At 70.2% G+C, this 55,229-nt stretch carries 56 protein-coding genes and 1 pseudogene (1 of these 57 running past the window's edge); 25 read left to right on the forward strand and 32 right to left on the reverse strand.

Features of this window, described 5'->3' with window-relative positions:
- Positions 1-63 precede the first annotated feature (63 nt).
- Complete coding sequence (locus ABFX51_RS16470) at positions 64-612, forward strand: sugar O-acetyltransferase (RefSeq protein WP_091510110.1); 549 nt, start codon at positions 64-66, stop codon at positions 610-612.
- A gap of 4 nt (positions 613-616) precedes the next feature.
- Here the strand turns inward: ABFX51_RS16470 and ABFX51_RS16475 are convergent, their stop codons facing one another.
- The 5 genes from ABFX51_RS16475 to ABFX51_RS16495 are packed head-to-tail and all read right to left on the reverse strand — an operon-like array spanning position 617 to position 4,781.
- Entirely contained in the window at positions 617-1,420 is an 804-nt protein-coding gene (locus ABFX51_RS16475; RefSeq protein ID WP_091510352.1) for an alpha/beta fold hydrolase, read from the reverse strand.
- A gap of 31 nt (positions 1,421-1,451) precedes the next feature.
- Positions 1,452-2,492 carry an NAD(P)H-dependent flavin oxidoreductase gene (locus tag ABFX51_RS16480; protein WP_091510113.1) on the reverse strand — a complete coding sequence of 347 codons (1,041 nt, stop codon included), beginning with the start codon at positions 2,490-2,492 and terminating at the stop codon, positions 1,452-1,454.
- Complete coding sequence (locus ABFX51_RS16485; RefSeq protein WP_091510116.1) at positions 2,489-3,205, reverse strand: CoA-transferase subunit beta; 717 nt, start codon at positions 3,203-3,205, stop codon at positions 2,489-2,491. Before ABFX51_RS16485 ends, ABFX51_RS16480 begins: the two co-directional genes overlap by 4 nt.
- Positions 3,202-4,023 carry a CoA transferase subunit A gene (locus tag ABFX51_RS16490; protein ID WP_177228789.1) on the reverse strand — a complete coding sequence of 274 codons (822 nt, stop codon included), beginning with the start codon at positions 4,021-4,023 and terminating at the stop codon, positions 3,202-3,204. The genes ABFX51_RS16485 and ABFX51_RS16490 overlap by 4 nt, the downstream gene beginning before the upstream one ends.
- A complete protein-coding gene (locus ABFX51_RS16495) occupies positions 4,020-4,781 on the reverse strand; it encodes an enoyl-CoA hydratase family protein (RefSeq protein ID WP_091510121.1) in 762 nt (253 codons plus the stop codon). Before ABFX51_RS16495 ends, ABFX51_RS16490 begins: the two co-directional genes overlap by 4 nt.
- Before the next feature lie 82 nt (positions 4,782-4,863).
- Between ABFX51_RS16495 and ABFX51_RS16500 the strand changes: the two genes are divergently transcribed.
- A complete protein-coding gene (locus ABFX51_RS16500) occupies positions 4,864-5,586 on the forward strand; it encodes an SDR family oxidoreductase (RefSeq protein WP_091510124.1) in 723 nt (240 codons plus the stop codon).
- Positions 5,583-6,479 (forward strand): SDR family oxidoreductase, encoded by an 897-nt coding sequence (locus ABFX51_RS16505; protein ID WP_091510126.1) that lies wholly within the window; start codon positions 5,583-5,585, stop codon positions 6,477-6,479. Before ABFX51_RS16500 ends, ABFX51_RS16505 begins: the two co-directional genes overlap by 4 nt.
- A 466-nt stretch (positions 6,480-6,945) precedes the next feature.
- Here ABFX51_RS16505 and ABFX51_RS16510 read toward each other — a convergent pair whose 3' ends face one another.
- The gene (locus ABFX51_RS16510; RefSeq protein WP_091510130.1) at positions 6,946-7,794 is read right to left on the reverse strand and encodes an SDR family oxidoreductase; all 849 of its coding nucleotides are present in this window, start codon (positions 7,792-7,794) and stop codon (positions 6,946-6,948) included.
- Between the two features lie 117 nt (positions 7,795-7,911).
- On the opposite strand from ABFX51_RS16510, the gene ABFX51_RS16515 reads away from it, so the two are divergent.
- Positions 7,912-8,319, forward strand: coding sequence for a winged helix-turn-helix transcriptional regulator (locus tag ABFX51_RS16515; RefSeq protein WP_091510354.1), 408 nt, complete (start codon positions 7,912-7,914; stop codon positions 8,317-8,319).
- Between the two features lie 20 nt (positions 8,320-8,339).
- Here ABFX51_RS16515 and ABFX51_RS16520 read toward each other — a convergent pair whose 3' ends face one another.
- Positions 8,340-8,711, reverse strand: coding sequence for a MerR family transcriptional regulator (locus ABFX51_RS16520; protein ID WP_091510132.1), 372 nt, complete (start codon positions 8,709-8,711; stop codon positions 8,340-8,342).
- 102 nt (positions 8,712-8,813) lie between these two features.
- Between ABFX51_RS16520 and ABFX51_RS16525 the strand changes: the two genes are divergently transcribed.
- Positions 8,814-9,887 (forward strand): alkene reductase, encoded by a 1,074-nt coding sequence (locus tag ABFX51_RS16525; RefSeq protein ID WP_091510134.1) that lies wholly within the window; start codon positions 8,814-8,816, stop codon positions 9,885-9,887.
- 10 nt (positions 9,888-9,897) lie between these two features.
- On the opposite strand, the gene ABFX51_RS16530 is transcribed toward ABFX51_RS16525, so the two are convergent.
- On the reverse strand, positions 9,898-11,124 hold the full coding sequence (locus ABFX51_RS16530; RefSeq protein WP_091510136.1) for a cytochrome P450: 1,227 nt from the start codon (positions 11,122-11,124) through the stop codon (positions 9,898-9,900).
- A 250-nt stretch (positions 11,125-11,374) separates the two neighbouring features.
- On the opposite strand from ABFX51_RS16530, the gene ABFX51_RS16535 reads away from it, so the two are divergent.
- Positions 11,375-12,538, forward strand: coding sequence for a steroid 3-ketoacyl-CoA thiolase (locus ABFX51_RS16535; RefSeq protein WP_091510138.1), 1,164 nt, complete (start codon positions 11,375-11,377; stop codon positions 12,536-12,538).
- 1,243 nt (positions 12,539-13,781) lie between these two features.
- Here the strand turns inward: ABFX51_RS16535 and ABFX51_RS16540 are convergent.
- From ABFX51_RS16540 to ABFX51_RS16550, 3 genes are read right to left on the reverse strand one after another with little or no spacing between them, the layout of a single operon-like run.
- A complete protein-coding gene (locus tag ABFX51_RS16540) occupies positions 13,782-14,948 on the reverse strand; it encodes a thiolase domain-containing protein (protein ID WP_346054154.1) in 1,167 nt (388 codons plus the stop codon).
- Positions 14,949-15,965, reverse strand: coding sequence for a thiolase domain-containing protein (locus tag ABFX51_RS16545; protein ID WP_346054155.1), 1,017 nt, complete (start codon positions 15,963-15,965; stop codon positions 14,949-14,951).
- Positions 15,966-15,976: 11 nt separating this feature from the next.
- The gene (locus tag ABFX51_RS16550) at positions 15,977-16,933 is read right to left on the reverse strand and encodes a Zn-ribbon domain-containing OB-fold protein (protein ID WP_346054156.1); all 957 of its coding nucleotides are present in this window, start codon (positions 16,931-16,933) and stop codon (positions 15,977-15,979) included.
- A gap of 79 nt (positions 16,934-17,012) precedes the next feature.
- On the opposite strand from ABFX51_RS16550, the gene ABFX51_RS16555 reads away from it, so the two are divergent.
- Complete coding sequence (locus ABFX51_RS16555) at positions 17,013-18,557, forward strand: acyl-CoA synthetase (RefSeq protein ID WP_346054157.1); 1,545 nt, start codon at positions 17,013-17,015, stop codon at positions 18,555-18,557.
- 681 nt (positions 18,558-19,238) lie between these two features.
- Here ABFX51_RS16555 and ABFX51_RS16560 read toward each other — a convergent pair.
- The gene (locus ABFX51_RS16560) at positions 19,239-20,027 is read right to left on the reverse strand and encodes a crotonase/enoyl-CoA hydratase family protein (RefSeq protein ID WP_346054158.1); all 789 of its coding nucleotides are present in this window, start codon (positions 20,025-20,027) and stop codon (positions 19,239-19,241) included.
- Positions 20,028-20,084: 57 nt separating this feature from the next.
- Between ABFX51_RS16560 and ABFX51_RS16565 the strand changes: the two genes are divergently transcribed.
- Complete coding sequence (locus ABFX51_RS16565; RefSeq protein WP_091510150.1) at positions 20,085-21,680, forward strand: acyl-CoA synthetase; 1,596 nt, start codon at positions 20,085-20,087, stop codon at positions 21,678-21,680.
- A gap of 9 nt (positions 21,681-21,689) precedes the next feature.
- Positions 21,690-22,790 (forward strand): NAD(P)H-dependent flavin oxidoreductase, encoded by a 1,101-nt coding sequence (locus ABFX51_RS16570; RefSeq protein WP_091510152.1) that lies wholly within the window; start codon positions 21,690-21,692, stop codon positions 22,788-22,790.
- Here the strand turns inward: ABFX51_RS16570 and ABFX51_RS16575 are convergent.
- Complete coding sequence (locus ABFX51_RS16575; RefSeq protein ID WP_346054159.1) at positions 22,751-23,974, reverse strand: APC family permease; 1,224 nt, start codon at positions 23,972-23,974, stop codon at positions 22,751-22,753. The genes ABFX51_RS16570 and ABFX51_RS16575 overlap by 40 nt on opposite strands.
- A gap of 50 nt (positions 23,975-24,024) precedes the next feature.
- Here ABFX51_RS16575 and ABFX51_RS16580 point away from each other — a divergent pair, with 50 nt between their 5' ends.
- Both ABFX51_RS16580 and ABFX51_RS16585 read left to right on the forward strand, forming a co-directional pair.
- The gene (locus tag ABFX51_RS16580; protein ID WP_346054160.1) at positions 24,025-24,498 is read left to right on the forward strand and encodes a hypothetical protein; all 474 of its coding nucleotides are present in this window, start codon (positions 24,025-24,027) and stop codon (positions 24,496-24,498) included.
- Between the two features lie 29 nt (positions 24,499-24,527).
- Positions 24,528-24,962: an SRPBCC family protein gene (locus ABFX51_RS16585; protein ID WP_346054161.1), complete on the forward strand. Its 435-nt coding sequence runs from the start codon at positions 24,528-24,530 to the stop codon at positions 24,960-24,962.
- A gap of 1 nt (position 24,963) precedes the next feature.
- Here ABFX51_RS16585 and ABFX51_RS16590 read toward each other — a convergent pair whose 3' ends face one another.
- The 6 genes from ABFX51_RS16590 to ABFX51_RS16615 form a co-directional block, all read right to left on the reverse strand.
- The gene (locus ABFX51_RS16590; protein ID WP_091510162.1) at positions 24,964-25,353 is read right to left on the reverse strand and encodes a type II toxin-antitoxin system VapC family toxin; all 390 of its coding nucleotides are present in this window, start codon (positions 25,351-25,353) and stop codon (positions 24,964-24,966) included.
- A complete protein-coding gene (locus tag ABFX51_RS16595) occupies positions 25,350-25,637 on the reverse strand; it encodes a type II toxin-antitoxin system Phd/YefM family antitoxin (RefSeq protein WP_091510165.1) in 288 nt (95 codons plus the stop codon). Before ABFX51_RS16595 ends, ABFX51_RS16590 begins: the two co-directional genes overlap by 4 nt.
- A gap of 47 nt (positions 25,638-25,684) precedes the next feature.
- A complete protein-coding gene (locus ABFX51_RS16600) occupies positions 25,685-27,352 on the reverse strand; it encodes a fumarate hydratase (RefSeq protein WP_091510167.1) in 1,668 nt (555 codons plus the stop codon).
- 308 nt (positions 27,353-27,660) lie between these two features.
- Positions 27,661-28,701: a sigma-70 family RNA polymerase sigma factor gene (locus ABFX51_RS16605; RefSeq protein ID WP_091510169.1), complete on the reverse strand. Its 1,041-nt coding sequence runs from the start codon at positions 28,699-28,701 to the stop codon at positions 27,661-27,663.
- A 224-nt stretch (positions 28,702-28,925) separates the two neighbouring features.
- Positions 28,926-29,351, reverse strand: coding sequence for a D-aminoacyl-tRNA deacylase (dtd, locus tag ABFX51_RS16610; protein WP_346054162.1), 426 nt, complete (start codon positions 29,349-29,351; stop codon positions 28,926-28,928).
- On the reverse strand, positions 29,348-30,832 hold the full coding sequence (locus ABFX51_RS16615) for a DUF7782 domain-containing protein (RefSeq protein ID WP_346054163.1): 1,485 nt from the start codon (positions 30,830-30,832) through the stop codon (positions 29,348-29,350). Before ABFX51_RS16615 ends, dtd begins: the two co-directional genes overlap by 4 nt.
- A gap of 38 nt (positions 30,833-30,870) precedes the next feature.
- Here ABFX51_RS16615 and ABFX51_RS16620 point away from each other — a divergent pair, with 38 nt between their 5' ends.
- A complete protein-coding gene (locus tag ABFX51_RS16620) occupies positions 30,871-32,097 on the forward strand; it encodes an amidohydrolase (RefSeq protein WP_346054164.1) in 1,227 nt (408 codons plus the stop codon).
- A gap of 72 nt (positions 32,098-32,169) precedes the next feature.
- On the forward strand, positions 32,170-32,487 hold the full coding sequence (locus ABFX51_RS16625; RefSeq protein WP_346054165.1) for a DUF3099 domain-containing protein: 318 nt from the start codon (positions 32,170-32,172) through the stop codon (positions 32,485-32,487).
- Positions 32,488-32,490: 3 nt separating this feature from the next.
- Here the strand turns inward: ABFX51_RS16625 and ABFX51_RS16630 are convergent, their stop codons facing one another.
- Genes ABFX51_RS16630 through ABFX51_RS16640 form a run of 3 tightly spaced genes read right to left on the reverse strand, consistent with a single transcriptional unit; the run spans position 32,491 to position 34,684 of the window.
- Positions 32,491-33,357, reverse strand: coding sequence for a carbohydrate kinase family protein (locus ABFX51_RS16630; protein ID WP_346054166.1), 867 nt, complete (start codon positions 33,355-33,357; stop codon positions 32,491-32,493).
- Positions 33,354-34,256, reverse strand: coding sequence for a pseudouridine-5'-phosphate glycosidase (locus ABFX51_RS16635; RefSeq protein ID WP_346054167.1), 903 nt, complete (start codon positions 34,254-34,256; stop codon positions 33,354-33,356). Before ABFX51_RS16635 ends, ABFX51_RS16630 begins: the two co-directional genes overlap by 4 nt.
- Before the next feature lie 44 nt (positions 34,257-34,300).
- A complete protein-coding gene (locus ABFX51_RS16640) occupies positions 34,301-34,684 on the reverse strand; it encodes a tautomerase family protein (protein WP_346054168.1) in 384 nt (127 codons plus the stop codon).
- A 78-nt stretch (positions 34,685-34,762) separates the two neighbouring features.
- On the opposite strand from ABFX51_RS16640, the gene ABFX51_RS16645 reads away from it, so the two are divergent.
- Complete coding sequence (locus ABFX51_RS16645; RefSeq protein ID WP_346054169.1) at positions 34,763-35,011, forward strand: DUF3039 domain-containing protein; 249 nt, start codon at positions 34,763-34,765, stop codon at positions 35,009-35,011.
- A 63-nt stretch (positions 35,012-35,074) separates the two neighbouring features.
- On the opposite strand, the pseudogene ABFX51_RS16650 reads toward ABFX51_RS16645, so the two are convergent.
- Positions 35,075-36,076, reverse strand: a pseudogene (locus ABFX51_RS16650) (YihY/virulence factor BrkB family protein); the annotation flags it as partial.
- Positions 36,077-36,281: 205 nt separating this feature from the next.
- Here ABFX51_RS16650 and ABFX51_RS16655 point away from each other — a divergent pair.
- Positions 36,282-38,045 carry a DEAD/DEAH box helicase gene (locus ABFX51_RS16655; protein ID WP_091510188.1) on the forward strand — a complete coding sequence of 588 codons (1,764 nt, stop codon included), beginning with the start codon at positions 36,282-36,284 and terminating at the stop codon, positions 38,043-38,045.
- Positions 38,046-38,188: 143 nt separating this feature from the next.
- Here the strand turns inward: ABFX51_RS16655 and ABFX51_RS16660 are convergent, their stop codons facing one another.
- Entirely contained in the window at positions 38,189-38,368 is a 180-nt protein-coding gene (locus tag ABFX51_RS16660; protein ID WP_091510190.1) for a DUF7455 domain-containing protein, read from the reverse strand.
- A 408-nt stretch (positions 38,369-38,776) separates the two neighbouring features.
- Here ABFX51_RS16660 and ABFX51_RS16665 point away from each other — a divergent pair, with 408 nt between their 5' ends.
- Both ABFX51_RS16665 and ABFX51_RS16670 read left to right on the forward strand, forming a co-directional pair.
- On the forward strand, positions 38,777-40,123 hold the full coding sequence (locus ABFX51_RS16665) for a type I glutamate--ammonia ligase (protein WP_091510192.1): 1,347 nt from the start codon (positions 38,777-38,779) through the stop codon (positions 40,121-40,123).
- Positions 40,124-40,153: 30 nt separating this feature from the next.
- On the forward strand, positions 40,154-40,885 hold the full coding sequence (locus tag ABFX51_RS16670; RefSeq protein ID WP_245783164.1) for a DUF6885 family protein: 732 nt from the start codon (positions 40,154-40,156) through the stop codon (positions 40,883-40,885).
- Here ABFX51_RS16670 and ABFX51_RS16675 read toward each other — a convergent pair.
- From ABFX51_RS16675 to ppgK, 3 genes are all read right to left on the reverse strand, one after another.
- On the reverse strand, positions 40,848-42,311 hold the full coding sequence (locus ABFX51_RS16675; RefSeq protein WP_091510197.1) for an amino acid permease: 1,464 nt from the start codon (positions 42,309-42,311) through the stop codon (positions 40,848-40,850). The genes ABFX51_RS16670 and ABFX51_RS16675 overlap by 38 nt on opposite strands.
- Before the next feature lie 103 nt (positions 42,312-42,414).
- Positions 42,415-43,812: an RNA polymerase sigma factor gene (locus ABFX51_RS16680; RefSeq protein ID WP_091510362.1), complete on the reverse strand. Its 1,398-nt coding sequence runs from the start codon at positions 43,810-43,812 to the stop codon at positions 42,415-42,417.
- 188 nt (positions 43,813-44,000) lie between these two features.
- Positions 44,001-44,762: a polyphosphate--glucose phosphotransferase gene (gene ppgK, locus ABFX51_RS16685; protein ID WP_091510199.1), complete on the reverse strand. Its 762-nt coding sequence runs from the start codon at positions 44,760-44,762 to the stop codon at positions 44,001-44,003.
- A gap of 72 nt (positions 44,763-44,834) precedes the next feature.
- Here ppgK and ABFX51_RS16690 point away from each other — a divergent pair, with 72 nt between their 5' ends.
- Positions 44,835-45,653 carry an inositol monophosphatase family protein gene (locus ABFX51_RS16690; RefSeq protein WP_245783165.1) on the forward strand — a complete coding sequence of 273 codons (819 nt, stop codon included), beginning with the start codon at positions 44,835-44,837 and terminating at the stop codon, positions 45,651-45,653.
- A gap of 2 nt (positions 45,654-45,655) precedes the next feature.
- On the opposite strand, the gene cei is transcribed toward ABFX51_RS16690, so the two are convergent.
- A complete protein-coding gene (cei, locus tag ABFX51_RS16695) occupies positions 45,656-46,333 on the reverse strand; it encodes an envelope integrity protein Cei (protein ID WP_346054171.1) in 678 nt (225 codons plus the stop codon).
- A 404-nt stretch (positions 46,334-46,737) separates the two neighbouring features.
- Between cei and ABFX51_RS16700 the strand changes: the two genes are divergently transcribed.
- Positions 46,738-47,046 (forward strand): DUF4193 domain-containing protein, encoded by a 309-nt coding sequence (locus ABFX51_RS16700; RefSeq protein ID WP_091510204.1) that lies wholly within the window; start codon positions 46,738-46,740, stop codon positions 47,044-47,046.
- A gap of 17 nt (positions 47,047-47,063) precedes the next feature.
- Here ABFX51_RS16700 and ABFX51_RS16705 read toward each other — a convergent pair whose 3' ends face one another.
- Positions 47,064-47,528: a DUF3093 domain-containing protein gene (locus ABFX51_RS16705; protein WP_091510207.1), complete on the reverse strand. Its 465-nt coding sequence runs from the start codon at positions 47,526-47,528 to the stop codon at positions 47,064-47,066.
- 57 nt (positions 47,529-47,585) lie between these two features.
- Here ABFX51_RS16705 and dut point away from each other — a divergent pair, with 57 nt between their 5' ends.
- On the forward strand, positions 47,586-48,068 hold the full coding sequence (gene dut, locus ABFX51_RS16710) for a dUTP diphosphatase (protein ID WP_091510209.1): 483 nt from the start codon (positions 47,586-47,588) through the stop codon (positions 48,066-48,068).
- Complete coding sequence (locus ABFX51_RS16715) at positions 48,068-48,727, forward strand: DUF3710 domain-containing protein (protein ID WP_091510212.1); 660 nt, start codon at positions 48,068-48,070, stop codon at positions 48,725-48,727. Before dut ends, ABFX51_RS16715 begins: the two co-directional genes overlap by 1 nt.
- Here ABFX51_RS16715 and ABFX51_RS16720 read toward each other — a convergent pair.
- Complete coding sequence (locus ABFX51_RS16720) at positions 48,718-49,419, reverse strand: alpha/beta fold hydrolase (protein ID WP_245783166.1); 702 nt, start codon at positions 49,417-49,419, stop codon at positions 48,718-48,720. The genes ABFX51_RS16715 and ABFX51_RS16720 overlap by 10 nt on opposite strands.
- Before the next feature lie 114 nt (positions 49,420-49,533).
- Here ABFX51_RS16720 and ABFX51_RS16725 point away from each other — a divergent pair, with 114 nt between their 5' ends.
- Both ABFX51_RS16725 and ABFX51_RS16730 read left to right on the forward strand, forming a co-directional pair.
- Positions 49,534-49,911, forward strand: a complete 378-nt coding sequence (locus ABFX51_RS16725; protein ID WP_091510217.1) for an OB-fold nucleic acid binding domain-containing protein — start codon at positions 49,534-49,536, stop codon at positions 49,909-49,911.
- Positions 49,912-49,925: 14 nt separating this feature from the next.
- Complete coding sequence (locus ABFX51_RS16730) at positions 49,926-50,645, forward strand: DUF3159 domain-containing protein (RefSeq protein WP_091510219.1); 720 nt, start codon at positions 49,926-49,928, stop codon at positions 50,643-50,645.
- A gap of 29 nt (positions 50,646-50,674) precedes the next feature.
- Here the strand turns inward: ABFX51_RS16730 and ABFX51_RS16735 are convergent, their stop codons facing one another.
- Positions 50,675-51,331, reverse strand: a complete 657-nt coding sequence (locus tag ABFX51_RS16735) for a potassium channel family protein (protein WP_091510221.1) — start codon at positions 51,329-51,331, stop codon at positions 50,675-50,677.
- Positions 51,331-51,996 (reverse strand): potassium channel family protein, encoded by a 666-nt coding sequence (locus tag ABFX51_RS16740; RefSeq protein ID WP_091510224.1) that lies wholly within the window; start codon positions 51,994-51,996, stop codon positions 51,331-51,333. Before ABFX51_RS16740 ends, ABFX51_RS16735 begins: the two co-directional genes overlap by 1 nt.
- A gap of 148 nt (positions 51,997-52,144) precedes the next feature.
- On the opposite strand from ABFX51_RS16740, the gene ABFX51_RS16745 reads away from it, so the two are divergent.
- Positions 52,145-54,151, forward strand: a complete 2,007-nt coding sequence (locus tag ABFX51_RS16745; RefSeq protein WP_091510227.1) for an APC family permease — start codon at positions 52,145-52,147, stop codon at positions 54,149-54,151.
- Positions 54,148-55,229, forward strand: partial view of a class I SAM-dependent RNA methyltransferase gene (locus ABFX51_RS16750; protein WP_091510229.1) — the 5' portion only. The gene runs 160 nt beyond the window's last position; 1,082 of the gene's 1,242 nt are visible here — the first part of the coding sequence; its start codon is at positions 54,148-54,150; its stop codon lies off the right edge, out of view. The genes ABFX51_RS16745 and ABFX51_RS16750 overlap by 4 nt, the downstream gene beginning before the upstream one ends.

Below are 55,229 nucleotides of genomic sequence, written 5' to 3' on the forward strand. Positions count from 1 at the left end.
GCGTCGGCCGCCTCTTCCCAGCGTACAGCGGTTTCGCCAGGATGGACGCGCTACTTTGGGCCGATGGGCGAGCACAAGGAGCGCATGCTGCGCGGGGAGCTGTATCGGGACAACGACCCGGAACTGGTCGAAGAACGACGAAGGGCGCAGCGGCTGTGCGAGGAGTTCAACGCCTGCCCCGACGACCAGCGCGAGCCGGTTCTCCGCGAGTTGCTTGGGGCGCTCGGCGAAGGATCGTGGATCATGCCGCGGTTCCGGTGTGATTACGGCTACCTGATTGAAATCGGCACGAACAGTTTTCTGAACTACGACGCGATCCTGCTCGACTGCGCCCCGATCCGGATCGGGAACGACGTCTCGATCGGTCCGCGGGCGCAACTGCTCACGGCTCTGCACCCGATGGAAAACCACGAGTTGCGCCGCCGGCGGTGGGAGACCGCGGCACCCATCACCATCGGCGACAACGTGTGGTTCGGCGGCGGCGTCATCGTGTGCCCCGGCGTGACCGTCGGAAGCGACACCGTCGTGGGCGCGGGCAGTGTGGTCACCCGGGACCTGCCTTCCCGTGTCTTCGCTGCCGGGAACCCCTGCCGCGTCATCCGGGAGCTGTAGCCGCTCAGACGACGAGATCGGTGAGCAGCCCGGAAAGCGCTTCCCCGAACCCGGCTGCGCCGCGCTGCGGCGCGAGGTGCGCACCGGGCAGTTCGACGAACGGCAGGCCGAGTTCCAGAGCCAGCACACGGGCGGGCCGGTAGTGGTAGTACCCGCGGCTACCTTCGCCCGCGGCGAGCACGATCGGCACCTGGCCCTGGCGCAGACCTTCCACGTCCGGCAGGTACTCGTAGAAGTTCAGCAGCTCACGCGTGAACAGCAACCGCCACTCGTCCTCGTTCGGCAGCCGGATGGTGCCGATCGTCGGCAGCCCGGCCCCGGCGATGGACTCGATGAAGCTCTTGAACGCTGTGAACAGGTCCCCGGTTTCGGCCTGCGCGACCTGTTCCGCCGCGAACTCCCGCCACTCCTCGGCGTCCGGCAGGAGCCGCACCGCAGGAGGTTCGTGGGCGACAAGGCCTTCCACCGTCTCCGGGTACCGCGCGGCGAGCGCCAGTCCGATCTGCGCACCCGCGCTGCTGCCGAACACCAGCGCCTTGCCGAACCCGCAGGCACGGATCACCGCTCGGGCGTCCTCCGCGTGGCGCTCCACGGAAATCGGTCCGTCCGTTCTGTCCGTGCTGCGGAAATGTCCACGCCGGTCGTACAGCAGCACCGTGTACTCCTCGGCCAGCCGCGCGGCCAGGAGCCGGTAACTGTCCGCGGAACCGATGCCCCCCGCGATCATCAGCAGAGGCGGCCCGTCCCCGAGCCGCCGCACGTGCAGCTCGGCGTCCTCGACCTGGGCGATCCCGTCCTCGGAGTCCATGACCGAAGTCAAGCACAGCGTGTCCGGAGGATCACCCACCGCCCAGGCGACGGAGAATGGCCTCCGCGTCCGCGACGACCTCGGTCACCACGTCCGCGACGGCCGGGAGATCGTCCAGCAGCCCGACGACCTGCCCCGAAGCGAGCACCCCCGCTCCGAGGTCGCCCTCGACGAGGCCGGCACGCAGCAGCATCGGCGTGTTCGCCGCCATGATCACCTGTGCCCAGCTCCGCTCTCCGTGCATCGCCATGCCCTCACGCAGCATCCCCCGCCACGAAAGCCCGGTACGGCGCCGGAACCTCCGCGCGTTGCCCACGGCGCGCACCAGCCCTGCGAGCCGCCCCGACCGTTCCAGCGCGTCGACCAGGTCCGTGCGCAGAACGCGGTGCGGCAGCCCGTCGACCTTCGTCGTGACCACGGTGTCGCCCAGGCCCCGCTTCAGGTAGGCCTGCTTGACCGCATCCGGCACGGTGCTTTCCCGGGTGAGCAGGAAGCGCGTGCCCATCGCGACACCTGCCGCTCCGTATGCGAGCGCCGCCGCGAGGCCGCGACCGTCGAAGAACCCGCCCGCTGCCACGACGGGGATGTCGACCGCGTCCAGCACTGACGGCAGCAACAGTGTCGTCGCCACGCCGCCGGTGTGCCCGCCGCCCTCACCGCCTTGCACGATCACGGCGTCCGCCCCCCAGGCCGCGACCTTCTCGGCATGCCGTGCCGCGCCGACGGAAGGGATCACGACGATCCCGGCGTCTTTCAGTCGTGCGATCAACTCCTTTCTCGGTGCCAGTGCGAAGGACGCGACACGCACGCCCTCACGGATCAACAGGTCCACTCGTCGTTCGGCGTCCTCCGCGTCGGCGCGCAGATTGACTCCGAACGGATTTCCCGTGCGGGCCCGCGTTTCCTTGATCGCCGCTTCGAGCTCGTCGTAAGTCATCGTGGCCGAAGCGAGAATCCCCAGTGCGCCCGCCTCGGCGGTGGCGGACACGAGGCGGGGTCCGGCGACCCAGCCCATGCCAGTTTGTACCACGGGGTGTGCGACGCCGGTCAAGTCCGTGATCGCCGTCCTCATCGGACTTCCTTGTCCCGCAACGATTCCGGATCGAGAACTTCACGCAGTAGGTGTAATTCGTCCGGCGTCGGTAGCCGGGTGACGGTCACGTCGCTAGTATCGATCTCGAACGTCGTGTTCTCGACCACGTCGTCCACCGAAACTCCAGGATGCACCGAAAGCAGCCGGATCCCGTCCGGCCGGAGGGCCAGCACGCCGAGGTTGGTCACCACGCGGTGCAGGTCATGGAAACGCTCACCCCCGGCTTTCCGCGCGCGTTCGAAGCCCACTCCGCACACGGTGTCCACCTCGTCGACGAAGACGCGGCGGCTGTGGCGGGGCACCCAGTAGCTCGTGCGGTGGTTGACGGTATTGCCTGGCGCGCCACGCATACCGAGCAGCTGCTTCGCCGGCCGGGAGTGGGCGCCGATCGCCGAGATGTTCTGGTTGCCGTGCCGGTCGATCTGGTTGGCACCCATGACGACGTGCCGTTTTCCATGCGGTACGACGGTGTCCAGGACCTTGCGGAACGGCTGCCAGCCCTCGACACGCCCGTCGGCGACGAGGAACGCTTCACCGTCCGACAACAGAAGATCAGGTTCGAACGTCATGCGCGCCAGGCGCGCACCGAGAGAAGGGATCAGACCCATGGGACTGGCCAGGATTTCACCATCACCGCGGAAGAGTTCCGCGCAGGCCACCACGGCCATCTCGGCCCTCGTCACGTCGCTCATGCGAAAGCCGCCACTGCCGCCTGGTAGCTCGCCTCGTCTCCGGACAGGAACCGGTCGACGAAGGCGGGCCAGAGATCCGGGTCCTTGGCGGATGCGACGTAATGCCGCTGAAAGGCTTCGTCGCGCCCATAGTCCGGGGACGCGGTGGTGAAATGCGCCCCGTGCGGTGTCTCCACCACGCCGTGCACGCTCGCTCGGTTCAGCAACAACGTCTGCACCGGTCCTTCGAACTCCTCGACGATCTTCTCGGTGGAGACGTAGCACCGGTCGGCAGCCAAGGCGAACAGTTCGTCGAAGTAGGGGTCCGGACCGAGGTATTGGGCGTTGCCATGGGCGTCGGCGCGGTTGAGGTGCACGATCGCCGCGTCGAGCTTGAGCGCGGGCACGGCGAGCAGCTCTTCGTTCCCGTACGGCGAGCGGACCGTGCGCAGCTCCGGGTTGTACCGCAGCACGTCTGACCCCAGTCCCGCACGGGTCGGCAGGAAGGGGAGCCGTTGCGCCGCTGCGGAAAGCCCAGTGCCGAACACACCTTCGTCATACTCGGTGACCTCGATCTCGCCCGACTCCCGCACGCGGTTGAACCAGGGGTCGAACGGAATCGAGTCGAGCGTGACGAAACCGAAGACCAACCGCCGGATCTTGCCGGCGGAAGCCAGTAACCCCACATCCGGACCGCCGTATGTGACGACGGTCAGGTTCTTGAGAGGAGAGCGCAGAATTGCCCGCACGAGTGCCATCGGCTTGCGGCGTGAGCCCCAGCCGCCGATGCCGAGCGTCATCCCGTCCCACAACTGCGAGACCACCTCCTCGGCGGTCATCCGTTTGTCCATTCCGCCCCCTTTTCGAGGAATGCCTGCCGGGCGCCGTCGGCGACTCCAGCGAGGTTGAGCTCGAAGGTAAAGCCTTGTTCGAACCGGTAATCGCGGTGCACTGATTGCGGGTCGATCCCGTTGATGGCGCGCTTCGCGGCCCGGATGACGCGAGTGTCCTTTGCTGCGATCCGGCGAGCGAGGTCGAGCGCTGCGTTGTCGAGTTCTTCGCGTGGCACGACGGCGTGGACGGAGCCGTGGTGGTGCAACTGGTGGGCGTCGATCGTGCTCGCCGTGTAGTACATCGCGCGCATCAGGTGCTGGGGGACGAGCCGGGCGAGGTGCGTTGCCGCGCCGAGCGCGCCCCGGTCCACTTCGGGCAGTCCGAACGTTGCGTCATCGGCGGCCACGATCACGTCCGCGTTGCCGACGAGACCGATGCCACCGCCGAGGCAGAACCCCTGCACGGCGGCGATGACGGGTACGGCGCAGTCGTAGACCGCGGAGAAGGCGGCGGCGCAACCGTGGTTCGCACCGATCAGCGTGTCGAAGGATTCGTCGCGCTGGATCTCTTTGATGTCCACGCCGGCGTTGAAACCCCGGCCCTCGGCTCGGAGGACGACGATGTGTGTGGCGGGGTCACGTCCCGCTACGGTGAGTTCGTCGGCGAGGTCGAACCAGCCGCGGACTGGCAGGGCGTTGACCGGGGGGACGTCGACCGTGACCACGGCGATGCCGGGCTCCGGGTGCTGCGTGGTGATGGGCATCGGCGCCTTCTTCCAAACCTAGCACTTGCTTGGTAGGTTAACAGGACGCTCGGGAAGCGCATAGCGGTTCGGAGGTTCGCCGATGCTGGACCTGGGGCTCGACGGTGCGGTCGTGCTCGTCACCGGCGGCATGCGCGGGGTCGGAGCCGGGATCACGCGGACGTTGCTGAGAGCCGGAGCCCGGGTTGTCACGTGCGGCCGAACCGAGCCCGAGAACCCGGTAGAGGGGGCGGAGTTCGTACGGTGTGACGTTCGCGAGCCCGGCGAGGTCGAGCGGCTCATTGGCGGGTTCAGTCGGCTGGACGTGCTGGTGAACAATGCCGGCGGTGCGCCGCCGGCCGACGCGAGCGCTTCGGCCCGGTTCCACGCGAAGGTGGTGGAGCTGAACCTCCTGGCGCCGCTGTTCGTCGCCCGGCAGGCGAATTTTGTGATGCAGCAGCAGGATTCTGGGGGTGCGATCGTGAACATCAGCAGTGTGTCGGCGACGCGAGCCTCACCGGGAACGGCCTCGTATGGGGCGGCGAAGGCGGGGCTGGACAACCTGACGGCGAGCCTCGCCGTGGAATGGGCGCCGAAAGTGCGGGTCAACGCTCTCGACGTGGGCATGGTGCGGACGGAACAGGCGCACCTGCACTACGGCGAGCGAACGGGCGAGACCGTCCCCTTAGGACGCTTAGCGGAGCCGGAAGAGATCGGTGCCTGCGTGGCGTTCCTCGCGTCGCCGTTGGCTTCGTACGTTAGTGGGGCGACGCTTAAGGTCCACGGCGGCGGTGAGGTCCCGGCGTTTCTCGGGGAGGGCACATGATCGTGGAGGGTCGGGTCGTCATCATCACCGGTGCCGGGCGCGGTATCGGGCGCGCGCACGCTTTGGCGTTCGCGCGGGAGGGCGCCCATGTCGTGGTGAACGACGTCGGCGCGGCTCTCGACGGGAGTGGCTCGTCCGCGGGGCCGGCGCAGCAGGTGGTCGACGAGATCGAAGCGCTGGGCGGGAAGGCGGTGGCGAACACCGACGACGTGGCGGACTGGGCGGGAGCGGAACGGCTCGTCACGACCGCGCTGGAACGCTTCGGACGGCTCGACGTGCTGGTGAACAACGCGGGTTTCCTCCGGGACCGGATGCTCGTGAACATGGCCGAGGACGAGTGGGACGCAGTTGTGCGGGTGCACCTCAAGGGGCACTTCGCGCCGCTGCGGCACGCCGCCGCGTACTGGCGTGGGGAGGCCAAGGCAGGCCGTGTGCCGGACGCCCGCGTGATCAACACCAGCTCGGGCGCGGGTTTGCTGGGCAGCGTCGGCCAGGGCAACTACTCGGCCGCGAAAGCGGGGATCGCAGGGCTGACCCTGGTAGCGGCCGCGGAGTTCGCCCGCTACGGCGTGACCGTCAACGCTATCGCGCCCGCGGCGCGGACTCGCATGACCGAGCCGACGTTCGACATGGCGGCGCCGGACGCGGGATTCGACGCGATGGCGCCGGAGAACGTGCCGCCGCTGGTGGTGTGGCTGGGCAGCAGGGAGTCGGCTGCGGTGACAGGTCGAGTGTTCGAAGTGGACGGTGGACGGGTGTCGCTCGCGCAGGGCTGGCGCCACGGGCCCGTGGTGGACAAGGGTGCGCGGTGGGAACCGGCCGAGCTGGGGCCGGTGGTGGGGAGGTTGCTGGCGGAGGCAGCCGAACCCGAACCCGTCTACGGCTCCGGTTGAGCGCTCGACGTCGGGGCGACGCAGCAGACACGCACGGGCCGGTCGGGGTGCGTGCGAGGAAGCGGAGCGGATACATGAGGCGGCCGAGCGACGGTGGCGCGCGGGAGCCGATGAGCTGCCGCCGCGTCCAGATAACCGCGCGACAGGGGGTAGATGAGGGACGTCGGCAGAGCGGAACGGCGTGTGAGGCGCCGGTGAGTTGGAGCCAGGCTGCGGTGAGGCAGCAGGCCAGGGGCGCGAGAGCAAAGCGGGGAGTTGGTGAGTTCCGGCCAGGCCGGGACGCCCGCTGGGCATTGAAGCGGACCGGTACGCAGGGATAAGACGGCCGGATGAAGCTGGGTGCCAGCCCGCGCGGGAACGTCGGACCGCGGGCACGCCCGGGGCACCGTGGCCGCTTCCACGGCACCAGGGTGGTGAAACCCGCCTCGGCCCGGGCCGTGAACGGGGCCCGGGCCGAGGAGAGGGCTCAAAGTGACTTGACGATCTCGGCAACCGTGTCCGCGATCGGCGTGGTGGGGCGTCCGATCAGGTCGTGCAGGTCGCTGGTGACCTCGCCGAGCAGCCCGTCCTTCGTGTTGCCGTCGAGGGCCACGACGAAGCCCGCGGTCCCCTCTGGCAGGCCTGCTTCGAGGAGGGCTGCCTTGTGCTGCTCCGGCGTCAGGTCCGTGTAGGTCACCGGCTTGCCGGCCACCTGGGCGATCGTCTCCGCGAGCTCCGCGCGCGTCCACGCCACGTCGCCGGACAGCTCGTAGATCTTGTTCTCGTGCCCCTCACCGGTGAGCACGGCGACGGCCGCGGCGGCGTAGTCGGCTCGTGCGGCGCTCGCCGTCCGGCCCTCGCCCGCGCTGCCGATGAAGCCGCCGGTCTGCACAGCCTGCTGCACGGTCTGCTCGTAGTTCTCGTTGTACCAGCCGTTGCGCAGGATCGTGTAAGGCAGACCGGCGGCACGGATGGCCTCTTCCGTGGCCTTGTGCTCGGGCGCGAGGATGAGCGGGCTGGTGTCGGCCTTCGGGGCGCTCGTGTAGACGAGCAGGGAGACGCCTGCCTGCTTCGCGGCCTCGACGACGGCGGTGTGCTGCGGCACGCGCTTGCCGACTTCGCTACCCGAGATCAGCAGGACCTTGTCGGCCCCCTCGAGCGCGGCGGCCAGCGACGACGGGTCGTTGTAGTCCGCCTTCCGGACGGTTACGCCCAGGTCAGCGGCCTTCTCGGGGGAGCGCACGGCGGCGACGATCTGGTCCGCGGGCACCTTCTCCTTCAGCCCGGCGACGACGAGGCGGCCCAGGTGCCCGGTGGCACCGGTAACGACGATCATGCGAGTTCTCCTTCTCTGGGGTGCTGTCATGGAGTTTGTACTAACTTTGCGAAAGTACCAACCATACGTAAGTGCAATCACATTGATCCCGATCCGGCGCCGGGTACCGTGATGTACATGAGTGCAGATGTGCGCGACCTCGAGCAGGACCAGCTGGTCGCGGACGTGTTCGCGCGCGCCTGCTCGTCGCGTAGCATCCTCGAGCACATCACCGGCCGCTGGGGCACGCTGGCACTTGCCGCGCTGGCCGAAGGACCGTTCCGGTTCAACGCGCTGCGGCGCAGGGTGGACGGGGTCAGCGAGAAGATGCTCGCTCAGACGTTGCAGACCCTGGAGCGCGACGGTTTCGTGCACCGGGAAGCGCAGCCGACGATCCCGCCGCGCGTGGAGTACAGCCTCACGCCGAGCGGTCGCGAGGCGGCGGAGAAGCTGCTCGAGTTGATCGACTTCGTCGAGGGCAAAGTGCCCGAGGTCGCTCGCGCCCGTGCCCGTTATGACGAGGCCAAGGCGCAGCGTCAGCAGTAGCGGCGGCCGGCCCCGGGAACTCAGGCGCTCGCCCGCACCGTGGCGCGATGAGCGCGGTTCACCGCGACGATCTGGTCCAGCGAGTCCCGCGTGCGGATGAGGTCCTCGATATGCCGGGAGAGGCGGTCACGCTCCCGGAGCAGCAGCTCGAACGCGGCGTCCGACGTCTCCTCGCTCGGCAGGTCCACACACGGGAGCAGGGCGGCGATGGTGCGGCTCGACAGCCCCGCGTCGTACAACCGCTGCAGGAGCAGCACGCGGTCGACGTGCTCCTCCGAGTACTGTCGCTGCCCGCTCGCGCTGCGGGTGCTCGACAGCAATCCCTGCTCCTCGTAGTAGCGCAGGGACCGGACGCTGACTTCCGTCCGCGCCGCCAGGTCGCCGATCCGCATGTCGTTCTCCCGCTTGTGAGCTACCGCACTCAGGCCTACCTCTGACGTCAATGTCAGCTCCTAGCGTAGCCGATGACGGCCTCACTCAGTAGGAGTTCTGACATGCCAACGCTTTTCGATTCACACCGGCTCGGCGAACTGACGCTGCCCAACCGTGTCGTAATGGCTCCGATGACCCGGGTTCGCGCCGCGGCCGGCGGTCTGGCGACGCCCTCGATGGCGGCGTACTACGCGCAGCGGGCGACCGCGGGGCTCATCGTGAGCGAGGGGGTGCAGCCGAGCCTGATCGGGCAGTCCAACCCCGGCACGCCCGGACTGCACACCGACGAGCAGGTCGCGTCGTGGCGTCCCGTCACCGCCGCGGTGCACACCAACGGCGGCCGGATCTTCGCGCAGCTCATGCACGGCGGGCGGGTTTCGCACCCCGACACTACCGGGATGCAGCCCGTCGGCCCCTCGGCTGTCGCAGCCGCCGGAGACGTCTTCACGCCGAGCGGACCGCGGCCCGCGCCGGTGCCGCGCGCTTTGGAGACCTCCGAAGTACCGGAGCACGCCCGGTCCTACGCCGAGGCCGCCCGCCGCGCCATCGACGCCGGGTTCGACGGCGTGGAGTTGCACGGTGCCAACGGCTATCTGATCTCGCAGTTCCTCTCGTCGAACGCCAACCTGCGCACCGACCGTTACGGCGGCTCGGTGACGAACCGCATCCGCTTCGCCGTCGAGGCTGTCTCCGGGGTGGTCGATGCCGTGGGTGCGGCCAGGACCGGGATCCGGCTGTCGCCCGGCGCGGGTTTCTGGGGTGTCGAAGAAACCGACGTGCCTGAGCTGTACTCGGCGCTACTGGCGGAACTGGCGCGTCTCGAGATCGCCTACGTCCACTTCGAGGCGACCGCCGACGATGACGTGCTGATCGCTCTGCGCCGCGCCTGGCCCGGCGCGCTCATCATGAACCCCGTGCTGCCCATGGGCCCGAAGCAGACCGACCGTGCCGAGGCCGACCGCTGGCTCGGCCTCGGCGCCGACCTCATCAGCTTCGGGCGCGCTTTCATCGCGAACCCGGACCTCGTGGAGCGGCTCCGCGTCGGGGTTCCGCTGGCGCCGGTCGACGAGGCGACGTACTACCAGGGTGGGGACGACGGGTACCTCACCTACTCCACGTACCAGTACGCCGCCTGACGTCGATGCCTCAGGCGTAGGCGACCTGGTAGTGCTTGATGCCGTTGAGCCAGCCCGAGCGCAGGCGCTCGGGCTGCGCCAGCTCACGGATACCGGGCATCTCGTCGGCGATCGCGTTGAAGATCAGGTCGATTTCCAGCCGTGCGAGGTTCGCGCCGATGCAGTAGTGCGAGCCGGTGCCGCCGAAACCGACGTGGGGGTTGTCGGCCCGGAGGACATCGAACCGCTCCGGGTGGTCGAACACCTCGGGATCGAAGTTCGCCGAACTGTAGAACAGCCCCACCCGGTCGCCTCGGCGGATGTGCTGACCGCCCAGCTCCGTGTCGGCCATCGCGGTGCGCTGGAAGGCCACGACGGGTGTCGCCCAGCGGACGATCTCATCGGGGGCCGTCTTGGGGCGCTGCTGTTTGTACAGCTCCCACTGGTCGGGGTGGTCGAGGAACGCCTTCATCCCGTGTGTGATGGCGTTGCGCGTGGTTTCGTTGCCCGCCACGGAAAGCAGGATGACGAAGAAGCCGAACTCCTCGGAGCTGAGCGCTTCACCGTCCACATCGGCCTGGATGAGTTTCGTGACGATGTCGTCCATCGGGCAACGGCGGCGCTCCTCGGCCATGTTCCAGGCGTAGCCGACCAGTTCCGCCGACGCGGCGAGCGGTTCCACCTCGTACTCGGGATCGTCGTACCCCACCATCTGGTTCGACCAGTCGAAGATCTTCCGCCGGTCCTCCTGCGGGATGCCGATCAGCTCCGCGATGGCCTGCAGGGGCAGTTCGCACGCGACGTCCTGCACGAAATCTCCGGAGCCCTTGGCTTTCGCCTCGTGCACGATGCGGGCCGCGCGCTCGCGGAGTGTGTCCTCCAGCCTCGAGATGGCCCTCGGCGTGAAGCCCTTCGACACGATGCGGCGCAGCTTGGTGTGCTGCGGTGCGTCCATGTTCAGCAGCACCAGGCGGTTCGCGTCCATCTTCTCCGGCGTCATGGATTCGTCGAAGCGGATGATCGCCAGCTTCTCCTGGGAGGAGAACAGGTCGCTGTCGCGGGACACGGCCTTGACGTCGGCGTGCCGCGTCACCACCCAGAACCCGTCGTCACCGAAGCCGGCGAGGTTGTGGGGCTGCGGGTTCCACCACACCGGGGCCGTGCGCCGCAGCTCCGCCAGCTCCTCCAGCGGCAGGCGTTTCGCGTACAGATCGGGATCGGTGAAGTCGAAGCCGGCGGGGATCATCGGTGTTGCCACGGCTACCTCCCGAGGTGCCACGTCGTCGTGGAACACGTTCTAGAGCCGATTGAAGCATACGGTGTTAACTCAGAACAGCCCTTCGGTGATACCTGTTTACTTTTTCGATTAGGATCTTGAATGAGCTGGTCGAACCGATACCTGCTCTACTGCGGGTCGATGTGGTCTCACCTGGGCGTCAGTTGCTCTTTAGTGAAACCTGTTCTAGTTTGAAGATCGGTTCTCGTACTTCCGGACAAAGGAGACCGAGGTGGGCGAACCCGTCATCGTCGAGGCCGTGCGCACCCCGATCGGCAGGCGCCGCGGCTGGTTGTCCGGGCTGCATGCAGCCGAGCTGCTGGGCGCCGCGCAGGCGGCGCTGGTGGAGCGGGCGGGGCTCGACCCCGTGCTCGTCGAGCAGGTGATCGGCGGCTGTGTGACGCAGGCCGGTGAGCAGGCGAACAACATCAGCCGCACGGCGTGGTTGCACGCCGGGCTGCCCGAAAGCACCGGGGCGACCACGATCGACGCCCAGTGTGGGTCCGCGCAGCAGGCGACCCACCTGATCGCAGGGCTCATCGCCGCGGATGCCATCGATGTCGGCATCGCGTGTGGTGTCGAGGCGATGAGCCGGGTGCCCCTGGGTTCGAACCGCAAGGCGGACGTCGGTCAGCCACGTCCGGACTCGTGGTCGCTCGACCTGCCCGACCAGTACCGGGCGGCCGAACGCATCGCGCAGCGCCGGGGCCTCACCCGCGACGACGTCGATCGTTACGGACTCGCCTCCCAGACGAAGGCGGCCACCGCCTGGGCGCAGGGCAGGTTCGAGCGCGAGATCGTCCCGGTCAAGGCGCCGGTGCCGGCCGAGGACGGCTCGCTGACGGGAGAAACCCGGCTCGTCACCCAGGATCAGGGGCTGCGCGAGACCACGCTGGAGGGCCTGGCCGGGCTGAAGCCCGTCCTCGAAGGCGGCCTGCACACGGCGGGCACCTCGTCCCAGCTCTCCGACGGCGCCGCGGCCGTCCTGCTCATGGACGCGGCCAGGGCTCGTGAGCTGAACCTGCGGCCTCGTGCCCGGATCGTGGCGCAGGCGCTCGTCGGCGCGGAGCCCTACTACCACCTGGACGGACCGATCCAGGCGACCGAGCGCGTGCTGCGGCGCGCGGGCATGCGCATCGAGGACCCGGACCTGTTCGAGGTCAACGAGGCGTTCGCGTCGGTGCCGTTGTCGTGGCAGCAGGTGCACCAGCCGGACCCGGCGAAGGTGAACGTCAACGGCGGGGCCATCGCGCTCGGGCATCCCGTGGGAAGCACCGGGGCACGGCTGATCACCACCGCGCTGCACGAACTCGAGCGCCGCGATGCGAGCACCGCGCTGATCACGATGTGTGCCGGCGGCGCGCTGGCGACGGGCACCATCCTGGAGCGGTGCTGACAGCGTGGGTGGGCGCTGTCCTGGGCGCGGCGCCATGAGCCCCGCCGCCACCGTCGGCGCGGTCCCGGGGCTTCCGGCGCCGTGCGGCGTCGCCGACGCGATCCGCGGCACAGCTGGTGCGTTCCCGGGGGCTTCCGGCGCTGCGCGGCACCGCCGGCGCGATCCGTGGGCACCGCCGGCGCGATCCGTGGCACCGCCAACGCGATCCGCGGCACTGCTGGCGCGACCCTTGGGGCTTCCGGTGCGTGCGGCACCGCTGGCGCGATCTGCGGCGTTGCGGCGCGATCGACGGCAACGCCAACGCGATTCACGGAACTGCAGGCGCGACCTACGGCCCTGCCGGTGCGTTCCCGGGCACTGGCGAGGTGTTTCACCGGCACTGCCGGCGTAATCCGGCGAGGCTGCGGCGCGTGCGGTCCTGGCGGTGCGCTGCCAGGGCCGCCAGCCCAATGCCAGCACCGCTGGCGCTGTCGGCGCGTGCCGAGGTCGCAGAGCCCATGCCGGGACGCGGTGCAAGCGCTTGCGCCTCGTGGCTTTCCGCCGTTGCCGCTCTGGTTTCGCCCGCCGGAGTAGGACGCTGTAGGCGAGCCCAGGTGTGGTTGCCCGGCGGCTGTCCAGTCCCGAGAGGTGAGGCTCGGGGTGGGGTAGCCGTTCGGCGTTATCCGGCGAGGCTCATGGCGGCCCCGTTCCCGAGCGGCCCCGTTCCCGGGCGGCGACGGGAAGGCGCAGGTGCCTGGTGGCGTCGGCGACCGTTCCATTTTCGAGGAGCGGTGAGGGCTCCGGCTGGAAGGCTTTCAACGGCACCGGTGCGTGCTCCCGTTGTCCTGCGGGGCGAGCGACCGCGATCGGCACTGGCGCACCTTGCTCGGGAACGTCGTCGAACGAGCGGGACCAGCACTGCTGCCCGGGCGTGGAAGCCCAACAACTACGGCCCTCAGCGCACCACCACATCCCGGACCGAGGACGCCCTCGTGCAATCACGAACAGGCGCGATCCTGGGTGCGTTGTTCAGTTATCGCACCCCGGCGGCGACGAGTACAGGCGGGTTGACCGGCGAATCAATCCGCACCCCCTTTGTCCGGCCGGAGCACGTGGTCAGCTTTCGATAGGCCTCACCGTCCTGCTACCGGGGTGTTCGAACCGCACACGGATCCGGCGCGCGGAACGAAGCGCCTCCTGTGCGAACTCCTGCCACCTGCTCATGCCCGCCAGTGTCGCACCAGGCACCGACAAAAACGGGACCTCAGGCGCCGGGCTTCTCCGATCCGACCACCCACATCGAGAAGTACTGCGAACCACCGCCATACGCGTGCCCGACCGCTACCCGCGCGCCATCCACCTGGTAGTCGCCGGCACGGCCCATCACCTGCTTGGCCGCCTCCGAAAACCGGAGCATCCCCGAAGCCCCGATCGGGTTGGACGACAGCACCCCACCGGATGGGTTGACCGGCAACCGGCCACCGATCGCGGTCTCCCCGGCCTCGGTCAGCTTCCAGCCTTCACCCTCCGGCATGAACCCGAGGTTTTCCAGCCACATCGGCTCGAACCACGAAAACGGCACGTAGATCTCGGCGACGTCCACTTCGGACAGCGGGTCGCTGATCCCGGCTTCCCGCCACAGCGCCGCCGCCGCGTCCCGGCCTGCCTGGGGGTTCACCTGGTCGCGGCCCGCGAACGTGGTCGGCTCGGTGCGCATCGCCGTCGCGTGGATCCATGCCGCGCCACCGGGAACGGCGTCCCCCGCGGCTTCGTCGCCCAGCACGATCGCGCAAGCGCCGTCCGAGGAAGGGCAGGTCTCGTCGTAACGAATCGGGTCCCACAACATCTGCGAAGCCTGCACCGACTCCACCGTGATGTCCGCCTGTCGCAGGTGCGCGTACGGGTTCAGCGCGCCGTTCCGCCGGTCCTTCGTCGCGACGATCGCGCCCACGTGTTCCGGTGCCCCGGAACGGCGGATGTACGAGCGCACGTGCGGCGCGAAGTAGCCGCCCGCACCCGCCCCGACCGGCATCTGGAACGGCGGCATGATCGACAAAGCCCACATCGCGTTCGACTCGGACTGCTTCTCGAACGCGACCGTCAGCACCCGCCGGTGCACCCCGGCCTGCACGAGGGACGTCGCGACCAGCGCCGTCGAACCGCCGACCGAACCCGCCGTGTGCACGCGCAGCAGCGGTTTCCCCGTCGCGCCAAGTGAATCGGCCAGGAACAGCTCGGGCATCATCACGCCCTCGAACAGATCGGGCGCCTTGCCGAGCACCACCGCGTCGATGTCGGCCCACTCCACCTGCGCGTCGGTCATCGCGCGGTCGATCGCCTCCCGCAGCAGGCCCGGCATCGACACGTCGGTCCGCTTCGCGCGGTGGTGGGTCTGCCCGGTGCCGAGCACCGCGGCCAGTTGCTTGCCCATTCAGTCGAGTCCTTCCATGACCGCGACGAGGTTCTGCTGCAACGCGGGACCACTCGTGGCGTGCGCGAGCACCCGGTCGGCGCGGCCGGCGAAGACCTCCTCCGCCGCCGCCCCGATCCGCGCCAGGCCCGCCGAAAACATCGGGTTCGCCGTCAGCGTGCCCCCGGACGGGTTGACGCGGACGTTCTCGTCAAGGCCGAATGCGGTGCGCAGGATCAGTTCCTGGTGCGTGAACGGGGCGTGCAGCTCGGCGACCTGCACGCCGTCCGCGCCGGCCGCACGTGCGGCTGCCTCCGCCGACGGAGCACGCGTCAGGTCCCGTGCGCCGAGCACGGGAGAGTCGACACGGTGCTCGATCCCGGTGATCAACGCGGGCCGTTCGGCGAACTCCTTCGCCCGCTGTGCGGAAGCGAGGATGATGACGGCCGCACCGTCGGTGATCGGGGCGACGTCGTGACGCCGCAAGGGATCAGCGAGATATGGTTCGTCCAAAAGGGACGACGCATCGCTCCCGCGGTACTGGGCGGCGACTTCGGCGAGGTCCTTCTCGCTCCACAGTCCGGCGTCGAGCCCCAGGCGCGCCTGCAGCGCAGCGATGCTGATCGAGTCGGGCCAGAGCGGGGCGACCGTGTACGGGTCGAGCTGGAGGGACAGCACCCTCCTCAGCTGGCCCGCCGAGGACTTGCCGAAGCCGTACACCAGCGCGGTTTCGACCTCGCCCATCCGGATCTTCAACCACGCCTCGTACAGGGCCCACGCGGCGTCCATCTCCACGTGCGACTCGTGGATCGGCGGGAACGCGCCGATCGCGTCGACCGCCGAGATGAACGAAAACGCCCGGCCCGCGAGGTAGTCGGACGAGCCCGAGCACCAGAACCCGATGTCCTTCTTGGACAGACCGGTGCGCTGGAACACCTCGGCGAAGATGGGTACCAGCATTTCCACCCCGTTGGTGGTGCCCTCGGTGCGGCGGACGTTCGGTGCCTGCGCGAAGGCGACCACGGCGACATCTGACATCGGTGCACCTCTCACAGGTGGTGGGCGAAGGACTCGTACGGCACGTCCGGCTCGCCGGTCGGCTCGAAGTGGTCGATGTTCTCCAGGCTCGTCCACCACTGGTCGCGTGGTTTCCACGCGGCACGGACGCGCATCCCCATGCGGACCTCGGACGCGTCGCACCCGAGCACGAGGTGCAGGAACGCGATGTCGGCGCCGTCGAGCAGGATGTACGCCGCGACGTACGGCGGTTTGATGCGCTGCCCGAGGAACGGCACGTTGACGATGCAGAACGTGGTCACGATGCCCGTGTCGGGCAGTTCGACCTCTTCCGCGGTCGGCACGCCGTCGACGGGGCACGCGCCGCGCGGCGGGATGTAGACCTTGCCGCACGCGGGGCACCGCTGGCCGATCAGCCGTCCCTCGGCGAGTCCGCGCAGGTACAGGCTTTCCTCCGGCGACGCGGAATGCTCGTAGTGCAGGTGCACCGGCGTGATCATGATGCCGTCGCGGTCCGCTGCCGGTGGTGGTTCGGGTGCGGTGCCGTCGGGCGCGTCGGCGGGCGCGAAGTAGGCGATGTCGCGGATGTGCCCCACGCGCTCGTCCGCCCAGCGCACGCGGACGCGCAGTCCGGTGTGGACGCGATCGGGGGAGCCCGCGTCGACTGCGTGCAGCATCGCCGTGTCGGCACCGTCGAGCTTGACCAGCGCCCACGCGAACGGGCGTGAGAGTGGTTGTCCTTCAAGGGGTTCCGCCATCCACGACCACGACAGGACCGTGCCTTCGGTGCCGACCGGGACGAACTCGGTGAGCGGTTCGGCGGTCACTGGGTCGTACTCGACCGGCGGCACGTGCACCCGGCCGTCGGAGCCGCGGACGCCCTCGATGCGGCGTTCCCGCAGACCCTGGACGAAGCGCCCGAGCACCGGCCCGAGCGAGCGCGTGTAGTCGAAGCCGACGTCGAGCGGAGCTGACAGCACAGTAGCCACGTCTGGAAGTGAAACACGTTCTCGAAATAGCGGCAAGACGCACTTGCCCGTATGTGGAACACGTTCTAGATTCGGACTCATGACGACTGGGCTGTGGCGGATCGCGGCGGAGGAACCGGGCACGACGGCGGTCATCGACCCCGACGGCACCGAGATCGACTACGGGACGCTCGCCGCCAAGGCCGACGCGTACGCGCGTGGTCTCCAGGAGCTGGGCCTGGAGACCGGGGACGCCGTGGTCGTCCTGCAGCCCAACAGCCACGAGCTGCTGGCCGCGTACTTCGCTGCGATCCAGTCCGGGCTGTACGTGGTGATGGTCAACTGGCACCTGGTCGGGCACGAGATCGCCTACATCCTCAGCGACAGCGGTGCGAAGGCGTTCCTGGCGCACGAACGGTTCGCCGAAGCCGCCGTGGCTGCCGCAGACGAAGCGGGGTTGTCCGCGGAGGGGCGCTTCGCGGTGGGGCAGATCGAGGGGTTCCGCCCGGTGTCCGAGCTGGGCGCGGGCGGGCAGGGGCGGCCGCCGCGGCGGACGGCGGGCTCGCCGATGCTGTACACGTCGGGGACGACCGGGCGGCCCAAGGGGGTGCGGCGGCCGCTGACGGGAGCCGATCCCGACGAGGTGCCCGCCGCGTCCGCCTGGTTCTTCGGCATCTTCGGGCTGAAACCGTTCGACGGGCACGTGCACCTGTGTGGTTCGCCGCTGTACCACACCGCGGTGCTCAACTTCGCGACGATTTCCATCCAGCTCGGGCATCCCGTGGTACTGATGGACCGCTGGGAGCCGGAGGAGATGCTGCGGCTGATCGAGCGGTACCGCGTCACGCACAGCCACATGGTGCCGACGCAGTTCCGCCGTCTGCTGGCGCTGCCCGAGGAGGTGCGCAAGGCGTACGACGTGTCGTCGCTGCGGAACATGATCCACGGCGCGGCGCCGTGCCCGCCGGAGGTGAAGCGCCGCATGCTGGAGTGGTGGGGGCCGGTGGTGACGGACTACTACGCCGCGACCGAGGGCGGGGGCACGGTGATCAGCGGGGAGGAGTGGCTGCGGAAGCCGGGTTCGGTCGGGCGGCCGTGGCCCGGTTCGGTCGTCAAGGTCCTCGACGACGACGGCAACGAACTGCCGCCGGGCCAGCCGGGTGCGGTGTACATGCGGATGGGCACGTCGACCTTCGAGTACCACAAGGACAAGGCGAAGACGGAGAAGGCGCGCGTGGGGGACCTGTTCACGCTCGGGGACGTGGGGTACCTCGACGAGGACGGTTACCTGTTCCTGCACGACCGCAAGAACGACATGATCATTTCCGGTGGTGTGAACATCTACCCGGCGGAGATCGAGAACGAGCTGGTGATGCACCCGAAGGTGGCGGACGTCGCGGTGTTCGGCGTCCCGCACGACGACTGGGGCGAGGAGATCAAGGCGGTCGTGCAGCCCGCGGACGGGGTCGTGCCAGGGGACGAGCTGACGGCGGAGTTGCTGGAGTACGCGCGGGCGCGGCTGGCGAAGTTTAAGCTGCCGAAGTCGGTGGACTACGCGGCGGAGCTGCCGCGCGATCCGAACGGGAAGCTGTACAAGCGGAAGCTGCGGGATCCGTACTGGGAGGGCCGCGAGCGGGCGATTTGAGGTGGGGGTGGGGGTGCGAGGGGTTTTGGTGGCGGGGGCGAGCGGTGTGGCGTGAACGGACCATTCATGCAGCCGTGAGTGGCAGCGCTCGCCAAATTCTCTGAGGCAGCTCTCGACCCGATGAGGGGCCCCGCACCGAACGGTGAAGGCATGAATGGACCGTTCATCCCGGCGCGGCCGCCAGCAGCTCAGCGCCCCGCCCGGCGAGGCCCCGGCGGCGCCGTTTTCAACGCTGCGCGTCGGCCTCCGCGGTTCCACCGCCTCCGCGTCGCCACCTGTGAGCCCAGGGGGTGCCGTTTTCAAGGCTGTGGGTCGGCCTTTGTGCCGCCTGTGAGTCCAGGGGGGTGCCGTTTTCAAGGCTGTGGGTCGGCCTTTGTGGTTGCGCCGTTCCCGCGTCGCCGCCTGTGAGGCCAGGGGGTGCCGTTTTCACGGCTGTGGGTCGGCCTTTGTGGTTGCGCCGTCTCCGCGTCGCCGCCTGTGAGCCCAGGGCGGCGCCGTTTTCACGGCTGTGGGTCGGCCTTTGTGGTTGCGCCGTCTCCGCGTCGCCGCCTGTGAGCCCAGGGCGGCGCCGTTTTCAGCGCTGCGCGTCGGCCTCCGCGGTTGCACCGCCCCCACGTCGCGAGCCCACAGCATCACCCGCCCACCGCGCCGCCTCGCGTCGTGGCCCCACAAACCCCCGCCTCACCGCCCCTCGAAGCGGGGCTTGCGTTTCTCCGCGAACGCCCGGGGGCCCTCCTTCGCATCGGCGGACTGGAAGACCTTCAGCCCGTACTGGGCCTCCAGCTTGAACGCCTCCTCCTCGTGCATGCCCTCCGTGTCCCGCATCGTCCTGAGGATCGCCTCCACCGCGAGCGGGCCGTTCTCCGCGATGCGCTCGGCCACCCCCAGTGCCACGTCCAGCGCCGTCCCGTCCGGCACGACCCGGCCGATCAGCCCCGCCGCCAGCGCCTCCGCCGCCGTGAGGTGCCTGCCCGTCAACAGCATCTCCGCCGCCAGCGTGTACGGGATCTGCCGCGGCAACCGCACCGCCGAACCGCCCATCGGGAACAACCCCCACCGCGCCTCCGACACCCCGAACCGCGCGCTTTCCCCGGCGATGCGGATGTCCGTGGCCAGCAGGATCTCCGTCCCGCCCGCGATCGCCGGGCCCTCGACCGCCGCGATCAACGGTTTCGTCAGCCGCCGCCCCTTCAGCAGTCCCTCGATGCGGCCGGGGTCGAACGTCCCCCGCTCGTACGAATCGGCGGGGGAGTTGCGCGCCATCGACTTCAGGTCAGCACCCGCGCAGAACGCGCCACCCGCACCGGTGAGCACGCAACACCTGATCGAGCGGTCCTGGTCCACCCGGTCCCACGCCGAAACGAGGATCTCCATCATCTCGCCGGTGATCGCGTTCCTCGCCTCCGGCCGGTTGAGCGTCACCACGAGCGTGTGCGCGCGTTGTTCCACCAGGGCGTGCGGCTCGGTCATCGCCACCTCCAGCTCAGGACCATTGCCCAAAACAATAACATGTTCTACTTTGGCTGAGTGGCTTACAACATCGCGGATCTCCTCGAGCACGCCGTCGACGCCGTGCCGGATCGTCCCGCGGTCGTGTGCGCCGGCCGTCAGGTCACGTACGCGGAGCTGGACCGGCGCGCCAACCGGCTCGCGCACCACCTCGCCGCGCAGGGGGTGGGCAAGGGCGACCACATCGGCGTGTACTCGCGAAACTCCATCGAAATGATCGAAGCGATGTACGCGGCGTACAAGCTGCGGGCCATCGCCATCAACGTCAACTACCGCTACGTGCGGGGTGAGCTGCGCTACCTGTTCACCAACGCCGACCTCGTCGCGCTCGTGCACGAGCAGCGCTACGCGGACAAGGTCGCCGACGTGCGCCCGGACGCCCCGAAACTGAAACACGTTGTAGTCGTCGAGGACGACAGTGGGACCCCCTTCGACGGCGTCCCGTACGAGACGGCGCTGGCGGAGTCCTCCGACGAACGCGACTTCGGGGAGCGCAGCTCGGACGACATCTACATGCTGTACACGGGCGGCACCACGGGCTACCCGAAAGGCGTGGTGTGGCGTCACGAGGACGTGTGGCGCGCGCTCGGTGGCGGTATCGACTTCGTCACCGGCGAGTACGTGCCCGACGAGTGGACGCTCGCCGAGAACGGCAAGCAGGGCGCGCTCGTCCGCCTGCCCGCGGCACCGCTGATCCACGGCGCCGCGCAGTGGGCCGCGTTCGGCGCCCTCTTCGGCGGCGGCACCGTCGTGTTCGTGCCGCAGTTCGACGCCGACGAGATCTGGCGCAACGTCGTCGAGCACAAGGTCCAGGTGCTCACCATCGTCGGGGACGCGATGGCCCGTCCACTCATCGAGGCCTACCACCGCGGCGGCTACGACGCCTCGTCGCTCGTCGCCGTCTCCAGCCACGCCGCACTGTTCTCCCAGTCGGTCAAGCAGGAGTACCTCAAGGCCTTCCCGAACATCGTGCTGACCGACGCGATCGGTTCCTCGGAAAGCGGTTTCACGGGTATCGGCATGGTGGCCAAGGACGCCGACCACTCGGCGGGCCCGCGCGTGAACTTCGGCAAGGACGCCGTGCTCCTCGACGACGAAAACCGCGTGGTGCCCAAGGAACCCGGGGCGACCGGCCGGATCGCGAGGCGCGGGCACGTGCCGTTGGGCTACTACAAGGACCCGGTGAAGAGCGAGCAGATCTTCGTCGACATCGACGGAGCGCGTTACGTCGTCCCCGGCGACTACGCACGCTACGAGGAAGACGGCACCGTCACCCTCCTCGGCCGCGGCTCGCAGTGCGTCAACACCGGCGGCGAAAAGGTGTTCCCCGAAGAGGTCGAGGGCGCGCTGAAGTCCCACCCCGACGTCTTCGACGCGCTCGTCATCGGCGTGCCGGACGAGCGGCTCGGGCAGCGGGTCGCCGCGATCATCGAGACGCGCCAAGGGGAAAAGCCCGACCTCGACTCGATCGAAGCACACGTGCGCGGCGAGCTGGCCGGGTACAAGGTGCCCCGCACGATCTGGCTCGCCGACCGCGTCGGGCGCCTGCCGAGCGGGAAACCCGACTACCCGTGGGCCCAGCGCTACGCCGCCGAACACCCGCCAGCGAAGTAGGAGAGGCGCATGCACACCGCCCTGTGCGACACGCTCGGCATCGAGCACCCGATCATCGGTTTCACGCCGTCCGAGCACGTCGCCGCGGCGATCAGCAAGGCCGGCGGGCTCGGCGTGCTCGGCTGCGTCCGGTTCAACGACGCCGACGAGCTGGACCGCGTGCTGGACTGGATGGACGAGCACACCGGAGGCAGGCCGTACGGCGTGGACGTCGTGATGCCGGCGAAGGTCCCGACCGAAGGCACGCAGGTCGACCTGGACAAGCTGATCCCCGAGGAGCACAAGGCGTTCGTCGAGCGCACGCTGAAGGACCTCGGCGTGCCCGAGCTGCCGGAGGACGCCGAGCAGCGCGCCGGTGTGCTGGGCTGGCTGCACTCGGTCGCGCGCTCACACGTCGAGGTGGCGCTGCGGCACCCGATCAAGCTCATCGCCAACGCGCTGGGCTCGCCGCCGGTGGACGTCATCGAGCAGGCACACGCACACGGCGTGCCCGTCGCGGCGCTCGCGGGCAAGGCCGAGCACGCCCGGCGGCACGTCCGCAACGGCGTGGATTTCGTTGTAGCGCAAGGGTATGAGGCCGGCGGGCACACGGGCGAGATCGGCTCGATGGTGCTGCTGCCCGAGATCGTCGACGCCGTGGACGCGCCCGTGCTCGCCGCCGGGGGCATCGGCTCGGGACGGCAGGTGGCCGCGGCGCTCGCGCTCGGTGCGGCGGGCGTGTGGACGGGTTCGCTGTGGCTGGCGACGGAGGAGTACCTCCAGACGATGCCGGCGTCGGCGGCCATGCAGACCGCGCTCGTGCGGGCGACCTCGTCCGACACCGTGCGCACCCGTATCTACACCGGCAAACCCGCGCGCCTGCTCAAGACCCGCTGGACCCAGGCGTGGGCCGCGCCGGACGCCCCGGAGCCGCTGCCGATGCCCTTGCAGAACCTGCTCGTCTCGCCCGCGCACAACCGCCTGCACGAGACGAACGACCCTGAGCTGGTGTCGATGCCGGCCGGGCAGATCATCGGCCGCATCGACCGCGTCCGCCCGGTCGCGGAGATCATCGAGGACCTGCTCAGCGGTTACGAGGAAGCCTTGGCGCGCCTGGAAAAGACGAGGTAGACGAGGACGCCGGCGGCCAGCACCGCGCAGCCGAGCACCACCGAGGACACGGGCAGGCTGAACGCGAGCACCACGCAGCCGGCGAGTCCCACCACCGGCACCGCGGACCGGCGCAGCGTCCACGCGCTGGCGTTGGCGATCGCGTAGTAGGTCAGCACCGCGAAGGACGAGAAGCCGATCGCGCCACGCAGGTCCGTGAACAGCACGAGCACCGCGACGACGAGCCCGACCGCGAGTTCGGCGCGGTGCGGCACCCCGAACCGCGGGTGCACGGTGGCCAGCACCCGCGGCAGGTGCCCGTCCCGTGCCATCGCGAACGTGGTCCGCGAGACCCCGAGCACGAGCGCCAGCAGTGAACCGAGCGCGGCCAGCGCCGCACCGGCGCGGACCACGGGCGCCATCCCGGACGGCACGGCCTGCGCGACCGGGTCCACAAAGGACGCGAGCTGCGCCGGGCCGAGCCGCCACAACAGGGCGAGTGCGACCGCGACGTAGACGACGAGCGTCAAGGCGAGCGCGATCGGGATGGCGCGGGGGATCGTCCGTGCCGGGTCACGCACCTCCTCGCCGAGCGTCGCGATCCGCGCGTAGCCCGCGAAGGCGAAGAACAGCAGCCCGGCGGACTGCAGCACCCCGCCGGGTGAGAAGGCCGTCGAACCCGTGTTGCCGTGCCCCGTGGCGAACATCGCCGCCACCGACGCGGCGAGCACGAGCAGCGTCACGGACACGATGACGCGGGTGGCGAGCGCGGACCGCTGCACGCCCCGATAGTTGAGCGCGGTCAGCGCCAGCACCGCCGCTGCCGCGACATACGGCCGCCAGCGTTCGGGTGCCACGTACGCGGCGACGGTCAGTGCCATCGCCGCGCAGCTGGCGGTCTTCCCGACGACGAACCCCCAGCCCGCCAGGTACCCCCAGAATTCGCCCAGCCGTTCCCGGCCGTACACGTACGTCCCGCCGGACGACGGGTACCGCGCGGCGAGCCGGGCCGACGACGTCGCGTTGCAGTACGCGACCACCGCCGCGATCGCCAGCCCCGCCAGCAGCCACGTTCCCGCAGCTCGCGCGGCCGGGGCGAAGGCCGCGAACACCCCGGCACCGATCATCGAGCCCAGGCCGATGACCACCGCGTCGCCCGTCCCCAGCCGCCGCTTCAGCTCAGTCACGGCCACATCCAACACCATGCAACCCCGCGGGCGTCCCGTTCCGTCTTCCGGGCATGAGGTGGAAAGGAATGCTCGCCGGAATCGGAATCGTCCTGATCACCGCGACCGCGTGCGGGGAGCGGCCCGCGTCCGTTCCGCCGGCCGCGGGACCCGCGCCGCCGCCTTCGACGTCGGTGTCGCCCTGGCCGGAGATCCCGACGCGGCCTGGTGGTTCGCAGCAGCCGCCGCAGGGCAGCGTGCCGGTGCCCGCGTCGCAGCTCGACGTGAGCAAGCTGTCGGAGGACTACCCGCGCCAGGTGTCCGTGTCCGCGGACGGGAAGGTGCTCTACATCCGGGCCGAGGAGGGCGGCTGCGGGCGCGCCACGGGGGAGGTGCAGCAGGCGACCGCCGAGCAGGTGGTCGTGAACCTGCGGGAGACCCAGTCCAACCTGCAGGGACGGATGTGCACGATGGACATCCGCTACCCGCTGGTGTCCGTGCCGTTGAGCGAACCGCTCGGGCAGCGCAAGGTGGTGCTGGTCAGCCTGAAACAGAACCGGTGAGCCAAGTTACCGCCGAGTAAGCTGCCCGCATGGGAACCCGCCAGGTGTCGGGCACGCGCGTCGTCGCGGCCGCCCCCGAGGAGATCTTCGCCCTGCTCACCGACCCGTCGAAGCACGCGCTGCTCGACGGGTCCGGCACCGTGCGGGGCGCGCAGCCCGGTGGGCCGGAGAAACTCGAACTCGGCACGAAGTTCGGCATGGACATGAAGCTGGGCGCGCCGTACAAGATCCTGAACACGGTCGTCGAGTACGAGGAGAACCGCCTCATCGCGTGGCGGCACTTCAACGGCCACCGCTGGCGCTGGCGGCTCGAACCGGTCGAGGGCGGCACGAAGGTCACGGAGACCTTCGACTGGTCGACGGCCCGGATCCCGCTGCTGATCAGCGTGAGCTTCTTCCCGCGGAAGAACAAGCAGGGGATCGAGGCCACCCTCGACCGGCTCGTGGGAATGTTCCCGGTCTAGCTCACTCGGCCCCGGGCATGGCGACGGGCAGCCCGGCCTTGCGTGCCGACTCGGCCATGCGGCTGTCGTACGTCACGAGCGCCGTCAGCTCGGAACCGAGCTGCTCGGCGCTCGCGACGTGGATGGCGTCGAGCGAGCGCACCAGGCCCGGCACCCTGGCCGCCGCGTCCCGGATCACGTCGGTCACCTTGATCTCGTTGTGGTCCCGCAGCAGGGTGGCCATCAGGTTGGGGAAGCCGCCGATCTGGTCGCACGTGCGGACTGTCTCGACGAAGCCGATGGTGCTGGTGCAGGTCACGTCTTCGTGGGCGGAGAGGAACGCGTCCAGCGCCTCCGCGTTGCGCCGCCGTACGACGAAGGTCACCAGCGCGGAGGCGTCGAGGTAGATCACCGCTCGTGCTCCCGCATTTCGAGCAGGATCGCGAGCGGGTCCACGTCGTCCGGCACGTTGATCCGCGTGTACTGGTCCAGGTCCCTGGTCGTCAGGTTCCGCTCGGCGGGCCTGATCGCGCCCTGCGCGACCAGCTCGTCGAAGCGGCTCTGCTTCCGGGGCGGTGGCACGAGCACGGCGACGACGTCACCGTGCTTGGTCACCTCGATCGTCTCCCCCTTCTCCACGCGGGCGAAGATGGCGCTCGGGTTGTACGAGAACTCGCGAACGGTCACGGCTGTCATGGGCACCTCCTAAGGTGTCCACAAGAGTGTACAACGTGTAAGAACATTCACTTTCGGAAGCTGATCTGGAGCACCGGCTCCGAGGTCTCCGCGAAGAAGTCGTTGCCCTTGTCGTCGATGACGATGAACGCCGGGAAGTCCTCGACCTCGATCTTCCACACGGCCTCCATGCCCAGCTCCGGGTACTCGAGCACGTCGACCTGCTTGATGCAGTCCTGCGCGAGCCGGGCAGCAGGACCGCCGATCGAGCCGAGGTAGAACCCGCCGTGCTCCTTGCACGCGGCGGTCACCTGCTTCGACCGGTTGCCCTTCGCGAGCATGACCAGCGAACCGCCCGCGGCCTGGAACTGCGCCACGTACGAGTCCATCCGGCCCGCCGTCGTGGGCCCGAACGAGCCCGACGCGTACCCCTCCGGGGTCTTCGCCGGGCCGGCGTAGTACACGGGGTGGTCACGCAGGTACTGCGGCATCGGCTCGCCCGCTTCGAGCCGCTCCGCGATCTTCGCGTGCGCGATGTCGCGTGCGACGACCAGCGGGCCGCTCAGCGACAGGCGCGTCTTCACCGGCAGCGCGGACAGCTGCGCCCGGATCTCGGCCATCGGGCGGTTGAGGTCCACCTGCACGACCTCGTCCGACAGCTGGTCCTCGGTCACGTCGGGCAGGAACCGCGCCGGGTCGCGCTCCAGCTGCTCGATGAACACGCCGTCCGCGGTGATCTTCGCCTTCGCCTGCCGGTCGGCGGAGCAGGACACGGCGATCCCGACCGGGCAGGACGCGCCGTGCCGGGGGAGCCGGATCACGCGCACGTCGTGGCAGAAGTACTTGCCGCCGAACTGCGCGCCGATACCGAACTGCCGCGTCATCTCCAGCACCTGCTGCTCCAGGTCCACGTCGCGGAACCCGTGCCCCAGCTCGGACCCCTCCGTCGGCAGGTTGTCCAGGTAGCGGGCGGAGGCGAGCTTGGCGACCTTGAGGTTGAACTCCGCCGACATGCCGCCGACGACGATCGCCAGGTGGTAGGGCGGGCAAGCCGCGGTGCCGAGGCTGCGCAGCTTCTCGTCCAGGAACTTCGCCAGGCGCTTGGGGTTCAGCACCGCCTTCGTCTCCTGGTACAGGAACGTCTTGTTGGCGCTGCCGCCGCCCTTGGCCATGAACAGGAACTCGTACGACGGGTCGCCGGCACCGTCCTTGTGGTACAGCTCGATCTGCGCGGGCAGGTTCGTGCCCGTGTTCTTCTCGTCCCAGAACGTCAGCGGCGCCATCTGCGAGTACCGCAGGTTCAGCTCCTGGTAGGCCTCGAAGACGCCGCGGGCCAGCGCGCGCTCGTCGTCGCCGCCGGTCAGCACGCCCTCGCTGCGCTTGCCGATCACGATCGCGGTGCCGGTGTCCTGGCACATGGGCAGCACGCCGCCCGCCGAGATCGCGGCGTTGCGCAGCAGGTCCATCGCGACGAAGCGGTCGTTGCCGCTGGCCTCCGGGTCGTCCACGATCGCGCGCAGCTGCGCCAGGTGCGACGAGCGCAGCAGGTGCTGGATGTCGCTGATGGCGGTGCGCGCCAGCTTCGTGAGCGCCTCGGGCGCGACTTCGAGGAACTTCCGACCGCCTGCCTCGACGACGCGGACGCCGTCGGGCGTGACGAGCCGGTACTCGGTTTCGGTGTCGCGGGCGAGCGGCAGCACGTCGGTGTACTGGAACGAGGTGGTGGTGGCGGTCAACGCACGGCTCCCTTGCACGGCGGTTCGGGTGGCCTGAGACGTTACCGCGCGAAACCCCGCGCTGACCGTGTGGTGTGGGGAAGAACTACTCCACGGCGGAACCGCCGCGGAAAGTCGGAAGGCCGGGCCCACCCCGACGGACCCGACCTTCCGCGGCAGGCGAGCGGACGCACCAGACGCCCCTCGCGAAGCTCACACCCCGAAGACGTGTGACCCTCGGACGCGTTGCTTCGACCGTCTCGTGATCTAGCTCATATGTCAACGCTGCCGTTTGGGTAAACCCACAGTTTCACACAGTGATGGCGCGCTCAGCTCGCGTACGCGCGCAGCCGCTCGGCCCGCTCGCCCTGGCGCAGCTTCGCCATGACCTCGCGCTCGATCTGGCGGACGCGCTCGCGGGAGAGCCCGAAGTGCTTGCCGATCTGGTCCAGCGTGCGGGGCTGCCCGTCGTCGAGCCCGTAGCGGAGCCGGATCACCGCCTGCTCGCGGTCGTCCAGCGTCGCCAGCACGCGCCGCAGGTCGTCCTGCAGCAGGCCGGAGATCACGGCGCTCTCCGCGTCGGTCGCCTCGGAGTCCTCGATGAAGTCACCCAGCGGGGCGTCCTCCTCGGTACCGACTGGCATGTCCAGGCTCACCGGGTCACGGGCGTGGTCGAGCAGGTCGGCCACCTTGTCCGGCGCGATACCGGATTCGGCCGCCAGCTCCTCGTTCGTCGCCTCGCGGCCCAGCTGCTGGTGCAGGTCGCGCTTGATGCGCGCCAGCTTGTTGACCTGCTCCACCAGGTGCACGGGGAGGCGGATGGTGCGGCCCTGGTCGGCCATACCCCTGGTGATGGCCTGCCGGATCCACCACGTGGCGTACGTGGAGAACTTGAACCCCTTGGAGTAGTCGAACTTCTCGACCGCGCGGATCAGACCCAGGTTCCCCTCCTGGATCAGGTCGAGCAGCGGCATTCCCCGGCCCGTGTAGCGCTTGGCGAGCGAGACGACCAGGCGGAGGTTGGCCTCCAGCAGGTGGTTCTTGGCCTGGTGCCCGTCCCTGATCAGGGCCTTCAGCTCGGCGCGGCGCTCGGCGGGCAGGTCCGGCTTGCTCTCCAGCATGTGCTGGGCGAACACCCCCGCCTCGATGCGCTTGGCCAGCTCGACCTCGTCGGCGGCGGACAGCAGTGCCGTCTTGCCGATGCCGTTGAGGTACACGCGGACGAGGTCCGCGGCGGGGCCCTGGGCGTCGAGGTCGGCGTCGAGGTTCGGCGGAACGCGTACGCTGGACTCGAGAGCCGGCTCGGAGGCGGGCTCGGGGACCACTTCACGAGTCCGCCGAGTCTTCCTTTCGAGGGTCTGTACTGACATGTTTGCCTCCCCGGTCACGGGCTGACACGTTGGTGCGTCACACCGGTTGTGCGTCGTGCGCCGAGCCTGTGGAACCCGGTGCGCGAGTCCGGCTTGTCGGCCGGACATCTGGGTCAACGCCGTCGGTGCCCAAAACGTTCCCGGCTGTTTCGGAGAGTTAGACGCGTACGGCCCACCGTCCGGTTGCTCGACCAAACCTGAAGTTTCCCTGAGAAAGGAATGGTCTAGACCTCTACGAGTACCGTGAAGGGCCCGTCGTTCACGCTCCGCACAGCCATCTGCGCTCCGAAGACGCCGGTACTGACACGCGCGCCGCGCTCGCGGAGTTCAGCCACGACGCGGTCGAAAATTCGCTTCGCGGGCTCCGGGCGCGCGGCGGCGATCCACGATGGACGCCTTCCCTTGCGCGTGTCGCCGTAGAGCGTGAATTGGCTCACCAACAGCAGCGGTGCGCCCGTGCTGGCGCATGACTCCTCGTCAGCGAGGATGCGCAGCTCGTGCAGCTTCCGCGCCATCACGGGCGCTTTGTCCGGTTCATCGTCGACGTGCACCCCGAGCAGGACCAGCAGCCCGGGCTCGTCGATCGCGCCGACGACCTCCCCGTCCACCGTGACGCTCGCCTCGGTGACCCTCGCCACCACAGCCCTCACGAGACGGGCTCCACCATGCCGTGCCGCACGAGTTCCCTGACCATCGGCAGCGCGGCCTCTTCGAGCTCCTCGGCCGTTCCGCCGTGGGCGAACGCGAGCAGTTCCAGCAGGTCCGCCAGCGGCAGCACACCCCGGCAGCCCGCCAGCAAGGCGGTGGCCAGCTCGTCGACCTCGTGCTGCCACCCCGGTCCGTCGGTGCGGTGCAGGCGGCGGATGGTGGTCTCCCAGCCCTCGTCACCCGGTCCGGCGACGGTCTCCAACAGGACCGTCTCAGGCACCCGGAAGCGTGTTTCGAGCAACTCGCCGCCGTGCTCGCGCAGCCACGCGACCCGGTCCAGCCAGCGGCCCGCCTCCGGGCCCAGCGGATCGTCGTAGGCCTGCCGCAGGTCCTCGCACACGATCGTGGGGTGTGCGACCTCCGCGCGCCGCAGCGTGACGAAGCCGAACCCGACGCCCTGCACCTTGTTGTCGGCGAACCAGTCCAGCCACGCGCCCGCCTTCGCACGGCCCTCGGGGGAACGCGGGTCGATACCCGCGTCACGCAACCAGGTGCCCACGTACAGCCCCGGATCGGCGATATCGCGCTGCACGAACCACGCGTCCGTACCCGCCGGGAGCCACCGCGTCACACGATCGGCCCAATCCTCACCCTCGATGTGCAGCCACGAGGCGAGCAGCTGACCCACGCCGCCTTCGTTGAGGAACGCGGGCAGCTGGCGCACGACCAGACCGGAGGCGTCGTCGCCCGCCAGCCCCGAATCGCGGTAGGTGTAGTCCACTCGCGGCGGGCCCACCACGAACGGCGGGTTGCACACGATCTGGTCGAAGCGCCGCCGCGCGACCGGTGCGAACCATTCGCCGCGCAGCAGTTCCACGTCCAGCTGGTTGAGCCGGAACGTCGCGTCCGCCAGCGCCAGCGCGCGAGGCGACACGTCCGTCGCCGTGACGCGCTGAGCGTGGCGCGCGCCGTGCAGCGCCTGGACACCACAACCCGTGCCGAGGTCGAGCAGCGTGCCCACCGGTCGGCGGATGGTGGCGCGGATCAGGCTCAGCGACGCGTGCCCGACGCCGAGGACGTGCTCCGGTGGCACCTCGCCACCGAGGAGTTCCGAGTCCAGGTCCGAGATCACCCACCACTGGCCCTCATCGTCGCCGTGCGGGCGCACGTCGAGCCCGGCCCGCAGCAGTTCTCCGTCCGTACGCAGCAGCCCAACCGCGAGCGCGTCTTCGAGCGGAACGGGGGCGAGCGCGGCCTCGACGGCTTTCGCGGTCTCCGCGCCACCGAGCAGGAACAGGCGGATCAACGTGCCGCGGTCGCCGGCGTCCGCGCTCGCGCGGTACGCCAGTTCCGGCTCGTTGCGGCCCAATGCCGCGTGCGCGGCGGCGCCGAGCGCTTCGAGGACGCCGTCCGCGTCGTAACGGGTGCGCTGGAACGCCTCACGCAGGCGGGCACAGAGGTCATCGGAAAACTCGGGAGTCACGAACGGTGATCCTCGCACGGCGTGGCTAATCTTTCTGGATGACCGACCCCTTCGCCACCTTGGACGAGTTGCTGCCGTCGCTGCGGGAGCTGTACACCGACCTGCACCGGCACCCCGAGCTGTCGTTCAAGGAGGAGCGCACCGCGGCCGAACTCGCGCGACGGCTGGAGGAGGCTGGGTACGAGGTGCACACCGGCCTCGGGGGCACGGGTGTCGCGGGCGTGCTGCGCAACGGAGGCGGGCCGGTCGTCATGCTGCGAGCCGACATCGACGCGCTGCCCGTGCAGGAGAAGACGGAGCTGCCGTACGCGAGCGAGACGCCCGGCGTGATGCACGCGTGCGGGCACGACATGCACGCCACGTGGTTGAGCGGTGCGGCGGACCTGCTCTCCCGCGCCCGGGACGCCTGGCAGGGCACGCTGCTGGTCGTGTTCCAGCCGGGGGAGGAGCAGGGCTCGGGTGCGGCGGCGATGGTGCGTGACGGCCTGTTCGACCTGGTGGGGCGGCCTTCGGTGGTGCTGGGTCAGCACATCGCGCCGGGGCCCGCCGGCTGGGTGCTGACGCGCCCCGGCGTGATCATGGCGGCCACGGACGCGCTGCGGATCGTGCTGCACGGCCGGGGCGGGCACGGCTCCCGCCCGGAGACGACGGTGGACCCGGCGGTGCTGGCGGCCTCGGTGGTGCTGCGCCTGCAGACGATCGTGTCGCGCGAGATCTCGGCCACCGAGTCGGCCGTGGTGACGGTGGGCCAGCTGCACGTGGGCACGGCGAACAACATCATCGCCGACGAGGCCGTGCTCGAGGTCAACGTCCGGACCTTCGACGAGCAGGTGCGGGACAAGGTGCTCGCGGCCATCGAGCGGATCGTGCGGGGCGAGGCGATGGCCTCGGGCTGTCCGGAACCGCCCGAAATCACGTCCATCGCGAGCTTCCCGGTGACCGCGAACGACGACACGGCGAACGAACGCCTCACGGGTGTGTTCCGGCGGCGGTTCGGGCCGGAGCACGTGCTGGAGGCGCCGCTCGTGACGGGCAGCGAGGACTTCAGCGAGTTCGGGCGCGCCGCGGGCGTGCCGTCGGTGTTCTGGCTCGTCGGGGGCATGGACCCGCAGGAGGTCCTCACGGCGATCTCGGAGGGCCGCTTCGAGCGCGACGTGCCGTCGAACCACTCGCCGTTGTTCGCGCCGGTGGTGGACCCGACCGTGCGGGTCGGGGTCGAGACGCTCGTGACGGGCGCGCTGGAGTTCTTCGACGTCCAGGCGTGAAAAAATCCGACCCCTCCCCCGGTGTCGCCCGCGTCCGGCGAGTGGGAGCATGGAGTGCAGGAGGTGGTTCGCGTGAACGATCCGTCCCGCGGCCCGAGGGACGAGGCCGAACCGGTGCTGATCACCGAGGCCGCCCCCTCCTACGAGGACGAGCACGCCGCCCGCAAACGCAAGTACATGCTGATGATGGGCATGCGGTTCCCGTGCCTCGTGCTCGCCGGCGTCTTCTACCACACGTGGTGGCTCGCGCTGCTGTTCATCGTGATCTCGGTCCCGCTGCCGTGGGTCGCGGTGCTCATCGCCAACGACCGGCCGCCCCGCAAGGCGGAGGAGGTCAGCCGCTACCAGCGCGAGGCCAGGCAGCTCGAGCACCGCGTCATCGAGGGCTGAACCTCACGGCTGCGCGCCCACGCGGGAAACCGCCCGCGCGCCCAGCCGCACCCCGGCGGCCAGAACGTCCTTTGTGGACTCACCGCGCAGCCACGCGGACAGCACGCCGGCGTTGAACGCGTCCCCGGCGCCCGTGGAATCCACGCACTCGGCCTCGTCGGCGGGCACGCTCACCACGCCGTCCGCGTCCACCCAGCTCGCACCGTCCAGGCCCGCCGTGACGGCGACCGCGCCGACGACGTCGAGCAGTTCCGCGGCCGCCGCCGGGTCCGCGGAGCCGGTGAGCGCGATCAGTTCGTCGGTGTTGGGCAGCAGCAGGTCCACGCCCCGCACGTCGTCGAGGAACGCCTGCGGATCGGTCAGCAACGCCGCCGCCTGCGGGTCCACCGACGTCGTCAGCCCGGCCTCGCGTGCCGCCGCGAGCGCGGCGAGCCCACCGGGCCGCGACGAGGGGTCGAGGAGCACGTAGCCCGACAGGTGCAGGTGGGTCGCCCCCTCCAGAGATGTCGCGGCGACGTCCTCGGCGCAGAACCGCGCGTTCGCACCCCGGTCCGGCAGCATGCTGCGCTGCCCCTCGTGGTCGACGAGGACCACGACGCAGCACGTCGGCGCTTCGGGATCGACGACGAACGCGCACCGCACCCCCGCCGACTCCAGCTCGGCGCGGATCAGCCTGCCGCCCGCGTCGTCGCCCACGCGCGCGAGCAGGGTCGTCGCCGTGTCCAGCGTCGCGAGCCACAGCGCGGTGTTCGCCCCCGCGCCGCCTCCGGCGAGCCGGATCTTCGCCCGCGAATCCCCGCCGGGGACGATGGCGTGCCGGTGCCGGGCGACCACGTCGAGGCCGGCGTCGCCGACCACCACCACGTTCACGCGAGCTCCACGGCGATCTCGGCGGCCAGCCGCGCGTTGGACAGCACCAGCGCCTCGTTCGCGTCGAGGCTCACGCCCTCGCTCGCGGTGTGGAAGTGCTCCAGCAGCACCGGCGTCACGTCCTTGCCCTGCACGCCCTCGTCCCGCACCAGCTGCAGCCCCTCGGTGAGCAGCCGCTCGTGCAGCTGTTCGTCCATTTCGGACTCCGCGGGGATCGGGTTCGCCAGCAGCACACCGGATCCGGCGTAGCGGCGGTGCGCGGCGACGACCGCCGCGGCCTGCGCGGGGTCGTCGACCCGCCACGGCACGGGGAAGTCCGAGTAGCGCAGGTAGAACGCGGGGAAGGAGTCGGTGCGGTAACCGAGCACGGGCACCGAGTTGGTCTCCAGCACCTCCAGCGTCGCGGCGATGTCGAGCACCGACTTGACGCCCGAGCACACGACGAGCGTGGGCACGCGGGCGAGCACCCCGAGGTCGGCGGAGACGTCCCAGGACTCCTGTGCGCCCAGGTGCACACCGCCGAGCCCGCCGGTCGCGAACACGCCGACGCCCGCCTGGTGCGCCAGCGCGGACGTGCTCGCCACGGTCGTCGCACCCGAGCGCCCCAGCCCGATCGCGGGGCCGAGGTCGCGCAGGGACAGCTTGTCCAGCCCCGAATCAGGCGCGCACACGCGCTCCAGCTGCGCGGGGGAGAGGCCGACGACCGGGGTGCCGTCGAGCACGGCGATGGTGGCGGGGACGGCGCCCGCGGCGCGCACGGTGTCCTCCAGCCGCTTCGCGACGTCGAGGTTGCGGCCAGGCGGGAGACCGTGGGACAGGATGGTGCTTTCGAGCGCGACGACGGGCCTGCCGCTGTTGACGGCGTCGGCGACCTCGCCGGACAGGGAAATCTGGGTCACGACGCACCATCATCAGCCACGCGGGTGCCCGCCGGTCCACGGGGTCAGTGCAGGTACTGCGCGACGCCCTCGCCGAAGGACCAGTCCACCTGCTGGTTCTCGGTGATCGTGACGAAGACGTTCCGCGGTTCGACGCTCGTCCGCTCCTCGGCGAGCTCGGCGATGCGCGCGTACAGCGCCTTCTTCTGCTCGTACAGCCGCCCGGCGCGCATCGTGATGCCGACGAACACGATCCCGTCGTCCCGCGAGACGCCGAGGTAGGCCGGGTCGTAGCGCAGCTCGTGGGGTTCGTGGCGGGTGATGACCTGGAAGAAGTCGTCCTGGGGGATGCCCAGTGCGTCGACCAGGGCTTGGTGGACCACGTCGCCGAAGGCGGCGAGGGTCTCGTCGTCGTGGACCGAGGAAGCATCGATGCGTACGAGCGGCATGAGCTGATCGTACATACTAGTAGGTACAGACGAAAGGTGTTTTTCCGCGGACCGCAGGCGCTGCGGCATCATGGGGACATGAGCACGACGACTCTGCCCGAGGTCGACACCCGGCCGGAAACCACGGACAGCACCGACAGCGACGAACCGAAGGTCTTCCACTACGTGCGCAAGAACAAGATCGCGGAGAGCGCGGTCATGGGCACGCACGTGGTGGCGCTGTGCGGCGAGGTGTTCCCGGTGACCCGCTCGCCCAAGCCCGGCTCGCCGGTGTGCCCGGCGTGCAAGGAGATCTACGAGGGCCTCCGCCCGGGCCCCGAGGACTGATCCCGCGCCGACGCCCGCCGCGGGCCACGTGCCTCCGGCGGGCTGAGGTGTGCCCGGAAGTCACTCCGTCCGCGGCCGGTCCACGCGGGCTTCCTCGGCGACCTGGGGTGCGGCGGTCGCCCCGCCTTCGCTGCTCATCCGCTCCATCTCGAGCCGCCGCCACCTCCGCCGCTGGCGCCGCGTCATCTTCGCGGGCCAGAGCTCCTGGATCGCGCTGTTGAAGTACGCGCCGCCGACCACGGCCATCCCGATGAAGTACGTGAACAGCAGCCACGCGATCGGCGTGGCCAGCGCGCCGTAGGTGTAGCCGGTGCTGGTGATCCACCCCAGGTACAGCCGCAGCCCGATGCTGGACAGCAGGAAGATCACCATCGCCAGCGCCGCGCCGGGCAGGCCGCGGTGCCACGGCAGCCGCCGCGGCAGTGCCAGCTTGTACAGCGTCGCGAGCGCGAGGATCAGGCCGACCGCGAGCACCGGGTAGTACCCGACCCCGATCCACGTCGACAGCGTCGGGCGCCACGAGTCGGGGAAGAAGTCGGTCAGCACGTCCGGCCCGACGGCGATCACCGGCAGCCCGATCACCAGCAGGACCAGTCCGCACAGGTACAGCAGCAGCGCGAAGATCCGCTGCCACACCTCGTTGCGCACCCCGTACTGGTCGTGCGCCACGGTGATCGCGTCGACGAACGACGACATCGCCGACGAACCCGCCCACAGCGAGATCACGAACCCGACCGAGACGATCTCGCCCTTGCCGATCGTCAGGATGTCGTCGACGGTCGGCTCGATGATCTGCTGGACGACGTTCCCCGTGAACACGCGCTCACAGAACGTGATGATCTTGTCGTGGACCGTCGTGACGAACCCCTGGCCGAACCAGTCGCCCATGAAGCCCAGGCTGCCCAGCAGGCCGAGCAGCAACGGCGGCAGCGACAACGTCTGCCAGAACGCCGCCTCGGCGGATTCGGAGAAGATGTTGCCGTCCCACGCCTTGGCGAAAGTGCGGCCGATCAGTGTCGTCACAGCACCTTTGCGGGGCGGCTGGGATCCGGTCTGCTCACTCATCGCGTGTCCAGCATGGTCCATCCGGAGACGTTTGGCTCGTCAGCGGTGTGGCGTGTTCCACTCGGCCGTGCCGATGACGGCCGCCCGGGGCCGGGACAGGTAGTCTCTTCCGAGCGCCCTCACTCCGCACCCGGCGTCGCCGCCGGCCGTCTCGTGGGGGTTTTCGCATGTGGCACCCGGGATCGGCGAGAGGAGGGGGACATCCTTGTCGGACACGGCACAGCGTAACGGGACGACCGAAACCTTCGTCGCGCCCGAACCCGAGCAGGACGTGACGCCTCGTCCGCTGCGCGCCTGGCAGCGGCGCGCACTCACCAAGTACCTCACCACCAAGCCGCGGGACTTCCTCGCGGTCGCGACCCCCGGCGCGGGCAAGACCGTGTTCGGCCTGCGCATCGCGGCCGAGCTGCTGAGCGACCGCACGGTCGAGCGGATCACCATCGTGACCCCGACCGAGCACCTCAAGCACCAGTGGGCCATCTCCGCGGCCGCCGCCGGGATCGCCATCGACTCGAACTACCGCAACGGCCAGGGCGCCACCTCCGGCGACTTCCAGGGCGTCGCGCTGACCTACGCGCAGGTCGCCGCCCACCCCACGCTGCACCGGGTCCGCACCGAGAACTACAAGACGCTCGTCATCCTCGACGAGATCCACCACGGCGGCGACGCGAAGTCCTGGGGTGACGCGATCCGCGAGGCGTTCACGCCCGCCGTGCGCCGCCTGGCGCTGACCGGTACCCCCTTCCGCAGCGACGACTCGCCGATCCCGTTCGTCAACTACGAGCCCGACGCCGACGGCGCGATGCGCAGCAAGCCCGACCACTCCTACGGCTACGCGGACGCGCTCGCCGACGGCGTCGTGCGGCCCGTGGTCTTCCTCGCGTACTCGGGTGAGGCGTCGTGGCGCACCAGCGCGGGCGAGGAGTTCACCGCGCGGCTGGGGGAGCCGCTGACGGCGGAGCAGACGGCCCGCGCGTGGCGCACCGCGCTCGACCCCGGCGGCGAGTGGGTGCCGTCGGTCCTGCAGGCCGCCGACACCCGGCTGCACCAGCTGCGCAGCGGCGGCATCCCCGACGCCGGCGGCCTGGTGATCGCCACCGACCAGGAGTCCGCGCGCGCCTACGCCCGCATCCTCGCGCGCATCACCGGTGAGGAGCCGGTGGTCGTGCTGTCGGACGACCCGAAGGCGACCAAGCGCATCGGCGAGTTCTCCGAGTCCGACGACCGCTGGCTGGTCGCCGTCCGGATGGTGTCCGAAGGCGTCGACGTGCCGCGGCTGGCGGTCGGCGTGTACGCGACGAGCGCCTCGACGCCGCTGTTCTTCGCACAGGCCATCGGCCGCTTCGTGCGGGCGCGGCGCAAGGGCGAGACGGCGAGCGTGTTCCTGCCCAGCGTGCCGGTGCTGCTGGAGCTGGCGAGCCAGCTGGAGGCGCAGCGGGACCACGTGCTCGGCAAGCCGCACCGCGAGAAGGAGGGCTGGGACGACGAGCTGCTCGCCCAGGCCAACCGCACCGAGGACGAGCCGGGCGAGGAGGAGAAGGCCTTCACGTCGCTGGGCGCCTCCGCCGAGCTGGACCAGGTCATCTACGACGGCAACTCGTTCGGCACCGCGGTGTTCTCGGGCAGCGAGGAGGAGCAGGAGTACCTCGGGCTGCCGGGGCTGCTGGAGCCGGAGCAGGTGCGGGCGCTGCTGCGCAAGCGGCAGGAGGAGCAGCTGGCCGACGCCAAGCGGCGCAAGCCGGAGAAGGCGGCCGAGCAGGCGCCCGCACCGCGGCCGCAGTCAGTGCAGGAGCGCATCGCGTCGCTGCGCAAGGAGCTGAACACGCTGGTCGGGATGTACCACCACCGCACGAAGAAGCCGCACGGCGCCATCCACAACGAGCTGCGCCGCGTCTGCGGCGGCCCGCCCACCGCGATGGCGACGGTGGAGCAGCTGGAGGAGCGCATCGTGACGTTGCGCTCCTGGTGACCGGATCACTCAGCGCGGCCGCGGCTGGGGGTCCGGGGGCTTGCCCCCGGGTGGGGTCTGGGGGCAAGCCCCCGGAGGACATGGCTGACGAACGAAAGAGGCGAGCGCTCTCCGCGAGCGCTCGCCTCCCCAAGTCCAGTTCGTCAGCGCTGGATCTCGGCTGCCATCTCCTTGAGCTTGCCCTCGTACTCGCGGGCGTGGTGGCCGCAGAACAGCAGCTCGCCACCCGAGGAGAGGATCGCTCGTACCTGTGCTGCGGCGCCGCACCGGTCGCAACGGTCGGCAGCGGTCAATTCGGGGCGGGTGAGCGTCGGCGATGTCATGAGGGTCTCCCTCCGTCCCGGCACCGGTCGCCCGGTGCCATCGATCCAGCACGTCCACTTCGGCCCTGATGCCAGTAGCGCGGTGCCGCCGGCTCCTCCGTGTTCGTAGCTTCCACTCTTGCAGACGCTGAGCCTGCCGCAAGTGTTCCCGGCTGTGTGGGACTTGCGTCACCCTGATTTACCCCGGATGTCGTAGAACCAATCCCACCTTCCAGGACGCCGAAACCTCCCGGAAACGTCCAGACCACTCGGTTTTCCGAGGTCACCAGGTTGCGGAACGATCACGGAGGAGAAGCGCAATCCCCTCCGAGGGTCAGTTCCACCGCCGGCGCTGTTCGTTCTCAGCGAAACCCGGAACGGGCTTTCCGACCCGCCCGGGGGAGGCCGTCCGCGTGAGACACTTCACGGATGACGAAGGCAGCATCGGCGGCGGCGAAGGACCTCGCCGCTGCCGGAGTCGCCGGGGTGCACCTCGCCTGGGCCGACAACAACGGCATCCCCCGGTCCCGGATCGTGCCGATCACGGGTCTGGCCGACGCCGCCGTCCGCGGGGTCGGGGCCACCACGCTGTTCGCCGTCTTCGACAGCCACGACGCGATCACCTACGCCCACCCCGCGCTGTCCACGCCCTCCGGGGACATCCGGCTCGTGCCGGTGGTCGAGCGGCTGCGCCGCCTCGCCGGGCAGCGCGCGCTCGCGTGGGCGCCGGTCCGGCAGGTCGCCGCCGACGGCTCGCCGTGGCCGTACTGCCAGCGCAGCCTGCTGGAACGGCACGTCGCGGCCGCCGCGAAGGAGGGCTACGAGCTGCGCGCGGGCTACGAGCTGGAGTTCGCCGTCGCGCCGCTCGGCAGCACGGACGTCGCTTCCGCGCCCGGTCACCACGGCCCCGCCTACAGCCCGCACGCCCTCGTCGAACTCGACGGTTTCGTCGCCGCGCTGCTGCGGGACTTCGAGGCCAACGGGCTGGGCATCGGCCAGCTGCACGCCGAGTACGGGCTGGCGCAGGTGGAGCTGTCGCTCACCGCCACGGACCCGGTCTCGGCAGCCGACGACCAGCTGCTGGCCCGCCAGACCATCCACGCCGCCGCACACGCCCAGGGGCTGCGGGTCAGCTTCGCGCCGATGGTCAGCCTCGCCGCCGCGGGCAACGGCTGGCACCTGCACACGTCGTTGTGGCGCAAGGGCCGCAACCTGCTGTCCGGGCGCCCGGACGGCGAAGGCGCCGGCTACGTCGCGGGCCTGCTCCGCGACCTGCCCGCGCTGACCGCGATCACCGCGCCCAGCGTTCCGTCGACGATGCGCTTGCGTCCCGGCTACTTCTCGAGCGCGTACTGCTTCTGGGGAGTGGAGAACCGGGAGGCGCCGCTGCGGTTCGTGCCTGGTACGGACCTGCTGGGGCCGGGGCACGCGAACGTCGAGCTCAAGCCGTCCGACGCCTCGGCGAACCCGTACCTGGCGCTGTCGGCCGTGCTCGCCGCGGGGCTCGCGGGCGTGCGTGACAACCTGAGCCTGCCCGAGCCGGTCGCGGAGGATCCCGGCACCTGGACCGAGGAACGCCGCAGTGAGGCCGGAATCGCCCGCCTGCCAAGCACTCCAGCGGCGCAGGACGCGGCGTTGCTGGCGTCCCAACGGGTATCGGACGCGCTTGGCGAGGAGGTGCTCGGCGCCTTCCGCGCGTGCCGCGCCTCCGACGCCCGGTGGGCGGTCGACCACACGGACGAGGAGATCGTCGCGGCCCACCTCTGGCGGTACTGAGTGCGGTGGTTTCCCGGAGCACGTGAGCTGGTGGCACAGGCCCGCGCCGAGATGCCGCAGAAGAACGAGCTGTGTGGCGCGTTCGTGACCGTGGTTTCCTTGCGTGCCAACGGAATCGCGGTGCGGGACCAGGACGAGGCCGCGCTGGCTGCGGGGGTCCGGCTGTCCGCGGACGGCGAACCGACCTGGCCGCCGGGGGAGAAAAGCCGCGACGACTACCGAGTCCCCTTGCCCCGCGCGGAAAACCCGGCGGAATCGGGGGCGACACCGACGGGAGTCGCGCGGGCCGTGGAAGCGCTTTCCGGTGGGCGGCTCCAGGCCGTGCCCGCGAGCGGTGACTGGACGGACGAGGCGCTGGGCGCGTTGCTCGCCGGGATCCACGACCTCCCGCGCGTCGCGACTGTGGCCAATGTGGACACCGGTGAGTTCGCCGCGCACGACACCCCTTCGCGAGCCTTGCTGGACTACGTCGAAGGTGGGTTGCCGCCGCTGTGGTCTTCACGCTGGCGCGTGGGGCATTTCGTGCTGCTGGCCGGGACGCTGAGCGGCCCCGGCGGCACGGTGGTGTCCGTTGTGGACACCTACCCCTCGCTGGGCGACCAGGGGGTGCACGGCCAGCCGCTCGACCGGCTCGTGCTCGCCCTGCGCCGCGAACGGCTGCCCACGCCGGGCGGCCTCCTGCTCGTCGTCCCCGCCGAGGAGCGGGAGGCAGCCGCGGCGCTGGTCAGGAACGCGGGGCTGACGACGGATCTGTGGGCGTAGCCAGCCGGGAGTGCCTGCGCCCGTAACCGAAGTAGATCGCCAGGCCGATGGCCAGCCACACCGCGAACCGGATCCACGTCATCACGTCGAGGTTCAGCATCAGGTAGAAGCACGCCAGCGCCGCCACGATCGGCAGGACGGGGGAGAGCGGCACGGTGAACGGCCGCTTGAGGTCCGGCCGCCGCCTGCGCAGCACCGGTACCGCGATCGCCACGATGATCATCGCGGAGAGCGCGCCGATGCTCACCATGTCCGACAGCTCGGTGATCGGCACGAACGCGGCCAGCAGCGCGATCAGCACCGCGCCGCCGATCGTCATCCGGTGCGGGGTGCCCCAGCGCGGGTGCGCTGTGCCGAGCGCCTTGGGCAGCAGTCCGTCCCGCCCCATCGCGAAGCCGATGCGCCCGATCGTCACCAGCTCGACCATCATCACCGACGTCAGCCCGGTGACCGCGCCGAGCGAGATCAACGCGCTGATCCAGTGCTGGCCCACGGAGTCGAACGCCGCGGCGAGCGGGGCGCCCGCGTCGATGTCGGTGAACGGCACCATGCCGGTGAGCACGATCGAGACACCGATGTAGAGCAGCGCGCAGATGCCGAGCGCGCCGAGGATGCCGACCCGCAGGTCCTTGCGCGGGTTGCGGGTTTCCTCGCCCAGGTTCGCCAGCGCCTCGAAACCGGTGTAGGCGAAGAACACGATCGCCGCCGCGCTGATCACCCCGGCCAGGCCGTACACCGACTGCGACAGCCCGAGCCCGGCCTGCACGACCGGCTGGTGCAGCACGCTGCCACCGCCCTCGGCGGGGTGGGCGGGCGGGATGAACGGGGTCAGGTTCGAACCCTTGATGAAGAACACGCCCACGGCCAGGATCAGCACGCACACGGCGACCTTCACGATCACCAGCACGTTCGTCGCCAGCGCCGACTCGCGGATGCCGAGCACCGCGACCACGGTGAGCACCGCGATGATCACGACGGCGCCGATGTTGACCGTCGCGTCCTCGCCGAACCACTCCGGCGGCAACCCCATCAGGTTCGCCAGGTAACCCGACCAGCCACGCGAAACGACGGCCGCCCCCAGCGCGAACTCCAGCAGCAGGTCCCAGCCGATGATCCAGGCGAACACCTCGCCGAGCGTGGCGAACGCGTACGTGTAAGCGCTTCCCGCGGTCGGCACGCTCGAAGCGAGCTCGGCGTAGCACAGCGCCGCGAGCCCGGCCACGACCGCGCCGATCACGAACGACAGCGTGACCGCGGGACCCGCGTGCGTCTTGGCCTCGACACCCGCGAGGGTGAAGATGCCGGTGCCGATGATGATGCCGACGCCGAAGCCCACCAGGTCACGGCCGCGGAGGCGCCGTTTCAGGTCGCCGGAGTCCTGCCTGGCCAGGATGTCGTCGACGTTCAGGGTGCGCGTGATGCCCATGCCGGAAACGTTAGAGAATCGCGCCCTGCCCCGCACAACAGCGGGAACTACGCGAGAGGGCCGCCACAGTTCCCCGTGGCGGCCCTCCCGGAAAGTCCCGACGTCAGTCGAGGTAGTCGCGCAGCACCTGCGAACGCGACGGGTGACGCAGCTTGGACATCGTCTTCGACTCGATCTGGCGGATCCGCTCGCGGGTCACGCCGTAGACCTGGCCGATCTCGTCCAGCGTGCGCGGCTGGCCGTCGGTGAGGCCGAACCGCAGCCGCACCACACCCGCCTCGCGCTCGGACAGCGTCTGCAGCACCGACTGGAGCTGGTCCTGCAGCAGCGTGAACGACACCGCGTCCACCGCCACGACGGCCTCGCTGTCCTCGATGAAGTCACCGAGCTGCGAGTCGCCCTCGTCACCGATGGTCTGGTCCAGTGAGATGGGCTCGCGGGCGTACTGCTGGATCTCCAGCACCTTCTCCGGCGAGATGTCCATCTCCTTGGCCAGCTCCTCCGGGGTGGGCTCGCGCCCGAGGTCCTGGAGCAGCTCGCGCTGGATCCGGCCGAGCTTGTTGATCACCTCGACCATGTGCACCGGGATGCGGATGGTGCGGGCCTGGTCGGCCATGGCGCGGGTGATCGCCTGGCGGATCCACCACGTCGCGTACGTGGAGAACTTGTAGCCCTTGGTGTAGTCGAACTTCTCGACCGCGCGGATCAGACCGAGGTTGCCCTCCTGGATCAGGTCCAGGAACGCCATGCCGCGGCCGGTGTAGCGCTTGGCGAGCGAGACGACCAGCCGGAGGTTGGCCTCCAGCAGGTGGTTCTTGGCGCGCTCGCCGTCACGGATGATCCACTTGAGGTCACGGCGCAGCTGGGTGGGGAGCTTCTCGCCCTCCTCCTCGGCGATGCGGACGCGCTCGGCGGCGTAGAGCCCGGCCTCGATGCGCTTGGCCAGCTCCACCTCCTCCTCGGCGTTCAGCAGCGCGACCTTGCCGATCTGCTTGAGGTACGCCCGGACGGAGTCCGCGGAGGCCGTCAGCTCGGCGTCCTTGCGCGCCTGGCGCAGGGCCTCGGACTCCTCCTCGTCCCAGACGAAGTCGGGGTCGTTGGAGGACTTGCCGCCCTTGCCGCGCTCGGTCCTGGCCGCGGGGGAGTCGGCTTCCTCCTCCTCGTCCTCGGACTCGCCGTCCTCCTCGCTGACGGTGGCGTCCACGACGTCCACCTCGACCTCTTCCAGGTCGGCGAGGTCGGCCTCGAGGTCGACGTCCTCCAGGTCCTCGTCACCGCCGGGGCCGTCGGGCTCGCCCGCGTCCTCGCCCTTGGTCGCGGCCTTGCGCGTGCGGGTCTTGGCGGGGCCCTTCTTCGCTCCGGTCTTGGCGGCGGTCTTGCGTGCGGCCGGCTTCTTGGCGACGGTGCCGCTCTGCTCGGTGGCGGCGGCCTCGGCGCCTGCGTCGGGTTCCGCGCTCGTTGTCTTCGTGCCGCTTCGGGTAGCGGTTTTTGCGGCTGCCACGTACGCCCTTTCGCAGCGGTCGATCACGGCGGGCCGAGCTGGGAGGGCCCGGCCGCCTCAGATTCGGGGAACGTCCCGCGGCCTGCGGTTTTGTCCTCCGCGACCGTGGGCCGTGTTCCATTGTAACGACGACAGGCGCGCGTGTTGCGGCCGATCTTCCAACGACGGGAGCCGCGGGGGCGCTCAGGTCAGTGTTCGATGCCCTCGACGGCGGCCGCCGCTGCCCCCACGATACCCGCGTTGTTCTGCAGAGATGCGACGATGACCTTGGTCCTGTTCTCGAGCAGCGGGACCCATTTCTCGGATTTCTTGCTCACCCCGCCGCCGACGATGAACAGGTCCGGCCAGATGAGGTTTTCGAGCACGGTCAGGTAACGGTTCACGCGCTTGGCCCACTGGTGGTAGGTCAGCCCCTCGTTGTCCTTGACCGAGGCCGCCGCCTTCTTCTCCGCGTCGTGCCCGTCGACCTCCAGGTGGCCGAACTCGGTGTTCGGCACGAGCTTGCCGTCCTGGAAGACGGCGCTGCCGATCCCGGTGCCGAAGGTGAGCAGCGTGGTGACGCCGTGCCGGGCGATCGGGTCGCCGAAGCGGATCTCGGCCATGCCGGCCGCGTCGGCGTCGTTGAGCATCGCGATGTCCTCGACGCGCCGGTCCAGCACGTCGGCGAACAACGCGTCCGCGTCCGTGCCGATCCACTTCGGGTCGATGTTCGCCGCGGTGTGGGCGACGCCCTTCTTGATCACCGCGGGCAGGGTGATGCCGACGGGCCCGTCCCAGGCGAAATGGCGGACGACCTTCGCCACCACCTCGGCGACCGCCTCCGGTGTCGCCGGGCGGGGCGTGTCGATCCGGAGGCGGTCGCCGATGAGCGCGCCCTTTTCCAGGTCGACAAGGGCGCCCTTGATACCGCTGCCGCCGATGTCGATTCCGAAACCCCGGGTCGCCGTCATTGGCGCCGTCCCTTCCTTCTCGATTCAGAAGCCTGTCTCGGGAACTCTAACCGGGTGTGGTCACATGGTGGTGTGGCAGCCTTCGACTCCGATCCCGAAGACCTGAAGAACACCGCTGTCCAGGTGGCGCGCGAGGCGGCCGACCTGGTGCGCCGTGCCCGTGAAGCCATGTTGGCAGGCGAGGCCGTGCAGGTCGATACCAAGTCCACCGACACCGACGTGGTGACCGCCGTCGACCGCGCCTCGGAGCGGCTCGTCCGGGAGAGGCTCGCCGAGCTGCGGCCCGGCGACGGCGTGCTCGGCGAGGAGGAGGGCGGTGCCGCGGGGGACGGCGTCACGTGGGTCGTCGACCCCATCGACGGCACCGTGAACTTCCTGTACGGGCTGCCTGGCTTCGCCGTTTCCGTCGCCGCGCAGATCGGCGGCGTGTCGGTGGCGGGTGCCGTCGTGGAGCCGGTGGACGGCCGCTGCTGGACGGCCGTGCGGGGCGGCGGTGCGTGGCTGGACGGCAGGCGGCTGCACGTGTCGTCGCCGCAACGGCTGGATTTGACCCTGGTCGGCACGGGCTTCTCCTACGACGGCGAGCGCCGCGGCCGCCAGGCGAAGGTGGTCGGGCAGCTGGTTTCGCGGGTGCGGGACATCCGCCGCGCGGGTGCGGCGTCACTGGACCTGTGCGCGGTCGCGGCCGGCTGGCTGGACGCCTACGTCGAGCACGGCCTCAAGCGGTGGGACTGGGCCGCGGGAGCGCTCATCGCCGAGGAGGCGGGCGCGGTGGTGTCCCTGCCGGGGGAGGACCGGGAGCTGGGCGCCGACGCCACCTACGCGGCGTCACCGGCCATCGCGGACCCGCTGCGGAAGACGCTGCTGGAGTGCGGGATCCAGGAGGTCTGACCTCAGCAGGTCACGTTGCGGGCGGCTTCGAGCAGCCCCTTGTCGAGCACCGGCCCGGTGCCGGCGGACTGCTCGTTGCCCCCGTCGGGGTGCTCGGCCGACCACGTCCGCAGCTGCTGCAGCACCTGCCGCGCCTGCTGGGTCGGCCGCACATCGCCGAACGTGCTGCCGACGGACAGGTCCACCGACGCGTCCGCGCGGGTGTCCTTGACCAGCTCCAGGCACGGCACGACGAGGCTCAGCGTCCGGGCGGCCGAACGGCCGTTGTCCCCGAAGCGCAGCTGCCCGTGGCACTTGGCCTCGGTGTCGGGGTAGGACGGGTCGTTGTCCGGGGCGGCGATCTGGGTGAAGCCGAGCTCGCGCAGGCTCTCGGTCGTGATCGCCCCCTGGCCGCGGGCCTGGCTCGCGTTGAGCACCCGCACCGCGACCTTGTCCGGCGGCAGCGGGATGGTGTCGTCGAGCGCGGAGTGGCTCAGCGTGGTGAAGGTGACCCCGTTGACGGGGACGGGCGCCGGCTCGCAGCGCAGCGCCGCGTCGATGTCGGCCTTGCTGGTCACCGCGCGGATCCAGACGACCGCCGCGATGAGCCCCATCACCGAGACGAAGATGACGATGGGCAGCGGACGGCGTTTGCGGTAGCCCGGTTTCCTGCGGTTGCCGAACCCGATCCCCGACGCCACCTGCCCGATCCCTTCCCCGAAAAAAATCCCCGACAGTCCCCCGCTATCAGGACCTTCGTTCCTGATCAGCGTAAGCGTTACAGTGCACCACGCCCGACACCTCCGTTCGAGTGGGTCCGGTCGCGCCCCGACCTGCACCTCTGGACCCTGGTGTTCCCCCTGTTGGGTGACGTCTGAAGTCCTTCGTCTAACACGTTGCGGGCCCGGGTACCTCGTGAGCTACCCTCTGCGGGCTCCGGCCGTAGCCAAGGGTCCCCCAACCACTCGCCGAAGAGAGACCTGCCTCACTACGGCGCCGGGCACAAACAGGGGCGCTGGAACGTTGTCCAGCGGCACGAAGGGCTCACGACGCGCATCGCGGGCCCCGGACTTGAGACACAAGCTGATCGCAGGGGTGAGGGACAATGGCGACCGACTACGACGCTCCGCGCCGCAGCGAAGCCGACGAGCTGGCCGAAGACTCGTTGGAGGAGCTGAAGGCCCGGCGCAACGAGAACCAGTCCGGCGTCGTGGACGTCGACGAGGACGCGACCGCGGAGAACTTCGAGCTCCCCGGCGCGGACCTGTCCGGGCTTTCCGGTGAGGACCTGACCGTCAAGGTGGTGCCGAAGCAGGCCGACGAGTTCACCTGCTCGGTGTGCTTCCTGGTGCACCACCGCAGCAGGCTCGCCGAGGAGCACGACGGCCAGATGATCTGCCGCGACTGCGCCTGACCGGGCGAGGTGGCCGGCTAGTGCCGGCGCAGTAGCTCGGCCACCTTCTCCGGCTTGCGCGAACTGAAGACCCAGTAGGGCGTGGGGTCGTCCGGGTCCGTCAGGTGCACCCGGACGATCGGTCCGATCCAGCCGCGGTGCACGACGAACGCCGCGGGGTCGAGTTCCGGGCCCATCGCCTTGCGCTTGCGGTCCTTGCCGATGACCTCGACCTCCCCGACGAAGCGCAGCGGCAGCCGCGCCTTGCCGACGACGAGCTCCTCCCCGGTGATCTCCACCTTGGTCCGGCCCATCAGCAGCAGCCACGCCGCCATCAGCGGCACCAGCACCACGTACGGCAGCCACGCGCGCACCCCCGGGTACCCCATGTGGATCTCCGCGGCCAGCAGGCCGGCCGCGATCAGCGGCAACGGCCACCCCCACCACGACACGTACAGCCGCTCGGTGTGCCGCTTCCGGTCCGTTCCCGCGGCCCGCTCCACCCCGGCAGCGGCCGCGCCTGCGCTGTCACCCACGTGTCCAGGGTAGTCTCGCCGCCCGTGTCCACCGTGCAGGTCCTGCTTTCCCGGCTCGATCCGGATGTGCCACTGCCCCGCTACGCCCGTCCCGGCGACGCCGGGGCCGATCTCGTGACCACCGAGGACGTGGTCCTGCCCCCGGGCGAACGGGTGGTCGTGGGCACGGGCATCGCGATCGCGCTGCCCGAGGGGTACGCCGGGTTCGTGCACCCGCGTTCGGGGCTGGCCGCGCGCGTCGGCCTGTCCGTGGTCAACACGCCGGGCACCATCGACGCGGGCTACCGCGGCGAGATCCGGGTATGCCTGGTCAACCACGACCTCCGCGAGCCGGTCGAGCTCGCGAGGGGGGACCGGATCGCGCAGCTCGTGGTGCAGCGGGTGGAGACCGCGGAGTTCGTGGAGGTGCCCGAGCTGGCGCCGAGCGAACGCGGTGCGGGTGGTTACGGGTCGACCGGCGGTCATGCCACGCTGGAGGTCGGCACTGGGGAAGGAGCGAGGAAGTAGTGGGCATTTTCGGACGCAAGCGGCGGACCCCGGACGAGGAGGAGCCGCGCGGCAGGCACGCCGCGGCCGAGCCGGAGGACCTCGAAGAGGACTACGAGGAGCCGCAGCCGGTCGTCACCGACGGGCCGTTCGACATCGCCGACGCCCCCGAGGACGAGGTGCCCAGGATCGACCTGGGTTCGGTGCGGGTGCCCGTGCCGGACGGCGCGCAGGTCCAGGTGGAGATGGACCCCGCGGCGGGCGGGGTGCGCGCGGTGCACGTGGTCACCCCGCAGGGGCAGATCACGGTCAGCGGTTACGCGGCGCCGCGTTCCGGCGGCCTCTGGGAGGAGGTCGCCGCCGAGCTGTCCGAGCAGCTGCGCAAGGACGGCGCCAAGGTGACCTCCGGCCAGGGCGAGTGGGGGCTGGAGCTGTCCGCGGTGATCGGTGACGTGGCGCTGCGCTTCGTCGGGGTCGACGGGCCGCGCTGGATGCTGCGCGGCGTGATCGCGGGGCCGCAGTCGCTGGCCGCGGAGGCACCCGGGGTGCTGCGGGACATCGTCCGCGACACGATCGTGATCCGGGGCGACGCGCCCATGCCGGTGCGCTCGCCGCTGCCCATCACGCTGCCCGACGCCGTCGCCCAGCACATCGCGGAGCAGCAGCAGGCTCAGGCTTGACGCCAGGCTTCGACCACCGCACGCCCTACCGACCCGGGGTCGGCGCCCAGTTCACTGAGCGTCGTCTCGCGCAGGACCGCGCGGGGCAGGGCGGCGGCCCATTCTCGCGCGACGCCCAACGGGTGCACGGGATCGTCCGTGCACGCGACGATCCCCGCCGGCACCTCGAGCGTGCGGAGTTCCTCGAGGGTCGGCGCGGGGTGGCTCGCGGCGACGCGTAGTCCTGCCGCGAGGCCGTCCCCGTGCCGCCGCCAGGCCCTGGTCAGCTCGTCGGCGAGCCAGGGCGCCACGCCCGCGATGGACAGCGACAGCGCTTTCTCGAGCCCTTCGGCGTCCACGAGGTCCGCGGACGCCCGCGCGGCGAGCGACGCCGGTGCGTCGCCCGGTTGGCCGTGCCAGGCGGGCAGGGCGAGCAGCAACCCGGCACAGCGACCGGGGTTGCGCACGGCCCATTCCGCGGCCAGGTGGGCCCCGAAGGAGATGCCGCCCACGAGCAGTGGACCGCTCTCGGCGAGCGCGTCCAGCAGGGTGAGGAAACCCACGGCGAGACGATCACCGGCCGGTGGTCGCGGGGTGGCCGCTTCGATCCCCGCAGCAGCCAGCGGACCTGCGAAAACGGCTCGGACGAAGATCTCGTCCGAGCCCGTCCCCGGCAGCAGCACGGCACGCGTCACCGGCATAGCGGACGTCACGTTGCGATCTTGCGGCAAACGGGCTTCCCTTGCGTGGAACGAAGAGGACGACGTTACCGTTTACCACGTACGGGCCGAACAAGTCGGGGGCCCCGAGCAACAGGAGAACCGCCTATGTCCGCCAAAGACGGCGGCTATTTCAGCCGGTTGGTTCGCAAGCTGACCAGCGACGTCGACGAACTCGACGCGGACGACCTCTCGGAGAAGTCCGAGGCGGTCGGGGCGCAGCGCGCCTGCGACTGCCGCTCCGGCGACGAGGTCACGGTGCTGGGCAGACTGCGCAGCGTGGAACTGTGCCCGGAGGACAAGGCCGCCACCCTACGGGCTGAGTTGTTCGACGGGACGGAAGGTGTGACGTTAGTCTGGCTCGGACGGCGCCGGATCCCGGGCATCGAGCCCGGGCGGACCATCAAGGTGCGCGGCCGCATGGCCGAGCGCGATGGGCAGAAGGTGCTGTACAACCCGTTCTACGAGCTCCAGACGACCTCCTGAGTTGGTAACCACACGTGACTGAACGCCCCGGCGACACCGAGACCGAGACCCAGGACAAGCCGGAACCGACCCTGCTGGAACAGATGGGCGGGGTGTCCGGGCTCGTCTACTCGTCCGTGCCGATCGCGGTGTTCATCCTGGTGAACTACTTCTTCGGCCTGCAGGCCGGGATCTGGAGCGCGGTGGGCAGCGCGGTGGCGATCACCGTGCTGCGCATCGTGCGCCGGGAGCCGCTGCAGCCGGCGATCTCCGGGTTCTTCGGCGTCGCGATCGCGGCGTTCATCGCCTACCGGACGGGCTCGGCCAAGGGCTTCTTCCTGTTCGGCATCTGGGCGAGCCTCGTCTACTGCGCGGCGTTCGTGCTGTCGATCGTCGTGCGCTGGCCGCTCGTCGGGGTGATCTGGAACGTCATCAACGGCACCGGCACCGACTGGCGCAGGGACCAGCCGTCGAGGCTCGGCTACGACGTCGCGACGCTCGCGCTGGCGCTCGTCTTCGGCGCGCGGTTCGTGGTGCAGCGCTGGCTCTACGACAGCGACCACACCGGCTGGCTGGCGTTCGCCAAGATCGCCATGGGCTACCCGCTGTACGCGCTGGCGCTGCTGGTGGTGGTCTGGGCCGTCCGCCGGTCCGACAAGCGCCTCAAGGCCCTGCGCGAGGCGCAGGAAGAGGCCGAGGCCGACACCGAAGCCGCGCTGCGGCTCAAGTACAGCCAGCGCCCCAACGAGGCCTGAAGACCCCGGCAGGGCCCCGGCCGAGGCCCCTAGTAGCCCAGGGCCTTCCGCACGTCGCCTTCCACTTCGGCGTTCGCCACGAACAGCAGCTCGTCGCCGGGCTCCAGCGGGTCCTCCGGCTGGGGGACGATGACGCGGTCCCCGCGCAGGATCGTGACCAGCGCGGCGTCCCGGGGCAGCGCGATCTCGCTCACCGGGCGCCCCGCCAGCGGCGTCTCCGCGGGCAGCGTCAGCTCGACGAGGTTCGCCTGGCCCTGCCGGAACGTCATCAACCGCACCAGGTCGCCGACGCTCACCGCCTCCTCGACCATCGCGGCGAGCATCCGCGGCGTCGACACGGCGACGTCCACGCCCCACGCGTCGGTGAACAGCCACTCGTTGGCCGGGTTGTTCACCCGCGCCACGACGCGCCGCACCGCGAACTCCGTCTTCGCCAGCAGCGACACCACGACGTTGACCTTGTCGTCCCCGGTCGCGGCGATCACGACGTCACAGCGCTCGACACCGGACTCCTCCAGCGTCGAGACCTCGCACGCGTCCCCGAGCACCCAGTCGGCCTGCTCGACGGTCTCCGGCTCGAACTGCTGGGACTGCCGCTCGATCAGCATGACCTGGTGGCCGCCGTCGATCAGTTCGCGGGCGATCGAGCGCCCCACCGCACCGGCTCCGGCGATCGCGACCCGCATCAGCTCTCCTCCTCAGGAGCACGCCCGGCGACGCTCGTCACGTCGCTCACCGTGCCCGACCGCGCGGCCACGTACACGAGGTCGTCGGCCTGCAGCACCGTCTTGGCGTCCGGCAGCACGGGAGTGCCGAACCGCATGATGAACGCCACCCGCGCCTCCGTGGCCTCCTGCAGCTCGTTGACGGTGCGCCCGACCCACCCCTCGTGCAGGGGCAGCTGCAGGACCGCCACGTTGCCCGTGGGGTCCCGCCAGGCGGATGCCACGCCGTCGGGCAGCAGCGTACGCAGGAAGCGGTCGGTGGTCCACGGCACCGTGGCGACGGTCGGGATGCCCAGCCGCTCGTAGACCGCGGCCCGCTTCGGGTCGTAGATGCGGGCCACGACGTGCTCGACGTGGAAGGTCTCCCTGGCGACGCGCGCGGAGATGATGTTCGAGTTGTCCCCGCTGGACACGGCCGCGAAGGCGCCCGCTCTCTCGATCCCGGCGTCGATCAGCACCTGGCGGTCGAAACCGATGCCGAGGATCTGCCTGCCGTGGAAGTCGCTGCCCAGCCGCCGGAACGCGTCCTGGGACTTGTCGATCACGGCGACCTCGTGTCCCAGGCGCTCCAGCGCCGCGGCCAGGGACGCGCCCACCCGGCCGCATCCCATGATCACCACGTGCACCCGCTTGCCTCCTGTGCGTCACCCGAACGGCGGTTACCCGCGCAGAACCTACCCTGTCGCCCCGGCATCCACACCGCACCCGGCCCAACCGTGATCGCAGTGCCGCCCTGGACAGCAAGGCCGGTCGTCCCCGCCCTAACCTTGAGCTGTGCCGAAGTTCGCGACCGTGGCCAAACGGCTGCTCCTTGGTCGTCCATTCCGTAGTGACCGGCTGTCCCACACCCTGCTGCCGAAGCGGATCGCGCTGCCGATCTTCGCCTCGGACGCCCTGTCCAGTGTCGCTTACGCGCCTGAGGAAATCTTCCTCACGCTGAGCGTCGCCGGGCTGTCGGCGTACGCGCTGGCGCCGTGGATCGGCGTCGCCGTCGCGCTGGTCATGCTGGTCGTGGTGGCGTCCTACCGGCAGAACGTGCACGCCTACCCCAGTGGTGGCGGCGACTACGAGGTGGCCACCACCAACCTCGGCGGCAAGTTCGGGCTGACCGTGGCGAGCGCGCTGCTGGTCGACTACGTGCTGACCGTCGCCGTGTCGACCTCCTCCGGGGTGGCGAACATCGGCTCCGCGATCCCGTTCGTCGCCGAGCACAAGGTGCTGTTCTCGGTGCTGATCGTCGCCGTGCTCACCGCGCTGAACCTGCGTGGCGTGCGCGAGTCGGGCAAGGCCTTCGCGATTCCGACATACGGCTTCATCCTCGGCATTCTGGGCATGGTGCTGTGGGGGTTGTTCGAGGCCGTGCGCGGCACCCCGATGCACGCGGAGAGCTCCGGGTTCCAGCTGCACGAGGAGTCCTCGCTCGCCGGGTTCGCGTTCGTGTTCCTGATCCTGCGGTCGTTCTCCTCCGGTGCCGCGGCGCTCACCGGGGTCGAGGCGATCAGCAACGGCGTGCCCGCGTTCCGGAAGCCCAAGTCGCGCAACGCCGCGACGACGCTGCTGATGATGGGCCTGCTCGCGGTGACGATGCTGATCGGCATCATCGCGCTCGCGATCATCACCGGCGTCAAGTTCGCCGACGACCCGGAGCGCCAGCTGATCGGCGCGCCCGACGGCTACCAGCAGAAGACGATCGTCACGCAGATCGCCGAGGCCGTCTTCCAGCACTTCCCGCCCGGTTTCTACTACATCTCGTTCGTCACCGGCATCATCCTGCTGCTGGCGGCGAACACCGCGTTCAACGGTTTTCCCGTGCTGGGCTCGATCCTCGCGCAGGACCGCTTCCTGCCGCGGCAGCTGCACACCCGCGGTGACCGGCTGGCCTTCTCCAACGGCATCCTGTTCCTGGCCGCGTTCGCGCTGGTCCTGATCATCGCGTTCGACGCCGAGGTGACCCGGCTGATCCAGCTGTACATCGTCGGCGTGTTCGTCTCCTTCACGGTGAGCCAGGCGGGCATGATCCGGCACTGGAACCGGTTGCTGGCACGGGAAAAGGACCCGGCGGTGCGGCGGCGGATGCGGCGTTCGCAGACCGTCAACGCCGTGGGCCTGACGTGCACCGGCACCGTGCTGGTGATCGTGCTGATCACGAAGTTCCTGCTGGGCGCGTGGATCGCCATCGCCGCGATGGTGGCGATCTTCCTGCTGATGACGGCGATCCGGCGGCACTACGACCGCGTCGCGACCGAGCTGTCCGAAGTGGACGGTTACCAGCCGAGCGTGCTGCCGTCGCGCAACCACGCCATCGTGCTGGTGTCGAAGCTGCACCTGCCGACGCTGCGCGCGCTGTCCTACGCCAAGGCTTTCCGGCCAGACGTGCTCGAAGCCGTGACCGTGAACGTCGACGACGAGGAGACGCGGCGGCTCACCGCGGAATGGGAGAAGCGCGGGTTCAAGGTGCCGCTGAAGGTGCTCGAATCGCCGTACCGCGAAATCACCAAACCCGTGGTGGAATACGTGAAACGGGTGCGGGGGGACAATCCGCGCAACGTGGTCACCGTGTTCATCCCCGAATACGTCGTCGGCCACTGGTGGGAGCAGCTGCTGCACAACCAGAGCGCGTTGCGCCTCAAGGGAAGGCTGCTGTTCCAGCCCGGGGTGATCGTGGCGAGCGTGCCGTGGCAGCTGGCTTCGTCCGAGGCCGCCGTGCGCCGGCTCATGCGGGCGCGGCCTGCCGCCGGTGACGTCCGCCGCGGGTTCTACGAGACGAGCGACCGCAAGTGAACTGGACAGGCCGCACGATCGAGGCCGAGGTGGGGCCCGTCGCCCACGGCGGGCACTGCGTCGCCAGGGTCGAGGGGCGCGTCGTGTTCGTCCGGCACGCGCTGCCGGGCGAGGTCGTGCTCGCCGAGGTGACCGAGGACAAGGGCGGGTCGTTCTGCCGCGCCGACGCGGTGCGGGTGCTGGAAGCGGCGCCGGAACGCGTCGAGCCGCCGTGCCCGTTGGCGGCGCCGGGGCTGTGCGGGGGCTGCGACTGGCAGCACGCCGCGCCGGAGTTCCAGCGTGAGCTGAAGGCCCGCGTGGTCGCCGAACAGCTGTCGCGCCTCGCGGGCATCGAAAGGCCCGTCGAGGTGGAAGCGCTGCCCGGCGGTCCGTTGGACTGGCGCAGCCGGGTGCGGCTGGTCGCGGGTCGCGACGGCCGGGCGGGGCTGCGCGCGCACCGCAGTCACCGCGTGGTCGCGCTGGACGACTGCCCGATCGCGATGCCCGGCGCGCTCGACGACGTGCTGTCCCGGCGCTGGCGGCCGGGCACGGAGCTGGAGGTCACCCGCGACGGCGACGGGCAGAACCACGTCCGGGAGCTGAGCGTGGTGCGCGGCAAGCGGCGCGCCCGGCAGCTGAAGGGCGGCACCGCGGTGCAGCACGCGGCGGGCCGCGACTGGCGGTTCGACGCGCACGGTTTCTGGCAGGTGCACCCGGCGGCGGCGGACACGTTGGCCGCCGTGGTCGGGGAATGGGCGAAGGTACCGCAGGGCGGTCTGGTGTGGGACCTCTACTCGGGCGTCGGGCTGTTCGCGTCCGTGCTCGCGGAGCAGGTCGGGCCCGCGGGGGAGGTCGTGGCCGTCGAGTCGGGGCGGCGCGCGGTCGAGGACGGGGAAGCGGCGCTGGCCGATCTGCCGCAGGTTAGGTGGCGGGCCGGGCGCGTGGAACACGTGCTGCGGGACCTGGCAGGGCGGCCGGAGGTCGTCGTGCTCGATCCGCCCCGATCGGGTGCCGGCCGCGAGGTCGTCCAGTCCATTGTGGAGCGTGCTCCCGACCGGGTCGTGTATGTCGCGTGCGACCCCGCCGCGCTCGCGCGGGA

The sequence above is a fragment of the Amycolatopsis dongchuanensis genome (assembly GCF_039542405.1).
In the GTDB taxonomy this organism is placed as follows: domain Bacteria; phylum Actinomycetota; class Actinomycetes; order Mycobacteriales; family Pseudonocardiaceae; genus Amycolatopsis_E; species Amycolatopsis_E sacchari.

Coding starts and splice junctions, on each gene's coding strand:
- ABFX51_RS16475 (WP_091510352.1), bottom strand. CDS start 1,420: ATGGACTCCGAGGACGGGATCGCCCAGGTCGAGGACGCCGAGCTGCAC.
- ABFX51_RS16580 (WP_346054160.1), top strand. CDS start 24,025: ATGCTCGCCGGAATCGGAATCGTCCTGATCACCGCGACCGCGTGCGGG.
- ABFX51_RS16645 (WP_346054169.1), top strand. CDS start 34,763: ATGAGCACGACGACTCTGCCCGAGGTCGACACCCGGCCGGAAACCACG.
- ABFX51_RS16490 (WP_177228789.1), bottom strand. CDS start 4,023: ATGACCGCCGAGGAGGTGGTCTCGCAGTTGTGGGACGGGATGACGCTC.
- ABFX51_RS16735 (WP_091510221.1), bottom strand. CDS start 51,331: ATGCGGGTCGCGATCGCCGGAGCCGGTGCGGTGGGGCGCTCGATCGCC.
- ABFX51_RS16510 (WP_091510130.1), bottom strand. CDS start 7,794: ATGATCGTCGTTACCGGTGCCACCGGGCACCTGGGCCGCCTCGTCGTC.
- ABFX51_RS16665 (WP_091510192.1), top strand. CDS start 38,777: ATGACGAAGGCAGCATCGGCGGCGGCGAAGGACCTCGCCGCTGCCGGA.
- ABFX51_RS16620 (WP_346054164.1), top strand. CDS start 30,871: ATGACCGACCCCTTCGCCACCTTGGACGAGTTGCTGCCGTCGCTGCGG.
- ABFX51_RS16640 (WP_346054168.1), bottom strand. CDS start 34,684: ATGCCGCTCGTACGCATCGATGCTTCCTCGGTCCACGACGACGAGACC.
- ABFX51_RS16595 (WP_091510165.1), bottom strand. CDS start 25,637: ATGACAGCCGTGACCGTTCGCGAGTTCTCGTACAACCCGAGCGCCATC.
- ABFX51_RS16660 (WP_091510190.1), bottom strand. CDS start 38,368: ATGACATCGCCGACGCTCACCCGCCCCGAATTGACCGCTGCCGACCGT.
- ABFX51_RS16495 (WP_091510121.1), bottom strand. CDS start 4,781: ATGCCCATCACCACGCAGCACCCGGAGCCCGGCATCGCCGTGGTCACG.
- ABFX51_RS16700 (WP_091510204.1), top strand. CDS start 46,738: ATGGCGACCGACTACGACGCTCCGCGCCGCAGCGAAGCCGACGAGCTG.
- ABFX51_RS16560 (WP_346054158.1), bottom strand. CDS start 20,027: ATGACCGAGCCGCACGCCCTGGTGGAACAACGCGCGCACACGCTCGTG.
- ABFX51_RS16575 (WP_346054159.1), bottom strand. CDS start 23,974: ATGGTGTTGGATGTGGCCGTGACTGAGCTGAAGCGGCGGCTGGGGACG.
- ABFX51_RS16470 (WP_091510110.1), top strand. CDS start 64: ATGGGCGAGCACAAGGAGCGCATGCTGCGCGGGGAGCTGTATCGGGAC.
- ABFX51_RS16585 (WP_346054161.1), top strand. CDS start 24,528: ATGGGAACCCGCCAGGTGTCGGGCACGCGCGTCGTCGCGGCCGCCCCC.
- ABFX51_RS16520 (WP_091510132.1), bottom strand. CDS start 8,711: ATGCGGATCGGCGACCTGGCGGCGCGGACGGAAGTCAGCGTCCGGTCC.
- ABFX51_RS16505 (WP_091510126.1), top strand. CDS start 5,583: ATGATCGTGGAGGGTCGGGTCGTCATCATCACCGGTGCCGGGCGCGGT.
- ABFX51_RS16725 (WP_091510217.1), top strand. CDS start 49,534: ATGTCCGCCAAAGACGGCGGCTATTTCAGCCGGTTGGTTCGCAAGCTG.
- ABFX51_RS16605 (WP_091510169.1), bottom strand. CDS start 28,701: ATGTCAGTACAGACCCTCGAAAGGAAGACTCGGCGGACTCGTGAAGTG.
- ppgK (WP_091510199.1), bottom strand. CDS start 44,762: ATGACGGCGACCCGGGGTTTCGGAATCGACATCGGCGGCAGCGGTATC.
- ABFX51_RS16555 (WP_346054157.1), top strand. CDS start 17,013: ATGACGACTGGGCTGTGGCGGATCGCGGCGGAGGAACCGGGCACGACG.
- ABFX51_RS16480 (WP_091510113.1), bottom strand. CDS start 2,492: ATGAGGACGGCGATCACGGACTTGACCGGCGTCGCACACCCCGTGGTA.
- ABFX51_RS16525 (WP_091510134.1), top strand. CDS start 8,814: ATGCCAACGCTTTTCGATTCACACCGGCTCGGCGAACTGACGCTGCCC.
- ABFX51_RS16540 (WP_346054154.1), bottom strand. CDS start 14,948: ATGGGCAAGCAACTGGCCGCGGTGCTCGGCACCGGGCAGACCCACCAC.
- ABFX51_RS16545 (WP_346054155.1), bottom strand. CDS start 15,965: ATGTCAGATGTCGCCGTGGTCGCCTTCGCGCAGGCACCGAACGTCCGC.
- ABFX51_RS16515 (WP_091510354.1), top strand. CDS start 7,912: ATGAGTGCAGATGTGCGCGACCTCGAGCAGGACCAGCTGGTCGCGGAC.
- ABFX51_RS16485 (WP_091510116.1), bottom strand. CDS start 3,205: ATGAGCGACGTGACGAGGGCCGAGATGGCCGTGGTGGCCTGCGCGGAA.
- ABFX51_RS16675 (WP_091510197.1), bottom strand. CDS start 42,311: ATGGGCATCACGCGCACCCTGAACGTCGACGACATCCTGGCCAGGCAG.
- ABFX51_RS16570 (WP_091510152.1), top strand. CDS start 21,690: ATGCACACCGCCCTGTGCGACACGCTCGGCATCGAGCACCCGATCATC.
- ABFX51_RS16500 (WP_091510124.1), top strand. CDS start 4,864: ATGCTGGACCTGGGGCTCGACGGTGCGGTCGTGCTCGTCACCGGCGGC.